The organism is Mesorhizobium sp. M0293, from assembly GCF_040321735.1.
Taxonomy (GTDB): domain Bacteria; phylum Pseudomonadota; class Alphaproteobacteria; order Rhizobiales; family Rhizobiaceae; genus Mesorhizobium.
This window is the reverse complement of record NZ_JAMYSA010000018.1, coordinates 1-55,931: the sequence shown is the minus strand read 5'-3', so window position 1 is coordinate 55,931 and position 55,931 is coordinate 1. Positions and strand designations below refer to the sequence as shown.

At 61.1% G+C, this 55,931-nt stretch carries 56 protein-coding genes and 1 tRNA gene (1 of these 57 running past the window's edge); 32 read left to right on the top strand and 25 right to left on the bottom strand.

Going from position 1 to position 55,931, the window contains the following annotated elements:
• Positions 1-1,225 carry the 5' portion of an LVIVD repeat-containing protein gene (locus NKJ06_RS09815; protein WP_352633526.1) on the bottom strand. The gene continues 32 nt to the left of window position 1, outside the view, so only the first 1,225 of its 1,257 coding nucleotides appear in the window; it begins with the start codon at positions 1,223-1,225; the stop codon falls past the left edge of the window.
• A gap of 141 nt (positions 1,226-1,366) precedes the next feature.
• Positions 1,367-2,407 carry a substrate-binding domain-containing protein gene (locus NKJ06_RS09810; RefSeq protein WP_352633524.1) on the bottom strand — a complete coding sequence of 347 codons (1,041 nt, stop codon included), beginning with the start codon at positions 2,405-2,407 and terminating at the stop codon, positions 1,367-1,369.
• A gap of 229 nt (positions 2,408-2,636) precedes the next feature.
• On the opposite strand from NKJ06_RS09810, the gene NKJ06_RS09805 reads away from it, so the two are divergent.
• Both NKJ06_RS09805 and NKJ06_RS09800 read left to right on the top strand, forming a co-directional pair.
• Positions 2,637-3,389, top strand: a complete 753-nt coding sequence (locus tag NKJ06_RS09805; protein WP_352633521.1) for a rhomboid family intramembrane serine protease — start codon at positions 2,637-2,639, stop codon at positions 3,387-3,389.
• 88 nt (positions 3,390-3,477) lie between these two features.
• Entirely contained in the window at positions 3,478-3,909 is a 432-nt protein-coding gene (locus NKJ06_RS09800; protein WP_023759403.1) for a CBS domain-containing protein, read from the top strand.
• 48 nt (positions 3,910-3,957) lie between these two features.
• On the opposite strand, the gene NKJ06_RS09795 is transcribed toward NKJ06_RS09800, so the two are convergent.
• The gene (locus tag NKJ06_RS09795) at positions 3,958-4,215 is read right to left on the bottom strand and encodes a YjhX family toxin (RefSeq protein WP_023759402.1); all 258 of its coding nucleotides are present in this window, start codon (positions 4,213-4,215) and stop codon (positions 3,958-3,960) included.
• 279 nt (positions 4,216-4,494) lie between these two features.
• Here NKJ06_RS09795 and gatB point away from each other — a divergent pair, with 279 nt between their 5' ends.
• From gatB to NKJ06_RS09780, 3 genes are all read left to right on the top strand, one after another.
• Positions 4,495-5,994: an Asp-tRNA(Asn)/Glu-tRNA(Gln) amidotransferase subunit GatB gene (gene gatB / locus NKJ06_RS09790; protein ID WP_352633519.1), complete on the top strand. Its 1,500-nt coding sequence runs from the start codon at positions 4,495-4,497 to the stop codon at positions 5,992-5,994.
• 4 nt (positions 5,995-5,998) lie between these two features.
• Positions 5,999-6,487, top strand: a complete 489-nt coding sequence (locus tag NKJ06_RS09785) for a GNAT family N-acetyltransferase (RefSeq protein WP_352633517.1) — start codon at positions 5,999-6,001, stop codon at positions 6,485-6,487.
• Positions 6,488-6,583: 96 nt separating this feature from the next.
• On the top strand, positions 6,584-6,928 hold the full coding sequence (locus NKJ06_RS09780) for a VanZ family protein (protein ID WP_352633515.1): 345 nt from the start codon (positions 6,584-6,586) through the stop codon (positions 6,926-6,928).
• Positions 6,929-6,981: 53 nt separating this feature from the next.
• Here NKJ06_RS09780 and panC read toward each other — a convergent pair whose 3' ends face one another.
• The gene (gene panC, locus NKJ06_RS09775) at positions 6,982-7,833 is read right to left on the bottom strand and encodes a pantoate--beta-alanine ligase (RefSeq protein ID WP_352633513.1); all 852 of its coding nucleotides are present in this window, start codon (positions 7,831-7,833) and stop codon (positions 6,982-6,984) included.
• Complete coding sequence (panB, locus tag NKJ06_RS09770; RefSeq protein ID WP_352809716.1) at positions 7,830-8,672, bottom strand: 3-methyl-2-oxobutanoate hydroxymethyltransferase; 843 nt, start codon at positions 8,670-8,672, stop codon at positions 7,830-7,832. Before panB ends, panC begins: the two co-directional genes overlap by 4 nt.
• Before the next feature lie 230 nt (positions 8,673-8,902).
• On the opposite strand from panB, the gene NKJ06_RS09765 reads away from it, so the two are divergent.
• From NKJ06_RS09765 to NKJ06_RS09755, 3 genes are all read left to right on the top strand, one after another.
• Positions 8,903-9,301 carry an NADH:ubiquinone oxidoreductase subunit NDUFA12 gene (locus NKJ06_RS09765; protein WP_352633509.1) on the top strand — a complete coding sequence of 133 codons (399 nt, stop codon included), beginning with the start codon at positions 8,903-8,905 and terminating at the stop codon, positions 9,299-9,301.
• Positions 9,302-9,424: 123 nt separating this feature from the next.
• Positions 9,425-10,006, top strand: a complete 582-nt coding sequence (locus NKJ06_RS09760) for a DUF2155 domain-containing protein (protein WP_352633507.1) — start codon at positions 9,425-9,427, stop codon at positions 10,004-10,006.
• A 75-nt stretch (positions 10,007-10,081) separates the two neighbouring features.
• Positions 10,082-10,468, top strand: a complete 387-nt coding sequence (locus tag NKJ06_RS09755; RefSeq protein WP_352633505.1) for a hypothetical protein — start codon at positions 10,082-10,084, stop codon at positions 10,466-10,468.
• 12 nt (positions 10,469-10,480) lie between these two features.
• Here the strand turns inward: NKJ06_RS09755 and aat are convergent, their stop codons facing one another.
• The 6 genes from aat to NKJ06_RS09725 all read right to left on the bottom strand — a co-directional run bounded on the left by aat (position 10,481) and on the right by NKJ06_RS09725 (position 15,792).
• Positions 10,481-11,098, bottom strand: a complete 618-nt coding sequence (gene aat, locus NKJ06_RS09750; protein WP_352633503.1) for a leucyl/phenylalanyl-tRNA--protein transferase — start codon at positions 11,096-11,098, stop codon at positions 10,481-10,483.
• A gap of 12 nt (positions 11,099-11,110) precedes the next feature.
• Entirely contained in the window at positions 11,111-12,454 is a 1,344-nt protein-coding gene (accC, locus tag NKJ06_RS09745) for an acetyl-CoA carboxylase biotin carboxylase subunit (RefSeq protein ID WP_352633501.1), read from the bottom strand.
• 9 nt (positions 12,455-12,463) lie between these two features.
• The gene (accB, locus tag NKJ06_RS09740) at positions 12,464-12,922 is read right to left on the bottom strand and encodes an acetyl-CoA carboxylase biotin carboxyl carrier protein (RefSeq protein WP_352633499.1); all 459 of its coding nucleotides are present in this window, start codon (positions 12,920-12,922) and stop codon (positions 12,464-12,466) included.
• A 26-nt stretch (positions 12,923-12,948) separates the two neighbouring features.
• Positions 12,949-13,383, bottom strand: coding sequence for a type II 3-dehydroquinate dehydratase (aroQ, locus tag NKJ06_RS09735; protein ID WP_292186858.1), 435 nt, complete (start codon positions 13,381-13,383; stop codon positions 12,949-12,951).
• A gap of 150 nt (positions 13,384-13,533) precedes the next feature.
• Positions 13,534-14,337, bottom strand: coding sequence for a DsbA family protein (locus NKJ06_RS09730; protein WP_352633495.1), 804 nt, complete (start codon positions 14,335-14,337; stop codon positions 13,534-13,536).
• A 60-nt stretch (positions 14,338-14,397) separates the two neighbouring features.
• Positions 14,398-15,792 (bottom strand): M48 family metalloprotease, encoded by a 1,395-nt coding sequence (locus tag NKJ06_RS09725; RefSeq protein WP_352633493.1) that lies wholly within the window; start codon positions 15,790-15,792, stop codon positions 14,398-14,400.
• 146 nt (positions 15,793-15,938) lie between these two features.
• On the opposite strand from NKJ06_RS09725, the gene NKJ06_RS09720 reads away from it, so the two are divergent.
• From NKJ06_RS09720 to NKJ06_RS09710, 3 genes are all read left to right on the top strand, one after another.
• Positions 15,939-17,087 (top strand): pyridoxal phosphate-dependent aminotransferase, encoded by a 1,149-nt coding sequence (locus NKJ06_RS09720; protein ID WP_352633491.1) that lies wholly within the window; start codon positions 15,939-15,941, stop codon positions 17,085-17,087.
• Positions 17,088-17,091: 4 nt separating this feature from the next.
• Positions 17,092-18,021 carry a glutaminase gene (locus NKJ06_RS09715; protein ID WP_352809712.1) on the top strand — a complete coding sequence of 310 codons (930 nt, stop codon included), beginning with the start codon at positions 17,092-17,094 and terminating at the stop codon, positions 18,019-18,021.
• Between the two features lie 383 nt (positions 18,022-18,404).
• A complete protein-coding gene (locus NKJ06_RS09710) occupies positions 18,405-18,683 on the top strand; it encodes a hypothetical protein (RefSeq protein ID WP_352633487.1) in 279 nt (92 codons plus the stop codon).
• A 116-nt stretch (positions 18,684-18,799) separates the two neighbouring features.
• On the opposite strand, the gene NKJ06_RS09705 is transcribed toward NKJ06_RS09710, so the two are convergent.
• Complete coding sequence (locus tag NKJ06_RS09705) at positions 18,800-21,739, bottom strand: Rne/Rng family ribonuclease (protein WP_352633485.1); 2,940 nt, start codon at positions 21,737-21,739, stop codon at positions 18,800-18,802.
• A 655-nt stretch (positions 21,740-22,394) separates the two neighbouring features.
• On the opposite strand from NKJ06_RS09705, the gene NKJ06_RS09700 reads away from it, so the two are divergent.
• From NKJ06_RS09700 to NKJ06_RS09660, 9 genes are all read left to right on the top strand, one after another.
• A complete protein-coding gene (locus NKJ06_RS09700; protein ID WP_352633483.1) occupies positions 22,395-23,657 on the top strand; it encodes an N-acetylmuramoyl-L-alanine amidase in 1,263 nt (420 codons plus the stop codon).
• A gap of 213 nt (positions 23,658-23,870) precedes the next feature.
• A complete protein-coding gene (locus NKJ06_RS09695; RefSeq protein ID WP_352633481.1) occupies positions 23,871-26,327 on the top strand; it encodes a penicillin-binding protein 1A in 2,457 nt (818 codons plus the stop codon).
• 115 nt (positions 26,328-26,442) lie between these two features.
• A protein-coding gene (prfB, locus tag NKJ06_RS09690) for a peptide chain release factor 2 (RefSeq protein WP_352633479.1) occupies positions 26,443-27,574 on the top strand; the annotation gives its coding sequence in 2 pieces (ribosomal slippage) (positions 26,443-26,508 and positions 26,510-27,574; 1,131 coding nt in all).
• A gap of 169 nt (positions 27,575-27,743) precedes the next feature.
• A complete protein-coding gene (locus NKJ06_RS09685) occupies positions 27,744-28,157 on the top strand; it encodes a GFA family protein (RefSeq protein ID WP_352633477.1) in 414 nt (137 codons plus the stop codon).
• A 288-nt stretch (positions 28,158-28,445) separates the two neighbouring features.
• Positions 28,446-28,823, top strand: a complete 378-nt coding sequence (locus NKJ06_RS09680; RefSeq protein ID WP_352633475.1) for a hypothetical protein — start codon at positions 28,446-28,448, stop codon at positions 28,821-28,823.
• 120 nt (positions 28,824-28,943) lie between these two features.
• Positions 28,944-29,312 carry a GFA family protein gene (locus tag NKJ06_RS09675; protein WP_352633473.1) on the top strand — a complete coding sequence of 123 codons (369 nt, stop codon included), beginning with the start codon at positions 28,944-28,946 and terminating at the stop codon, positions 29,310-29,312.
• A gap of 174 nt (positions 29,313-29,486) precedes the next feature.
• Positions 29,487-30,137, top strand: a complete 651-nt coding sequence (locus NKJ06_RS09670; protein ID WP_352633471.1) for a YiaD family glycine zipper/OmpA-like lipoprotein — start codon at positions 29,487-29,489, stop codon at positions 30,135-30,137.
• 245 nt (positions 30,138-30,382) lie between these two features.
• Positions 30,383-30,988, top strand: a complete 606-nt coding sequence (locus tag NKJ06_RS09665) for a hypothetical protein (protein ID WP_352633469.1) — start codon at positions 30,383-30,385, stop codon at positions 30,986-30,988.
• Between the two features lie 196 nt (positions 30,989-31,184).
• Positions 31,185-32,090, top strand: coding sequence for an ankyrin repeat domain-containing protein (locus NKJ06_RS09660; protein WP_352809708.1), 906 nt, complete (start codon positions 31,185-31,187; stop codon positions 32,088-32,090).
• Between the two features lie 103 nt (positions 32,091-32,193).
• Here the strand turns inward: NKJ06_RS09660 and NKJ06_RS09655 are convergent, their stop codons facing one another.
• Both NKJ06_RS09655 and NKJ06_RS09650 read right to left on the bottom strand, forming a co-directional pair.
• Positions 32,194-32,460: a DUF2798 domain-containing protein gene (locus tag NKJ06_RS09655; protein ID WP_352633465.1), complete on the bottom strand. Its 267-nt coding sequence runs from the start codon at positions 32,458-32,460 to the stop codon at positions 32,194-32,196.
• Between the two features lie 48 nt (positions 32,461-32,508).
• Positions 32,509-33,393: an NmrA/HSCARG family protein gene (locus NKJ06_RS09650; protein WP_352633463.1), complete on the bottom strand. Its 885-nt coding sequence runs from the start codon at positions 33,391-33,393 to the stop codon at positions 32,509-32,511.
• A gap of 117 nt (positions 33,394-33,510) precedes the next feature.
• Between NKJ06_RS09650 and NKJ06_RS09645 the strand changes: the two genes are divergently transcribed.
• Positions 33,511-34,404, top strand: coding sequence for a LysR family transcriptional regulator (locus NKJ06_RS09645; protein ID WP_352633461.1), 894 nt, complete (start codon positions 33,511-33,513; stop codon positions 34,402-34,404).
• 68 nt (positions 34,405-34,472) lie between these two features.
• On the opposite strand, the gene NKJ06_RS09640 is transcribed toward NKJ06_RS09645, so the two are convergent.
• Positions 34,473-36,071: a DEAD/DEAH box helicase gene (locus NKJ06_RS09640; RefSeq protein ID WP_352633459.1), complete on the bottom strand. Its 1,599-nt coding sequence runs from the start codon at positions 36,069-36,071 to the stop codon at positions 34,473-34,475.
• Positions 36,072-36,273: 202 nt separating this feature from the next.
• Positions 36,274-37,047 (bottom strand): NAD kinase, encoded by a 774-nt coding sequence (locus tag NKJ06_RS09635; protein ID WP_352809705.1) that lies wholly within the window; start codon positions 37,045-37,047, stop codon positions 36,274-36,276.
• A 780-nt stretch (positions 37,048-37,827) separates the two neighbouring features.
• Here NKJ06_RS09635 and NKJ06_RS09630 point away from each other — a divergent pair.
• From NKJ06_RS09630 to NKJ06_RS09605, 6 genes are all read left to right on the top strand, one after another.
• Complete coding sequence (locus tag NKJ06_RS09630; protein WP_352633570.1) at positions 37,828-38,910, top strand: ABC transporter ATP-binding protein; 1,083 nt, start codon at positions 37,828-37,830, stop codon at positions 38,908-38,910.
• Between the two features lie 4 nt (positions 38,911-38,914).
• Positions 38,915-39,835: an ABC transporter permease gene (locus tag NKJ06_RS09625; protein WP_352633455.1), complete on the top strand. Its 921-nt coding sequence runs from the start codon at positions 38,915-38,917 to the stop codon at positions 39,833-39,835.
• The gene (locus NKJ06_RS09620; protein ID WP_352633453.1) at positions 39,828-40,628 is read left to right on the top strand and encodes an ABC transporter permease; all 801 of its coding nucleotides are present in this window, start codon (positions 39,828-39,830) and stop codon (positions 40,626-40,628) included. The genes NKJ06_RS09625 and NKJ06_RS09620 overlap by 8 nt, the downstream gene beginning before the upstream one ends.
• Positions 40,629-40,668: 40 nt before the next feature.
• Complete coding sequence (locus NKJ06_RS09615; RefSeq protein ID WP_352633451.1) at positions 40,669-41,703, top strand: extracellular solute-binding protein; 1,035 nt, start codon at positions 40,669-40,671, stop codon at positions 41,701-41,703.
• Positions 41,704-41,856: 153 nt separating this feature from the next.
• Complete coding sequence (locus NKJ06_RS09610) at positions 41,857-43,284, top strand: amidase (protein ID WP_352809704.1); 1,428 nt, start codon at positions 41,857-41,859, stop codon at positions 43,282-43,284.
• Between the two features lie 112 nt (positions 43,285-43,396).
• Positions 43,397-44,125: a TetR/AcrR family transcriptional regulator gene (locus NKJ06_RS09605; RefSeq protein ID WP_352809702.1), complete on the top strand. Its 729-nt coding sequence runs from the start codon at positions 43,397-43,399 to the stop codon at positions 44,123-44,125.
• 6 nt (positions 44,126-44,131) lie between these two features.
• Here the strand turns inward: NKJ06_RS09605 and NKJ06_RS09600 are convergent, their stop codons facing one another.
• The 5 genes from NKJ06_RS09600 to NKJ06_RS09580 are packed head-to-tail and all read right to left on the bottom strand — an operon-like array spanning position 44,132 to position 48,733.
• Positions 44,132-44,893 (bottom strand): MBL fold metallo-hydrolase, encoded by a 762-nt coding sequence (locus tag NKJ06_RS09600; RefSeq protein WP_352633444.1) that lies wholly within the window; start codon positions 44,891-44,893, stop codon positions 44,132-44,134.
• 2 nt (positions 44,894-44,895) lie between these two features.
• Complete coding sequence (locus NKJ06_RS09595; protein ID WP_352809701.1) at positions 44,896-45,960, bottom strand: ABC transporter ATP-binding protein; 1,065 nt, start codon at positions 45,958-45,960, stop codon at positions 44,896-44,898.
• On the bottom strand, positions 45,957-46,739 hold the full coding sequence (locus tag NKJ06_RS09590) for an ABC transporter permease (protein WP_352809699.1): 783 nt from the start codon (positions 46,737-46,739) through the stop codon (positions 45,957-45,959). The genes NKJ06_RS09595 and NKJ06_RS09590 overlap by 4 nt, the downstream gene beginning before the upstream one ends.
• Position 46,740: 1 nt before the next feature.
• On the bottom strand, positions 46,741-47,628 hold the full coding sequence (locus NKJ06_RS09585; protein WP_502905601.1) for an ABC transporter permease: 888 nt from the start codon (positions 47,626-47,628) through the stop codon (positions 46,741-46,743).
• Between the two features lie 13 nt (positions 47,629-47,641).
• Positions 47,642-48,733 carry a polyamine ABC transporter substrate-binding protein gene (locus tag NKJ06_RS09580; RefSeq protein WP_352809698.1) on the bottom strand — a complete coding sequence of 364 codons (1,092 nt, stop codon included), beginning with the start codon at positions 48,731-48,733 and terminating at the stop codon, positions 47,642-47,644.
• A 91-nt stretch (positions 48,734-48,824) separates the two neighbouring features.
• Here NKJ06_RS09580 and NKJ06_RS09575 point away from each other — a divergent pair, with 91 nt between their 5' ends.
• From NKJ06_RS09575 to NKJ06_RS09565, 3 genes are all read left to right on the top strand, one after another.
• Positions 48,825-49,439 (top strand): TetR/AcrR family transcriptional regulator, encoded by a 615-nt coding sequence (locus tag NKJ06_RS09575; RefSeq protein WP_352809697.1) that lies wholly within the window; start codon positions 48,825-48,827, stop codon positions 49,437-49,439.
• Between the two features lie 127 nt (positions 49,440-49,566).
• Entirely contained in the window at positions 49,567-50,136 is a 570-nt protein-coding gene (locus NKJ06_RS09570) for a DUF2569 family protein (RefSeq protein ID WP_352809696.1), read from the top strand.
• 255 nt (positions 50,137-50,391) lie between these two features.
• Positions 50,392-50,553, top strand: a complete 162-nt coding sequence (locus tag NKJ06_RS09565) for a hypothetical protein (protein ID WP_352809695.1) — start codon at positions 50,392-50,394, stop codon at positions 50,551-50,553.
• A 243-nt stretch (positions 50,554-50,796) separates the two neighbouring features.
• Here NKJ06_RS09565 and NKJ06_RS09560 read toward each other — a convergent pair whose 3' ends face one another.
• The 4 genes from NKJ06_RS09560 to NKJ06_RS09545 all read right to left on the bottom strand — a co-directional run bounded on the left by NKJ06_RS09560 (position 50,797) and on the right by NKJ06_RS09545 (position 54,877).
• Complete coding sequence (locus tag NKJ06_RS09560; protein ID WP_352809694.1) at positions 50,797-52,938, bottom strand: nuclease-related domain-containing protein; 2,142 nt, start codon at positions 52,936-52,938, stop codon at positions 50,797-50,799.
• On the bottom strand, positions 52,935-53,279 hold the full coding sequence (locus tag NKJ06_RS09555) for a helix-turn-helix domain-containing protein (RefSeq protein WP_352809693.1): 345 nt from the start codon (positions 53,277-53,279) through the stop codon (positions 52,935-52,937). The genes NKJ06_RS09560 and NKJ06_RS09555 overlap by 4 nt, the downstream gene beginning before the upstream one ends.
• A gap of 300 nt (positions 53,280-53,579) precedes the next feature.
• Entirely contained in the window at positions 53,580-54,239 is a 660-nt protein-coding gene (locus tag NKJ06_RS09550; RefSeq protein ID WP_352809692.1) for a hypothetical protein, read from the bottom strand.
• A 562-nt stretch (positions 54,240-54,801) separates the two neighbouring features.
• A tRNA-Thr gene (locus NKJ06_RS09545) sits at positions 54,802-54,877 on the bottom strand.
• Positions 54,878-55,033: 156 nt separating this feature from the next.
• Here NKJ06_RS09545 and NKJ06_RS09540 point away from each other — a divergent pair.
• Complete coding sequence (locus NKJ06_RS09540; RefSeq protein ID WP_292643145.1) at positions 55,034-55,198, top strand: hypothetical protein; 165 nt, start codon at positions 55,034-55,036, stop codon at positions 55,196-55,198.
• A gap of 200 nt (positions 55,199-55,398) precedes the next feature.
• A complete protein-coding gene (locus tag NKJ06_RS09535; protein ID WP_352636346.1) occupies positions 55,399-55,599 on the top strand; it encodes a hypothetical protein in 201 nt (66 codons plus the stop codon).
• The last annotated feature ends 332 nt before the right edge of the window (positions 55,600-55,931 follow it).

Sequence of the window (55,931 nt, the reverse complement as noted above, 5' to 3'; positions counted from 1 at the left end):
CATTGTAATCGGGCGAATAGATGATGCCATTGGCGTCGACGAACACATCGGTCGACTGGATCACTCGTGGCCGGTTCGGACGCTTGTCGACCATACGGCTGGGCGCCGGCGGTACCAGCGCTCCTGTCTCCTTCGGCCGATAGGGGTCGGAGATGTCGAAAACGCGCACCCCTGCATTCTGGTAGGTTGCAAAGATCAGCGTGTCGGACACAAAACTGCCCGGCCGATTCTCGTGCAGATTGTGCGGACCGAAATGTCCGCCTTTGGCGGTGTAGTCGGCTTCGTCCGGGGTCGGCAGGGTCGAGATCGAAACCGGGTTCGCGGGATCGCGTACATCAAAGATCCAGGTGAGCTTGCGCCCATCCTCCTCGTGGTCGAGTACGGCCTCGTCGGCGACGACGAGCAAGCCGCGTTTCGGCAGCGGCAGCGCCGAATGTGTGCCACCACCATAGGGCGGCGACCAGTTCCTGTGGCTGATCAGCCTCGGCAGGGCAGGGTCTGCGACATCAAGGATGGTCAACCCGCCGTCGCGCCAGCAGGCATAGGCGGTATCGCCCTCGACGACCGCATGATGCAACGCATAGCGGCGGCCACTAGGCCAGCCGGGTGTCTCGCCGCCGGCGAGATGCATGCCTGGAATCCACCAGCGACCAGCCTCGACGGGTCGTGTCGGGTCCTGAAGATCCACCGTGAGCAGGATGTAGTCGCTGTAGCCATCGAGAAGCGCCGATACATAGGCGTAGCGCCCGCCGACATACCAGATGCGGTGAATGCCGATGCCGTCGACCCGGAAGAAACCGATCTGGCGAGGCTGCGTCGGCTTCGAGATGTCGTAGATGGCCATGCCGGCCGACCATGTCCGCGCCGCGCCCGGACCGGATGCGGTGCCGATCGTCTCGCCGATCGACTTGGTGTAGTAGACCTTCTCGTCGAAGGCGAAAGCGGCGTCGGCGAACAGATCGCGCGCATGGACGACCAGCAGCAGATCCTCATGCGTCTGCAGATGGATCGTCCAGGTATTCGGCGGCGCAGGCACGAACGCCGTCCCACCCGGATTTTTGGGATCGCGCACATCGATGATGGAAAAGCCTTGAGACCAGGGATGCGCGACATAGGCGAAGCCGCGATGCACCATTACTTGCAATCCGTCCGGCCGCCCGCCCTGGTCGGAATGACCGATCAGGCGCATGTTCCTGGAATAGTCGGGGGTAGGGACAGAACTCATAATCGTCTTTCGAAAGGTCGGGCCGGCGCACTTTGCCTGTCGCAACAGGTGGCGTCGCAGATGCCGGCACAATCATCCCCCGGTCAGGCCGGGGGATGATTGTTTGGATCGCTGATTTTGTGAAAGAAGGCGCTGGAACTCTCAATTCGTCGCCGGGATCCACGGTGCCTTTGCGGCATCGCTGTCCTTGAAGGCCGGGAATTTTGCCTGCAGGTCCTCGATCGTCTTGATATTGTTGTCGACGAGGTCCTTTCTGGTGACGAGCGTCGGCTGGATCAGCACCGAATGGCCGGGATCCTGGCCGGCGATCAGCTGAGCCAATGCGCGCACCGAAGCCTCGCCGACCACGGCCGGGTTGGTTGCCGCCGTCGCCACCCAAGGGCTGTTCGGTTCGAGAATGGCCTGGATGTCCGATGTCGAGATGTCGACGCCGTAGATCTTCACCTTGTCGGCGACGCCAAGCTCATCGATGGCGAGTTCCACACCACGGGCGAACTCGTCCCATGGGGCAAAGACGACCGAAAGCGTCGGGTTGGCAGTGAGCACGGCCTTGGTCTGGTCGGCAACCGAAGCGGCAACGGTGTCATTGACCACGCCCCAGGTGGCGACTTCCTTGATGCCTGGGTACTTCTTGCCGAAATCCTTCCACACCGCGTAGCGGCGGTCGAGCGGTGCGAAGCCGGCGACATAGAGGACGCCGCCATCGAATTTCTCGCCCTGGTCCTTGACCGCCTGGTCGAGCACGAGGCGCGCCATGTCGGCATCGGACTGCTCGACCTGCGGGATCTTGGGGTTGTCGAGGTTGGTGTCGTAGGCCACCACCGGAATCCCGGCGTCAAGCGCTGCCTGTGCGACGTCCTTGATGGCTTCAGGCTGGCCGTTGTTGATGATGATGCCTTGCACGCCGAGATTGATGGCCTGCTGGATCAACTGCCGCTCGGTGTTGATGTCGTTGCGCGCCTGCGAGATGTTGGCCTCGATGCCGAGCGCATCGGCCTGGCGCTTCACGCCGGCCTCGAATGCCTGGAGCCAGTCACCGGAGCCGAGGAAGCTGACGACAGCGATCTTGACGCCGCCCTTGTCGAAGGGTGCCGGCGCGCCGGATATGCCCTGCGCCGAAGCAGCGGTGGCAAGACTGGCTATGCCGGCCGCTGCCGCCAGCGAAAGAATATGCTTGATCATGTGGAGACCCCTTTGAAATCGGCTGCATTCTAGGGAGGGGGCCGATCGCTTCCGAGAACGCTGATTGCGAGTTTTTCAAATCCCGGAGCATTTCCGCTTCGCTTCCTTTCGGTTTCGTAGCAAATGAAGGCGATGCTGTGCCGGGCGTTCGCTGTTTGAGAAACAGAATTGTTCCAACGCGGGCATCCTTGCTCTAAAGGACGCGCATCGAATTCTGGACCAGATGCGCATGAGCGAACCGGCAGACCCTTCCGAAACGGAACAGATGGACGACACGCCGCCACGACGGCGCGAGCCGGTGTTCAACCTGCCGCCCATCGTGCTGGCGGTGATCGGTATCTGCGTCGCAGTCTATTTGCTGCAGCAATATGTGCTGAACGACGCACAGCAGATGACATTGCTGTACGACGGGGCCTTCATCCCTGTCCTGTATACCGGGCAATACGGCTTCGACTGGTTCCTCTTTTCCCGGCCGTTCACCTATGCCTTGATGCATGGCGGCTTTGCCCATATTGCCATCAACATGGTCTGGCTCGCCGCCTTTGGTTCGCCATTGGCTAATCGTCTGGGCGCGCTCCGGTTCGCGCTGTTCTTCGCCGTGACCGGACTGGCCTCGGTCGCGCTTTTCTGGGCGGTGCATCCGTATGGAGAGGCGCCGCTGGTCGGTGCCTCAGGAGCCATATCAGGCATGATGGGGGCTGCAGCGCGATTTGGCTTCCGCACCGACCGCTCTGCCGGAAAGGCAGCCTTCGCCGGCCCTTTGCTGCCAATCACATTCGTATTGCGCTTGCGCGGCGTCGTGATCTTTCTCGCCGTGTGGATGATCATCAACCTCGCCACCGGCCTTCTCGGCTTTGCCCCGGGAGTAGACGGCCAGATCGCCTGGGAGGCCCATATTGGCGGCTTTGTCGCCGGCTTCTTTGGCCTGCGCTGGTTCGACAGACGGTGGCAGGCGTCCGAATGGGAGACCACCGACACTTGAAATGCAACCGATCACGGCGCACGATGTTCACTCTTATGTGAAGGCCGGTCAGGCCAGGAACCGGCAGGCAAAAGCAGAGGAGGACGCCATGACGGTGAAGGCAATTCTCGAGAAAAAAGGCCATGACGTGTTGACGCTCGGGCCGAACGAAAAGCTGAGCGAAGCCATTCGCATCCTGTCCGAACACAGGATCGGCGCGCTGGTCATCACCAATGGCGATCACAAGATCGTCGGCATTCTTTCCGAGCGCGACATTGTGCGGGTTCTGGCTAAAGAAGGCGGTGCCGCGCTCGATATCGCCGTGCGTTCGGCAATGACGCCGAAGGTGAAGATCTGCAACGAAAACCACACCGTCAACGAGGTGATGGAAATCATGACCCGAGGCCGTTTCCGCCATCTCCCGGTGGAAAAGGACGGCATGCTCGATGGCATCGTGTCTATCGGCGACGTGGTCAAGCGCCGCATCGAGGACGTCGAGCGCGAGGCCGAAGAGATCAGGGCCTATATCGCCACCGCCTGAGCGGTGACAAGGAGCCGCCGGCCGGAGAACCGACCGGCGGAGCCGTATCTACCTGTTGTCGAGTTCGGAACGGACGAGTTCCAGTCCGCGCCGGGTGATGCGGTAGGGTCCACCGCCCGACGAAGAAACGGCCTTCTTCCGCTTCAGCTTTCGAAACATGTCGAGATCGACGCCCGGATAATGCCAGCCGTCACGGGTCAGGCATTTGACGGAGGCGATCCGCTTTTTCTCGTTCTTTTCGATTTCAATGCGTCCGCCCTGCGCGAGCAGGTGCAGGATGCGCTGTTCAATGCGCGAAATATCCATGGGAGAGTTTCCGGGAAAACAGAAAATGCCGCCGCCGCGAAGCTTCGCGGCACGGGGTTTCAGGTCTTCTGCCCTGCCTCGCTAGGAGGTCAGGGCCTTACCGGGACTGAGCGTAAGTGGACATCCACTCTCCATTGGAATGGACGTCCTATAGGCGAAAGCGGCTGAAAAGGCCAGTCCGTGGCTTTGCGCTTGTCTCGTTGAACGGTTTGCACTAGCGAAGTTGCACACCAAAATATGCGTAGACGCATAATCCGTAGTTCCAATACGCAGGCCACAATGTCCCTCATCGACACCCGCACGCCCGACGCAAAGCGCCTTGTTTCCGGCGCGACCGGCGACTGGGAGATCATCATCGGTCTCGAGGTCCACGCGCAGGTCACTTCGGAAGCAAAGCTGTTTTCGGGCGCCTCGACCGCCTTCGGTGCCGCGCCCAACGCCAATGTCAGCCTGGTCGACGCGGCCATGCCGGGCATGCTGCCCGTCATCAACGAGGAATGCGTCAAACAGGCGATCCGCACCGGCCTTGGGTTGAAGGCGCAGATCAACCACAAGTCGGTCTTCGATCGGAAAAACTACTTCTATCCCGACCTGCCGCAGGGCTACCAGATCTCGCAGTTCAAGCAGCCTATCGTCGGCGAGGGCACGGTGATCGTCTCGGTCGGTCCCGACCGCCAGGGCGAATTCGAGGACATCGAGGTCGGCATCGAGCGGCTGCATCTGGAGCAGGATGCCGGCAAGTCGATGCACGACCAGCATCCGACCATGTCCTATGTCGACCTCAACCGCTCCGGCGTGGCGCTGATGGAGATCGTCTCAAAGCCGGACATGCGCTCGGCTGACGAAGCCAAAGCCTATGTCACCAAGCTGCGCACCATAGTGCGCTATCTCGGCACCTGCGACGGCAACATGGACGAAGGCTCGATGCGCGCCGACGTCAACGTCTCGGTGCGCAAGCCCGGCGGCGAGTTCGGCACGCGCTGCGAGATCAAGAACGTCAACTCGATCCGCTTCATAGGCCAGGCCATCGATTATGAGGCGCGCCGGCAGATCGCCATTCTCGAGGATGGCGGCAAGATCGACCAGGAAACGCGGCTGTTCGATGCCGTCAAGGGCGAGACGCGCTCGATGCGCTCCAAGGAAGAGGCGCACGATTACCGCTACTTCCCCGATCCGGATCTTCTGCCGCTGGAGTTCGACCAGGCCTATGTCGACGTGCTGGCGAAGGAATTGCCGGAACTGCCCGACGACAAGAAGACGCGGCTGATCTCGTCGCTCGGCCTGTCGACCTATGACGCTTCGATCCTGATTTCGGAAAAGCCGATCGCCGACTATTTCGAGAAGGTCGCCGCCGGCCGTGACGGCAAGCTCGCCGCCAACTGGGTCATCAACGATCTGCTCGGGCAATTGAACAAGGCCGGCAAGGACATTGAAAACGCTCCGATTTCGCCTGATCAGCTCGGCGCGGTCATCGATCTGATCAAGGATGGCACCATCTCCGGCAAGATCGCCAAGGACCTGTTCGAGATCGTCTGGAACGAGGGCGGCGATCCGCGCCAGCTGGTCGAGAGCCGTGGCATGAAGCAGGTCACCGACACCGGCGCCATCGAGAAGGCTGTCGATGAGGTAATCGCTGCCAACCCCGACAAGGTCGAACAGGCGCGCGCCAAGCCGAGCATGGCGGGCTGGTTCGTTGGCCAGGTGATGAAGGCGACCGGCGGCAAGGCCAATCCGCAAGCGGTCAACGACCTCGTCAAGGCCAAGCTGGGCATCGAGTAGGGCCGTGTTCGTCCGCACCGCCGGAGAGCGCGACCTTGCCGCAGTGCGGATGCTGCTGGTCGAGACCTGGCATGCGACCTATGACGCCCTTTATGGCGCTGCCAAGGTGACCGAGATCACCGATGAATGGCACTCGATAGCCTCGCTCCGTTCGCGGTTGACGCGGCCGAACTCGGAGTTCCTGGTGGCCGATGACGGCAAGCGGATCGGCGGCATGGCATTCGCCGCCGCCACCGCGGATGCGAAGGTCATCCTGTTGAACCAGCTCTACGTCCATCCGGACTGCCAGAGGCGCGGGATCGGGCAAGCACTGCTCGACGAGGTCGAGGCCAGTTTCCCGGAAGCGCGAGTGCTGCGCGTCGAGGTCGAGGAGGTCAATGGCAGCGCCATCGCCTTCTACCGATCGAAGGGGTTTTTGCCCGTCAGCACCGCCGCAGATTCCCGAGAGGCCTCAAGGTCGACGACGCTGAGTTTCGAGAAGCCGCTCGGATAGGCTGCCGCCGGGCTTCTTCGGCGCCATGGCGGCAGCGATCCGGCCATGCGTCATCCCGGCATTTGCCGTGCCGGCTCACGACGGATATGCAAGGACATGACCAAACTGTCCCGCACCGTAGCGTTGGCGCTGCTCGCCATCATCATTTTCGCAACCTTGTCGCCGATCCAGATGCGGCCGCACCTCGCCGAAGCGAATGTTGAACGCGCCCTGGCCTATGTCCTGTTGGGCTTCGCCCTGGCACTCGGCTTCCCCAACCGACTGTATCAAGCCGTGATCTTTGTGACTGTGACCGCTGGCATACTGGAACTGCTTCAGATCATTGATCCCGGTCGCCACGCGCACTTTGCCGATGCACTCGTGAAAGCCTGCGCTGGTATTGTCGGGATCCTTGTGGGGCAATTGTTCGTCAGGAGCAGCGGACGAATAGGAGAGCGGTAGGCGCGGGCAGAAAACCGCCGCGCCGACGGGACAAGACTTCGCCTCGAGCTTAGCTACGCCGAGAAAACGTCCACATTGTCGATCAGCCTGGTCTTGCCGAGCCAGGCCGCCGCGAGCAGGCGCCCCTCGTGGTCGCGACGCCACGGCGCGAGCGTCAGGCTTTCGCGTGCCTCGATATAGTCGACTTTTTGGAAACCGGCGGCGATGAGAGCGCGGTGGGCCCCTTCGGTTGCGTCGCTCGGGTCGGCGCCTGCCGTCAGGGCCACTGCCGTGTTGCGCAATATCACATTGAGCTGGCGGGCGATCTTCAGTTCGGTTTCGTCGAGATAGGCGTTGCGTGACGACATGGCGAGACCATGCGTGTCGCGGATCGTCGGTGCGCCGATGATCTCGACAGGCAGGTCGAGGTCGCGACAGAGCTGCCTGACGACGCAAAGCTGCTGGTAGTCCTTCTCGCCGAAGATCGCGCAGTCGGGCGTTGCCTGCAGCAAGAGCTTTGCCACCACGGTGGCGACGCCGTCGAAAAAGGTCTGCCGAAAGTCCGATTCGAGCCCGGCGGAGGGGCCGCCGACCGAGATTTTCGTGGCGAAGCCGGCAGGATACATCTCGCCAACCGTCGGTGTGAAGGCAAGGTCGGCCTTTGCCAATCCCAGTCGGTCGAGGTCGCGGGCGAGCTGGCGCGGGTATTTGTCGAGGTCTTCGGTCGGCGCGAACTGTGTCGGGTTGACGAAGATCGACACGACGCAGCGATCGGCCTTTTCGAGCGCGATTCTGACCAACGAGATGTGCCCGTCATGCAGCGCGCCCATGGTCGGCACCATGGCGACACGAAGGCCATCGCGCCGCCAGGCATGGATTTGCGCGCGAAGTGCGGTAACGCTGTCGACGACCACCGGCCGGCTCATGCGTCATCCCTGCTGTTTGTCGCCGAAAAGACGTGGCCGGGACCAGGGAATGTCCGGCTCCGCACCTCCGCTGCATAGGTTTCGGCGGCATGCGAGATCACGCTGCGCAGATCGGCGTATTCCTTGACGAATTTCGGCACGCGGTCGACGGTCAGCCCGACCATGTCGTCGATGACCAGGATCTGGCCGTCGCAGTCGCCGCTGGCGCCGATGCCGATGGTTGGAATGGCGATGCGCCGGGTGATATCGGCGGCGACCGTCTCGACCGTGCCTTCGATGACCACCGAGAATGCGCCGGCGCTTTCGACCGCAAGCGCATCGTCAAGCAAAGCCGCAACAGCCTCCTCGGTGCGGCCCTTGATCTTGTAGCCACCGTCCTTTTCGACCGATTGCGGCTGCAGGCCGATGTGTCCCATGACCGGAATGCCGGCGGCGACGATGGCCGCGATCTGCCTGATCATGTCGACGCCGCCTTCGAGTTTCACCGCCTGGCAGCCGGTTTCGTCGGCACCGCGCCGCGCCGCGGCTACGGCTTGCGTTGCCGAAGCCTCATAGGTGCCGGCCGGCAGGTCGACGACGATGCAGGCCCTGGCCGAGCCGCGCATCACCGCTTGCCCATGCGCGATCATCATCTCAAGCGAGGCTCCGAGCGTCGTCTTGTGGCCGTGCAGGACCATGGCGACACTGTCGCCGACCAGAAGCAGGTCGACATGCTCATCGAGCAAGCGGGCCACTGGGTAGGTATAGGCGGTCAGGCAGACGATCGGCGTGCCGCCCTTGCGGCGGCGAATCGTATCGGCGCTGATGCGGATGTCGGTGGTCGGCAATTTTGTGGCCAATCGTCACCTCCTTCGGCCTGCTGCCGGGTTGGATGCAAGCATGGCGCGCGCAGAGCTTTAGAAAGACCACAAAGGCTTGGCAAGCGCGCATCCTGCGACGGAGAGGATCACGGGCTTGTGTCGAGTTTCCGGCAAGCCATTTGTGCGTTGGCCGTGGCAAAAGCCTTGCCTTCGGCAAGGCCTGACGCCATAAGCAGGAAACGGGCGCTGCCGGCGCGAGGGTTCCAACGATGAAGACTTTCCTGACTCAGTTTTTCACCTGGTGGAACAGCCAGACGCTGGGAACGCGCCTGCACACCTGGCGGCATGGCAAGAAAGTCGGTCAGGACGAAACCGGCAATGTCTACTACGAGGGCGGCATTGATTCGGAAGGCCGCACGCGCCGCTGGGTCATCTACCGCAACTATTCGGAAGCCTCCGCCATACCGCCTGGTTGGCACGGCTGGATCCATCATCGGGTCGACGTCGCACCGGCGAGCGAGGACTACAAGCCGCGCGACTGGCAGAAGTCGCATCAGCCCAATTTGACCGGCACGCCGGCGGCCTATCGCCCGAAGGGCTCGGTGCTGACCAATCAGCATCGTCCGCAGGTCACCGGCGACTACGACGCCTGGACGCCCGGGTCGTAGCGACAGGGTGCAGGCCGGTCCTTTATCGCCACAATTGGTGTTTAGCTGCTTGCTGATCAGAAAACGGCGACTAGCCTTGGTGGTCGACAGAATCACCCGGGCGCGAACCACCGGTATCCCTATATGAGCTTTTTCAACCTGACATCGATGGCCAGCCTGACGCTAGCCGCCGGTCTTGCCGTCGGCACCGCGGCGTTTGCCGCTTCGCCTGAACCCGCCGCACCGGCGCCGGCACCGCCCGCGGGATCGGAGCGGATCACCAATCCTGTCGCCGAGTTTGCCGGCATCGACAAGATCACCGGCCGCATCATCACCTTCGATGTCTATATCGACGAGACGGTGCAATTCGGCGCTTTGCAGGTGACGCCACGCGTCTGCTATTCGCGGCCGCAGAGCGAAGAGCCAAAGACGGATTCCTTCGTCGAGGTCGACGAGATCACGCTCGACCGCAAGATCCGCCGCATCTTCACTGGCTGGATGTTTGCCGAAAGCCCCGGCCTCAACGCCGTCGAACATGCCGTCTATGACGTCTGGCTGAAGGAATGCAAACAGAAGTCGGATGTGCCGGCACCCGACGGCACCAAGGCTGACGCGACCAAAGCCGATGCTTCAAAGCCCGCCGCGGCCAAGCCGAAGCCTGCTGCCACTCCGGATGTGGCACAGCCGGATGCCACGGAACCCGATACGACGACCGACCCCAACTGATCCTTCGGAACCGTCCTGGCGACCATGCGTTGGACCACGGACGATCGCGCATTTATGCGCACGGAGGATTTTCCGATGTCAGACAGCAAGCGGATCACTGCCGGCAAGGCAGAATTGCTCGAACTCGAAAAGGGGTTTTGGACCGGCGACGCGGCCTATTACGCCGCCAATGCCGACACCGAATGCCTGGTGGCATTTCCGCAGATGGCCAAGGCGATGGACAATGCCGATCTCGCCAAGACTGCAACCAAGCCCAACCGCTGGCGGGACCTGAAGATCGACCTCAAGGGTATTATCGAGCCGGGCAGCGACATCGTCATGCTGACCTACGAGGCGCATGCGACACGCGAGAACGGCGAACCCTACGCGGCCCTGGTCAGCACCGGCTACGTCCATCGCGTCAATGGCTGGAAGATGATGTTCCATGCGCAGACGCCGCTGGACGCCGCGGCCGGGAGGTAAGAGGCTCCATCGTCAGGGATAGAATATGGCCTCGCCCTTCAGCGCTTCGGCCAGCATCTTCTCATATTTGCCGCGCGGCACGTCGACCGCGCCGAAGCGCTTCAGGTGCTCGGTGGTGAACTGCGTATCAAGCAGCGCGAAGCCTCGTGCCTTCAACCGCTCGACGAGGTAAAAAAGGCAGGTCTTGGAGGCGTCCGTCTCCCTGGCGAACATGCTCTCGCCAAAAAACACCCGGCCAAGCGACACGCCATAGAGGCCGCCGACCAGCCGGTCCTCGCGCCATGCCTCGACCGAATGACAGTGCCCTATCCGATGCAGTTGCACATAGGCTTCGCGGATCGGCGCATTGATCCAGGTCGACCGGCGCTCCGCGCGCTTTTCGGCGCAGCCGTCGATCGTCGCTTCGAAATCGAAATCGAAACGGATGTCGAAAGGATGCTTCTTGATCGTTTTCCTGAGGCTCTTCGGTGTGTGAAAATCGTCGAGCGGAATGATGCCGCGCGTCTCCGGCCGCACCCAGAATACCTCCGGGTCGCCGGCACTTTCGGCCATAGGGAAGACGCCCGAGGCATAGGCCTTGAGCAGAAGGTCGGTGGGGATGCGATAGCCGGGCGCGTAGGGACGGGTCATCGCGACTCCGCGCTACTCTTCCTTGGCCAGATATTTTTCCAGCCAGTGGATGTCGTAATCGCCATTGGCGATGTCGGCATTGCCGACGAGATCGCGAAACAGCGGCAATGTCGTCTTGATACCATCAACGACGAATTCGTCCAAGGCGCGGCGCAGGCGCATCATGCACTCGACCCGGTTGCGCCCATGCACGATCAGCTTGCCGATCAGGCTGTCGTAGTAGGGCGGGATCTTATAGCCGGAATAGACGCCGGAATCGACGCGGATGCCCAGGCCGCCCGGTGTGTGGAAGTGGGTGATCGTGCCGGGCGAGGGCGTGAAAGTGCGCGGATCCTCGGCGTTGATACGGCATTCGATGGCGTGGCCGTTGAACTTGATGTCCTCCTGTTTCACCGAGAGGCCACCGCCGGAGGCGACGCGGATCTGCTCGTGCACGAGGTCGATGCCGGTGATCGCTTCCGTCACCGGATGCTCGACCTGCAGGCGTGTGTTCATCTCGATGAAATAGAACTCGCCATTCTCGTAGAGGAATTCGATCGTGCCGGCGCCGGAATAGCCGAGGTCCGCGATGGCCTTGGCGCAGATGCCGCCGATGCGGGCGCGCTCTTCGGCATTGAGGGCCGGCGAGGGAGCTTCTTCCCAGACCTTCTGGTGGCGGCGCTGCAAGGAGCAGTCGCGCTCGCCGAAATGGACGCCGTGGCCAAAGCCGTCGCCGAACACCTGCACCTCGATATGGCGCGGCTTTTCCAGGTATTTCTCGATATAGACGGCATCGTCGCCGAAGGCCGCACCAGCTTCGGTGCTCGCGGTCTGCAAGGCGACCTCGAGGTCGGCCTCGGTAAGGGCTACCTTCATGCCGCGCCCGCCACCGCCCGCAGATGCCTTGATGATCACGGGATAGCCGATCGCGGCGGCAATGCGCCTGGCTTCCTTTTGATCGGTAACCGCGCCGTCCGAACCGGGCACTACCGGAATGCCGAGGCGCTTTGCAGTGCGCTTGGCCTCGATCTTGTCGCCCATGATGCGAATGTGGTCGCCGGTCGGGCCGATGAAGGTGATGTTGTGCGCAGCCAGGATGTCGGCGAACTTGGCGTTCTCCGACAGGAAGCCGTAGCCCGGATGCACGGCATCGGCGCCGGTGATTTCGCAGGCCGCGACGATCTGATGGATGTTGAGGTAGCTGTCGCGCGATGGCGGCGGGCCGATGCAGACGCTCTCGTCGGCGAGCCGCACATGCATGGCGTCGGCGTCGGCGGTCGAATGCACCACCACCGTCTGGATGCCGAGTTCCTTGCAGGCGCGCAGGACCCGGAGGGCGATTTCGCCGCGATTGGCGATGAGGATCTTCTGGAACATCCGGCCGCTCTACTCGATCACGACAAGCGGCATGCCGTATTCGACGGGCTGCGAATCCTCGAACAGGATCGCCGTCACCGTGCCGGTGCGCGGCGAGGGGATCTGGTTCATCGTCTTCATCGCCTCGATGATGAGCAGCGTCTGGCCTTCCTTAACCTTCTGGCCGACCTCGATGAACGCCTTGGCGTCGGGCGACGGCGCCAGATAGGCGGTGCCCACCATCGGCGAGGTGACCGCATTCTTGGAAAGGTCCGCTACGACGGGCATGGCAACGGCGGCAGCTTGCGCTGCTGCTGGCGCGTAGGCCTGCTGCGGCGCTGCGATCGCGTGAACGGCCGGCGCCTGGCGCGAGACGCGCACCTTCAGGTCACCCAGTTCAACCTCTATCTCGGTGAGGTTGGTGTCGTTCAGTATGCCCGCCAGATCGCGGATCAGCTGCTGGTCAACACCGTTCTTCTTTATCGACATTTTCGAGCCTTCTGTTTGTTGGCCGGTCATAGGCGTGCTGCCAGCGCCTGCAATGCCAGCGTGTAGCCGAGCGGCCCAAAGCCACAGATCATGCCGACGGCGACCGGCGCGACCATGGAGACGTGGCGGAATGGTTCCCGCGCATGGATGTTGGAAAGATGGACTTCGGCCACCGGCAATGGCGCGACAGCGCGGATGGCGTCGTGGATGGCGATCGATGTGTGGCTGTAGGCGCCAGGATTGATGACGATGCCGACAGCCTTGTCGCCGGCTTCCTGGATCCAGTCGACAAGGTCGCCCTCATGGTTCGACTGGCGGAAATCTATCTCAAGCCCAAGTGCCGTGCCGGCCTGCTTGCAGTCGTCGGCGATGGCGGCAAGTGTCTTGCCGCCATAGATGCCCGGCTCGCGCTTGCCGAGCGCGTTGAGATTGGGACCGTTCAGGACGAAAACCGTTTTCAAAAAAGCCGACCTTTCCCGGCGCCGACATCAAGCCGGCGCGCTGGGCCCTCTATAATGGGCATAGACGCCCGCGGAAAGAGCGCAAGTGCGTTCTTTCACTGTCCACAACAGGCGGAAATGTGCCCGTGAGAAATATGCTCGCGAGCAAGATCAGAGCGCGGCCTTCGCCGCCTCGATCTTTTCAGCCAGCACTTCCTGCCCAAGCGCACCAAACACGACCTCGTTGCCGACGACATAGGATGGCGTTCCGGTGATCGCCAGCTTGTTGGCAAGATCGAAGGTCTTGGAGAAGGTCTCGGTGATCGAGGGATCCTTCATCTTCTCGCGCAGCGCTGCTTCGTCGGCACCGAGCGACAGCGCGACCTTGATGGCCGCTGCCTCCGTGGCGCGCCCCTGGCCGCCGAGCAGCGCATTGTGGAACTCGCCGTATTTTTCCGGGTGCATCAGGTGAAAGGCCATCGAGACGACGCTCGCCTTTTGCGAATCCGGTCCGAGGATGGGGAATTCCTTGAGGACGAAGCGCAAATCCGGATCGGTCTTGGTCAGCGCCTTCATGTCGTCGATGGCACGTTTGCAGAAGCCGCAATTGTAGTCGTAGAACTCGACGATGGTGACCTTGCCGTTCGGATTGCCGACGACGCCGTCGAAGGCGGAGTTGAAGATCTGGTCCTTGGCGTTCTTGATGACGCCGAGATGGGCGATACGCTGCTCTTCCTTCTGCTTGGCTTCAAGCGCGTCCTGGACCTCCAGAAGGACTTCCGGGTTCTTGAGCAGATAGTCGCGGATAATGCCTTCGACCTCGGTGCGGTCGATCTTGGTGTCGGCCGCCGCCGTCTCGACCGGCTGCGCGGTACCTGCCTTGGCAATCTGCGGGTTCCCTGCCACGAATCCGAAAGCCAGCATGGCAAGAGCGACCGCAACCCCCGTGGTGCCCAGCAGCAGTGCCTTTTTCATCGTTCCGTTCCTTCTACCTGTTTTCCGGTCTGGCTGTGTCGTGGCGCGCGGCCGGAAGGTTCACTTGATCTTGGTTGATGGCCTGTAGTTTATGATATCCTGGGCGCGAAGCCAGCGCGGCTCGCCGCGCTTCATCTCTTGCTGTGCCCGCATGGCGAAAATCTTCGCATCCTTGTAGTTGCCGGAATAGAAATGGCCTTCGGCGGTGGCAAGTTCGGCGCCCGGTATGTCACCCAACTCGCCATAGGCCTGCGCCAGATAGCGATACCCGGCCGAATTTTCCTTGTCGCGCCCGAGGCCGTTGTTGATCTGCACCACGGCCTTTTTCAAGGATTCCGGTGTGCCGACGGCCATCAGCGCCTGGCCCATGGACACCGGCAGCAAGCCGGACCGTGCCGGATCGAGGCTGACCGCCTTGGCATAGGCGTCCGCCGCTTCCTTGGGTTTGTTTGCCTTCATTAGGATATCGCCGCGCAGTTCCTGGAAATAGGCGTTCTTCGGCTGCGCCTTGATCAGTGCATTGGTCTTGGCGAGCGCGGCGGCAATGTTGCCGAACAGGTAGGTCGACTGGGCATCGCCATACTGCGCGGCCAAGGTTCCCTGCATCTTTCGCATCAGCCGCGACGCAGCGGCCTGGCCATTCATGTAGACGGCGATCTTCACCCGCATCATGTCATGACGCTGCTGCAACGCGGGAGGGTCCAGCCTGTCGATATTGGGGCTCTGTTTCACCAGCACGTCGAGATTGGCGATGCGATCCTGCGGCATTGGGTGGCTGATCCGGTAGGGATCGACCTGGGCGCCCGAAAGCGACAGCGCCGTCTGGAAACGGTGGAAGGTCTTCAGCATGCCCATGCCGGACTGGCCGGTGGCGTTGAGATAGGTGATCGCCGAACGGTCGGCCGTCATCTCTTCGGTACGCTGGTAGGCGAGGATGCTGCGCTGTGCCATCTCGCCGCTGCCGGCCGCCACGCCCATGCCCGCACCGGCAAGGCCGCGACTGTTGGTGGTCGCACCGGCGACGATGGCGCCGGCGCCAAGCAATGTCGCGATGATTGCCATCGTCTTGGCGCGTTCGAGCTGATCGCGCAGTTTCTGCTGATGGCCGCCGGCGATATGGCCGGCTTCGTGGGCAATGACGCCGATGATCTCGTTGGGCGTTTCGGCCGTCATCAGCGCGCCGGTGTTGATGAACAGCCGGCGCCCGGTGACGAAGGCGTTGAAACTCTGGTCGTTGACAAGAACGATGTCTATGCCGTCATTTGCCAGGCCCGCCGCCCTGAAGATCGGCCGCGCATAATCGCGCACCAGCGCCTCGATCTCGGCGTCGCGTACCACCGGCACGTTCTGGGCGAAGGCGCTGGCCGAACTTGCCACTGCGACGGCAACGCCGAGCGAAAGCGTCGCGAAGACGCGCGCAGCCTGGGCAATCGTCGATCTGGGTCGGCTCAACATGATGGGTCCACTGGTAGACGAGCGGGCGAAAGATGAAAAGTCGGCGCCGGAAACTTCCTCAACTTGTGATCCTCACATCAATCGGGCATTTGTGCGGCGTATGCATCAGGGGCTTGGCGCGCTTGATCGTCGGGAATAGGGATAAAATGGTTGTTTCGCTCTCACGCCGCGGCAATGTCGAGCCCTTCCATGCCATGGACATTCTGGCCGAGGCAAACCGGCTGAAGGCGCAAGGCGTGCCGGTCATTTCCATGGCCGTCGGCCAGCCCTCCGATCCCGCACCGGTTCTGGTTCGCGCGGCGGCGACCAAGGCCTTGCAGGACGGTCGCATCGGTTACACCGATACGCTGGGACTGGCAGGTTTGCGCAAGGCGATCGCCGAACACTACGCTGATCACTATGGGCTTGATATCGAGCCCGGCCGGATCGCTGTGACCACCGGATCGTCGGCCGCCTTCAATCTCGCCTTCCTGGCGATGTTCGATCCAGGCGACCGCGTCGCCATTGCTGCACCCGGCTATCCTGCCTATCGCAACATCATGGCCGCACTCGGCATCGAGGTGGTCGAGATCGAACTCGGCGACGCCGCCTATCTGCATGCCGGCCATCTGGAAACCGCGCATCGCGAGAACCCGCTGAAGGGCGTTCTGTTCGCCAGTCCGGCCAATCCAACCGGCGCGGTCATACCGGCCGATGAACTGGCGGCCCTGGTGAGGACGGCACAAGAACTCGGCATCGCCGTCATCTCGGACGAGATCTACCACCGGCTGGCTTATTCCGCTCCCGACACCACGGCGCTTGCCTACGGAGGCGACGTGACGGTGATCAATTCCTTCTCGAAATACTACTGCATGACCGGCTGGCGCATCGGCTGGATGGTGCTGCCCGAAGAGCTGGTGCGGCCGGTCGAGCGCGTCGCCCAGAGCCTCTACATCTCGCCGCCGGAACTGTCGCAGATCGCCGCCATCGAGGCGTTCAAGGCAACCGAGGAACTGGAAGCGGTAAAAGGCCGCTACGCCCGGAATCGCGAACTTCTGATGAAACGCCTGCCGGAACTCGGCTTTCCGCTGGCGGCACCGATGGACGGCGCCTTCTACGCCTTTTGCGATGTCACCCGGCACACCAACGACAGCATGGCCTTTGCACGAAAGATGCTGGCTGAGGCGCATGTCGCGGCAACGCCCGGCCGCGACTTCGACACCCAGGCGGGGCACCGGATGATGCGGTTTTCCTATGCCGGCAGCCACGACGACATGGTCGAGGCAATTGCGCGCATTGAACGCTGGTTGAGGTAGCGCTATGCCGGAACTTGAGCAGGCGCTGGGCGAAGTCGCCGCCGAAATGGCCGAACGCAGCGATCGCGGCGACGTTGCCACCTACATTCCTCAGTTGGGCAAGGTCGACCCCAAGAAATTCGGCATCGCCGCTGTCACCAATGACGGCCGCGTGCTGATGGCGGGCGACGCCGAGCAGGCCTTTTCGATCCAGAGCATCTCCAAGGTGTTCACCTTGACGCTGGCGCTCGGCAATGTCGGCGACGCGCTGTGGCAGCGGGTCGGGCGCGAACCGTCAGGCAATCCGTTCAACTCGATCGTACAGCTCGAGCATGAGAACGGCATTCCGCGCAATCCGTTCATCAATGCCGGCGCCATCGTTATTTCCGACATCCTGCTTGCTGGCCACCAGCCACGCGAGGCGATCGGCGAAATCCTGCGCTTCATCCAGTTCCTCGCCGATGACGAGACGATCATTATCGATCGCGAGGTCGCGGCGTCCGAACGGGCCACCGGCTATCGCAACTTCGCGCTTGCCAACTACATGAAATCTTTCGGCAATCTCCACCATGCGCCGGAGCTGGCGCTGGGCGTCTATTTCCATCACTGCGCCATCGCCATGAGTTGCCGGCAACTGGCGCTCGCGGGCCGCTTCCTCGCCAATGGCGGCAAGAACCCGGCGACCGGGCATTCCGGGGAGGCGGCCGAGCGGACACGCCGCATCGGCGCCATGATGCTGACCTGCGGCCATTATGACGGCTCAGGCGATTTCGCCTTCCGCGTCGGCATCCCCGGCAAGAGCGGCGTCGGCGGCGGCATATTGGGTATCGTGCCGGGCGTGGCGTCGCTTGCCGTCTGGTCGCCAGGCCTCAACGCCAACGGCAATTCCAAGCTGGGGTCGATCGCACTGGAAAAGCTGGCCAGGATGATGAACTGGTCGATCTTCGCGCCTTGATGCATGTCGCCCAAAAGTGCGCAGCGGTTTTGGGGCAACGACATGCGTAGAATAAAAGAAGCGCTTTAGCATCTCGCGGCGGATCGGAACGCCAGATGTGAAAAAACGGTAGTGGGTCAGTTTGGAATCTTAGATTGCCGGCGAATGCCCACAGCGCCTGCCGCGGCACCGCCTAACCCGAACGACATATATCGTTCGATCAGTTCCGGGCCATTAACCATAATACTATCGAATAGAGAATGGACCCGTCCTCGCTGGAAGAGTCTCATGGTTCTTTGCGGCATCAGGCCGTGCCTCTGCCTCTCACGTGCCTCTGCCTCTCAAAAAAAGATGCGGCCTCTCAAAAAGATGGGTCGCTTTTGGGCTTCTCAGTGGAGGAATAGATGAAAACGCTCCTTACGTTCGCGGCGGCTTTGGCACTCGCACTCGCAGCGTCCGCTCCCGCGTCTGCCGTGAAGAATGGATTTGACAGCGATACGTCAACTACATCCGGACAGGGAAATGGCGGAAAAACAAATGACAGCGCCAACCCGGATAACAGTGGCACGACGACAACGACCACCACGACTTCAGGGCCACATGGTCAGGTGAAGCAGGGCGAGACCGATTGTAACAACTGCTCGACGACGACCACGTCGGACCTGCCGGGCAAGAACAGATAGGCCAATGAGGAACCAGGGGCGGGGAAACCCGCCCCTCGCTACCAAAAATCCCGCGCCGTCTTTCAAAACAGCGCGGGATTTATTTGTCAGAAAATCACTTCAAGTGACTAAAAGGCTTAGAAAAAGCCCTTCCGCTGCCACCAGCCGGCGCGCTTCGGCTTGTCTTCGGTCTTGGCTGCGGACTCTTCCGCAACGGTCGAAGACACAACCGGGGCGACTGGCGCATCCGCGGCCGCCGCCTTGCGTCGCGACGGGCGGGCCTTCGGTGCCTTCTCGACAGCCGCTGCCTCGTCGGACGCAGTGGCCGGCGTCTCGACCGGTGCTTCCACCTCGGCGGCCGGCGCCTCGGCGGCGACCTCGGCCGTGGCCTTCTTCGGCTTGGCGACACGGCGTGGCTTCTTCGGCTTCTCGGTGCTCGGCGTGTCGTCGTTGGCCGGAGCAAGCGCCACCGGCTCTTCGATCGGTGCGGCAACTACTGGCTCGCTGGCGATCACCTCGGTTGCGGAGACTTCGCCTTCAGACGCGTCGGCTGTCTCGCCGGCGCTTGCCTCGGCTTCGCCTTCGCCATCTTCACGGCGATTGCGTTTGCCGCCGCGCTTGCCGCGCCGGCGCTTCTTGCCCGGGCCTTCATCCGAAGTGCCCTGGCTTTCGTCCGAAGCCTCAACCGTTTCGGAGGTTTCGGCAACACCAACAGCGGCGTCCTCGTCCGCTTCCGCGTCACTATCGCTAGCGGCCGAGTCGGAGAACTCATTGGCAGGCGTCGAGACGGAAGCACCGTCCGTTGGCGCGCCATGTTCGCGGTCGCGATCCTTGCCGCCGCGACGTCTGCGACGCTTGCGACGCTTGCGGTCGCGGCCTTCACCTTCTTCGCCAGCGGCAGCAGGCCGGGGTTGTTGCTGCGGCTGCTGGCGTGGCTGTTCGGCCTGCACCGGCGCCTCGTCGTCTTCCTCGATGACGACAATCTCGTCTTCGGGCTCTTCCGGCTCGACATAGGCAGGCAGGCTGCGCAACTCGACAAAGCCTTCCGGCTTTTCAGCCAGCGCGCCGCGGAAGATCGCATAATGCTGCGCACCGACCGAATCGTCGGCCTCGACGGTGATCGTCAGCCCAAAGCGGCTTTCGAGTTCCACCAGCGTGCCGCGCTTGTGGTTGAGCACATAGAGCGCGGTCGCCGCCGGCGTCCGCACGGTGATGTGGCTGCGCGAATCCTTGAGCAGGAATTCCTCGATCGCCCGCACCACCAGCAGCGCGACCGACGAATCGGATCGCACGTGGCCGGTGCCGCCGCAATGCGGGCAGGGCTTCATGGTAGATTCCAGCACGCTGGCGCGGATGCGCTGGCGTGACATCTCCATCAGGCCGAAATGCGAGATACGGCCGACCTGGATGCGCGCACGATCGTTCTTGAGGTGATCCTTCAGCCGCTTCTCGACGGAGCGGTTGTTGCGGTTCTCCTCCATGTCGATGAAGTCGATGACGATCAGGCCGGCGAGATCGCGCAGCCTGAGCTGACGCGCGACTTCCTCGGCCGCTTCCAGATTGGTGTGGAGCGCGGTGTCCTCGATCGAGTGCTCCTTGGTGGAGCGGCCCGAATTGACGTCGATGGCAACCAGCGCCTCGGTCTGGTTGATGATGATGTAGCCGCCGCTCTTCAGCGTCACTTGCGGCTGCAGCATGCGGTCGAGCTGCGCTTCGATGCCGTTGCGCACGAAGATCGGCGTCGTGTCGCGGAACGGCTGAACCACCTTGGCGTGGCTCGGCATCAGCATGCGCATGAAGTCCTTGGCCTCGCGATAGCCTTCCTCGCCGGAGACAAGAATCTCGTCGATATCCTTGTTGTAGAGGTCGCGCACCGAACGCTTGATCAGGCTGCCTTCCTCATAGACCAGGGCAGGGGCCGTGGACTGCAAGGTGAGACTGCGGACATTTTCCCAAAGCCGCATCAGATATTCGTAATCGCGCTTGATCTCCGCCTTGGTGCGGCTCTCGCCAGCGGTGCGCAGGATAACGCCCATGCCTTGCGGCACTTCGAGATCGGCAACGACCTCCTTCAGGCGCTTGCGGTCGACCGCGCTGGTGATCTTGCGCGAAATGCCGCCGCCGCGGGCCGTGTTCGGCATCAGCACCGAATAGCGACCGGCAAGCGACAGATAGGTGGTCAGCGCCGCACCCTTGTTGCCGCGCTCTTCCTTGACGACCTGCACCAGCAGGATCTGTCGGCGCTTGATCACTTCCTGGATCTTGTACTGGCGGCGCACCGGCTTGCGGCGGTTGCGCACTTCTTCCAGCGCATCCTCGGCGCCGACCGATTCGACCTCGTGATCATCCGGATGCGAGGACTGAACCTCCTCGAGCATGCCGCGATCATTGTCGCCTGACGTCGCTTCGCTGCCCTGTTCGGCCTGCGGGACGGGTTCGGAAATCACATCGGCTTCGACCGAGGCTGCGATCGACGTCGGACCGCCTTCGCGGGTTTCGCCTTCGTCCTGATCGGCGGAATCCTCGCCATGCGCGGAGGCATCGGCATGTTCCGACGTATCGGCCGCATGTTCGATGATCTCGGACGTGTGGGAGATGTCATCGGCAACAGCATCGTCGCCATTGTCGCTTGTCTCGTCGGCAGCATCGCTTGCCTCGCCGGAATCGGCTGCATCGCGCTTGTGCTCACCGCGGTCGCGGGGCTTGCCGCCGCGCCGGCGGCCGCGCCGTCCACGATCGCGGCTTTGGCGATCATCGCCGTCGCCGTCCTCGTTCTCCTCGTCTTCTGCCTCTTGCGCTTCCGCGCGCAGCAGTGCCTGACGATCGGCGACCGGAATCTGGTAGTAGTCGGGGTGAATTTCACTGAAGGCGAGAAAACCGTGACGGTTGCCGCCATATTCGACAAAGGCTGCCTGAAGGGAGGGCTCTACGCGCGTTACGCGGGCTAGGTAGATGTTTCCTTTGAGCTGCTTCTTGTCCTGGGATTCAAAGTCGAATTCTTCAATACGATTACCGCGAACGACGACAACGCGTGTTTCCTCCGGGTGGGAGGCGTCTATTAGCATTTTGTTGGGCATTATTTCGTTTCCTCCCGGCAGCCGTCAGCCGCAGCTTGCGAGGCAAAGCCTGCTGCTGCGTGTCTGGAATGTGGGTGCCGGATATCTGGATGTCCGCCGGCCGCCGCTTGAGCGCCATGGCGGTGCCGCCCGCAGCCATACTGGCGCGGTTTGATGCGGACCTTTCCATGATTGCGCTTGAAGCCATCGTCACCAGCAGAACCTTTTGAACCAAAGCCCGGACGAACCGGACCAGCTTGTTTGCTCATACAGAGCCGGCGCGGGAACAAACCCGGCCGTTTTCCTCACGCAGGCGATTCCCCCGCCACGGGCGCACACCTGCGAAATTCGTCGCGATCACCTGAACCCTTTTCGCGTGAAGCGAAAGGAGCCGCCTTTTTCATCTGACCCTGTAGCAGGAAGCTGCGGAGGAGGGCGGTTCCAGGATTGCAGTGATCCACCATCGCTTTTATGATTTGGCAGGGTGGAAGGCAACCCCGATTTCCGATGCCGGCAAAAAGCAGTTCCGTAACGTAAGTACAGCTACCGACCCTTGCATGAAAAGGCTTGGTTAACCTTCTCTGGATACCAATCGTTAATCGAGTTCGCGGCCTAACCGGCACTTCGACGAAACGACCAGGCGCCTGGCGCCAAACCGGGAGCGACTGGAAGAGAGATGGGACTGGCAGACTTCACAGACAAGGGATGTCGTGTTGGCGGCCGGATTCTGGCCGCTTTCTGCTTCTTGCTGCTGCTGGCGATCTCGTCTGCCTTTTCCTCTGTCGCCAATGCCGCCGACGCTCCACTTGTGGCAAAAGGCTACAAGATGGCCGGCGATGCCACCAAGACGCGCATCGTCATGGATTTCGACCGCGAGCCCGATATCAAATGGTTCCTGCTGCGCGGTCCCAACCGGCTTGTCCTCGATCTCGCGAATACGAGATTCGCCATTGACGCCAAGGATTTGAAGGCGCGCGGCCTGGTCAAGGGCGTACGCCTGGGCCAGCTCGGCGAGGGCGTTTCGCGGCTGATCATCACCGGCAAGGGACCCTTCGCCGTCGACAAGCTCGATGTGCTGAAGAATGAGGACGGAAACGGCTACCGCATTGCCATCGACATGTCGGCGGCGTCCGCACGCGAGTTCGATGCCGCACTTGCCAATCAGGCGCTGACCACCGGATCGACGGTTTCGACCGACAAGGGAGAGCGGGTCGGCACCGGACCGGTCTCCAATCCGGGCCATCGCTTCACCGTCGTCATCGACCCAGGCCATGGTGGCATCGACGGCGGGGCCGAGGGCCTGAACGGCACCATCGAGAAGAACGTCACGCTCGCCTTCGCCACGGAGCTGCGCGACAAACTGGCCGCCGTCGGCAATTACGATGTGTTCATGACGCGCAACACCGACGAATTCCTGCGTCTGGACGACCGCGTGCGCATTGCCCGGCAGCATGAGGCCGACCTGCTCATTTCCATCCATGCCGACACAATCAGCGTCAAGGGCATTCGCGGCGCCACCGTCTACACGGTTTCCGACAAGGCTTCGGATCCCGAGGCGCAGGCGCTTGCCGACCGGGAAAACCTCTCCGACCAGTTCGCCGGCATGGAAATCAAGAACGACAGCAAGGAAGTCACCGACATCCTGATCGACCTGATCCGCCGTGAAACGCACAATTTCTCGATGAGTTTCGCCCACACGCTGGTCGGCCAGTTGTCAACCAGCGTCGGCTTGATCAACAATCCGCAGCGTTCGGCGGGCTTCAAGGTGCTGAAAGCACCAGATGTGCCATCCGTACTGGTCGAACTCGGTTACCTCTCGAACGCCAAGGACGAGGCGCAGCTGCTCAACGCCGACTGGCGGGGCAAGGCGGCCCAGAGCATAACCAATGCCGTCGCGCTTTTCGCTTCGGCCAAGGCGGAACCGGGAACCGGAGGCTGATATGCCCGGCGGCGCCTGCAACCAGAGGCAGCGTTGCTCGGCGACAACACACGGTGCTTTTATTTTCGGCTCGCGACCGCGAAATCCTGCGTTGCCGTATTTTGTCCACATGGTGGCGACAAGGGTCTTCGATTACGGATTGGGACCGGCTCGAAAGCTTGCGCGAAAGGCGGCTTCGTTTAGGAAATTCCCGAACCAAGGACTGGAGCGGGTATGATTCGTCTCATTGGCTATTTTTTCGGCATCGGCACGACGCTGGCCCTTCTGGTCGCGGCGGGCGTTGCGATCTACATAGGCCATTTATCGAAGGATCTGCCCGACTACGAGGTGCTGGCTAAATACGAGCCGCCGGTGACCACCCGCATCCATTCATCGGATGGCGCGTTGATGGCCGAATATGCGCGCGAACGGCGCCTGTACTTGCCGATCCAGGCCATACCGGACCGCGTCAAGGCGGCCTTCCTGTCGGCGGAAGACAAGAACTTCTACAACCACCCTGGCATCGACGTGACCGGCCTCGGCCGCGCCATCATCGTCAACCTGCAGAATCTCGGCTCGGGCAGGCGTCAGGTGGGCGCCTCGACGATCACCCAGCAGGTGGCGAAGAACTTCCTGTTGTCCTCGGACCAGACCTACGAGCGCAAGATCAAGGAGATGATCCTCGCCTTCCGCATCGAGCAGGCCTATCCCAAGGACCGTATTCTCGAGCTCTATCTCAACGAAATCTTCTTCGGCTTCGGCGCCTATGGCGTCGCCGGCGCGGCGCTGACCTATTTCGACAAGTCGGTCAACGAGCTGAGCGTGGCCGAGGCCGCCTATCTGGCCTCCCTGCCGAAGGGGCCGAACAACTACCACCCCTTCAAGCATGCCGATCGCGCGCTGGAGCGCCGCAACTGGGTCATCGACCAGATGGTCGAGAATGGCTACGTCACGCGTGAGGAAGGCAACAAGGCCAAGGCTGAGCCGCTGGGCGTGACGCCGCGCCGCAACGGCAACTATCTGTTTGCCGGCGAGTACTTCACCGAAGAGGTGCGCCGCCAGATCATCGCCCGTTACGGCGAGAATGCGCTTTACGAAGGCGGCCTTTCCGTCCGCACCACACTCGATCCGAAGATCCAGCTCATTGCCCGCAAGTCGATGCAGAACGGGTTGATGAAATACGACACCCTGCGCGGTTATCGCGGGCCGGTGAAATCCATCGACGTGTCGGGCGACTGGGGCGTGCCGCTGGGCGCCGTCAAAGGGCTGGAGGACGTTCCCGAATGGTCGCTAGCCGTCGTGCTCGACAGTTCGGCGACCGGCCTGTCGATCGGTCTGCAGCCCGCGCGCCAGGCATCGGGCGAAATCGTCAAGGAACGCGTCGAAGGCACCGTCAGCAAGGAGGACATGGGTTTTGCCATGCGCCATGTGGTCGACGGCAAGACCGTCAAGGCCAAGTCGCCGGCGGAGGTGTTGAAGCCGGGCGACGTCATCTTCGTGCAGAAGAACGATGGCTCCGATGGCGCCTACAGCCTGCGCCAGGTTCCAGAGGTTGAGGGCGGCCTGATCGCCATGGATCCGCATACCGGCCGCGTGCTGGCCATGGTCGGCGGCTTCTCCTACGCGCAGTCCGAATTCAACCGCGCGACGCAAGCCATGCGCCAGCCGGGTTCCTCGTTCAAGCCGATCGTCTATTCGGCGGCTCTCGACAATGGCTATACGCCGGCCTCGGTGATCATGGATGGGCCGATCACCATCCAGAGCGGCAATACGACCTGGACGCCGAAGAACTACGACGGCACCGTCGCTGGTCCGGCAACCCTGCGCTCCGGCATCGAGAAGTCGCGCAACCTGATGACGGTGCGGCTTGCCAACGACATGGGCATGAAGCTGGTCGTCGAATATGCCGAGCGCTTTGGTGTCTACGATCATCTGGCGCCGTATCTGCCGATGGCTCTGGGCTCCGGGGAAACGACCGTGATGCGTATGGTGTCGGCCTATTCGATCATGGCCAATGGCGGCAAGTCGATCAAACCATCGCTGATCGACCGCATCCAGGACCGCTACGGCAAGACCGTGTTCAAGCAGGACGAACGTGGCTGCCAGGGCTGCAATGCGCCCGAATGGCAGAACCAGCCTGAGCCGGAACTGGTCGACAATTCCGAGCAGGTGCTCGATCCGATGACCGCCTACCAGATCACCTCGATGATGGAAGGTGTCGTGCAGCGCGGCACCGGCGCCACCATCGGCGAACTGGGCCGCCACATCGCCGGCAAGACCGGAACGACGAACGATGAAAAGGATGCCTGGTTCATCGGTTACACGCCCAACCTCGTCGTCGGCCTCTACATGGGCTACGACACCCCGCGCGGCCTTGGCCATGGCGCCACCGGCGGTGGTCTCGCGGCACCTATCTTCAAGGACTTCATGCGGGTGGCGCTGGACGGCACGCCCAATGTCGACTTCAAGGTTCCGGACGGCATGAACCTGGTCGCCATCAATCGCAAGACCGGCATGCGTGCCGCCTCGGGCGATCCCGGCACCATCATCGAGGCCTTCAAGCCGGGTACCGGCCCCGCCGACAGCTATTGGGTGATCGGCATGGGCGCCGATGGCTCCAATGCCACCGGTGGCGCGCTGTCGCCGCAGGCCAATCAAGCCATCCAGTCCGGCGGCGGCGGCCTCTACTGACGATTTTCATGAGCGGATGGGCTGGCCTTGCGCCGGCCCATTTTGCTTTACAGCCGGCGGCGGCCTCCCTATGTATCGCCGACCAAATTCGGCAAACAGGACAGAACAGCCAGCCATGCGCGCGGAAACGCAGAATATTGTCGACGAGATCAGGCAGGCGATCACCCTGCTGAGGAGGCATCTTTGACTGGGATCAGGCCATAAAGCGGCTTGAATACCTCAATGTGCGCGCCGAGGACGCCAGCCTCTGGAATGAACCGCTGGAAGCGCAGAAGCTGATGCGCGAACGCCAGGGCCTTGAAGAAGGCATCGCCTCGGTGAGAGGCCTGACGCAGGCGCTGGAAGACAATATCGGCCTGATCGAACTCGGCGAGGAAGAACGCGACGAGGGCGTCATTGCCGAAGCCGAAGCCGCGATCCGCTCGATGCAGGGCGAAGCGAAGGCCCGTCAGGTCGAGACGCTGCTGTCGGGCGAAGCCGACGCCAACGACACCTATCTCGAAATCCATGCCGGCGCCGGCGGCACCGAAAGCCAGGATTGGGCCTCGATGCTGCTGCGCATGTACACGCGCTGGGCCGAGCGGCGCCGCTTCAAGGTCGAGATCCTGGAAGTGCATGACGGCGAAGAGGCCGGCATCAAGTCCGCCACGTTGATGATCAAGGGCCACAATGCCTATGGCTGGATGAAGACGGAATCGGGCGTTCATCGCCTGGTGCGTATTTCGCCCTATGACAGCAATGCGCGCCGCCATACGTCCTTCGCCAGCGTCTGGGTCTATCCGGTCATCGACGACACGATCGAGATCGACGTTTCCGAATCCGATGTCCGTATCGACACCTATCGCTCGTCCGGCTCCGGCGGCCAGCACGTCAACACCACCGATTCGGCGGTGCGTATCACCCACCTTGCGACCGGTATCGCTGTCGCCTGCCAGGCCGAACGTTCACAGCACAAGAACAAGGCCAAGGCTTGGGAGATGCTGCGCTCGCGCCTCTACGAGGAAGAGCTGAAGAAGCGCGAGGCGGTTGCGAACGCCACCGAAGCGTCGAAGAGCGATATCGGCTGGGGTCACCAGATCCGCTCCTATGTGCTGCAGCCCTACCAGCTGGTGAAGGATCTTCGCACCGGCGTCGAGAGCACCAGCCCGTCGAGCGTACTCGATGGCGACCTCGACGATTTCATGGAAGCCTCGTTGTCGCAGCGCATCGAAGGTGGTGCGGGTGAAGCCGTGGCGGACCTGGACTAAGGCTATGCTCATATTCAGGTGAGGCCGGCCTGCAAATGGCGGCTTCCTGCGTTTCCGGTGCTCACGGACCCGAATGTCCGCTCCGCTCCGGTTCTCGGAACCCACCATTTTTGACTCGGCCTGACCTGAATCTGAACATACCCTTCGCACCTTGGCGACGGAGGAGAGAGTGACTAGCAAGCTCACCGGAAAGTGCTTTTGCGGCGCGGTTCACTACGAAGTCGCGGACGAATTCATCTATGCCGCGAATTGCCATTGCTCGAACTGCCGCCGCACCACCGGTTCGGCCTTCAAGCCTTTCGCCGGTATCGAGCGCGAGAAGTTTGCTCTCACCGCGGGGCATAACAAGCTCCTGATCTTCGGCGACGAAAGCGGCCATGACGCGCATTGCGGCCGGTGCGGCTCATTGCTCTATTCGCTCGTCCGCGAGGGCGCTTTCGTCCACGTTGCCATGGGAACACTTGTCGACGATCCGGCCATCCGCCCGACCGCGCACATCTTCGTCGGCTCGAAGGCCAGCTGGTTCAACATCGCCGACGGCCTGCCTCAATATCAAGAGCATGTGATCGCCAACCAGCCATAGGCTGGAACCACACCGCACCAATCCCGTTTATTCGACACCTGTTTGCCGGGAAGTTGATTTCAGCGGTCGGTAGCGGATGGTTGGTTGGCATGCGCCGCGGCACTCGTGAACGCAGCAATTTCTTGCGCCGACTCACATTTGCGCTCACCATCACGGCATCGAGGGGAGACAAAAAGCATTTATGGCCGGGCGCGGCATATCTGCAAGCTGACGATCTGGCCGCTGGGAAGACACGTTCCGGGAACGGGCAAGCAAAGTGCTTGATGCTCGTTTGAAAGGAACGCTTCCATGTCTGCTGCCACATCCAGATCGGCCCATGCCGCTGAACCGGTCGGCCGACTCTTGTTTTCCCTGTTCGCAATTGGCGCAATCGCAATGCTGACGGCACCTGCCTTTGCGCATGACGCCACACCGACAGCGGCAAAGCCACTAGGCTGGAGTTACCCATTCGCATGCTGCGCCAACTATGATTGTCGTACGGCTCATACCGGCGAAGTGTTGGAAAAACCCGAGGGCTATGTCATCGCCGGCACGGGTGAGGTTGTTCCCATGAGCGACAAGCGCGTCAAGGACAGCCCGGATGGTGAGTTCCACTGGTGCGCGCATCAGGCCGGTCTCGACGCCGGCAAGACGATCTGCCTGTTCGTGCCGCCGCGCTCTTACTGACGAGGGCGTCGGCGGTCGACACTTTTCTTAGCGGGCAAGCCTGCTGACGGATGGTTGTCAGGAGCACTTCTTTATGTTGCCTTGCCTCACAGGTGGCGGGCAATGGAGAGGAATTCGCTGATGACCATCAAGGCAAGCTGTCATTGCAAGGCGACGACGTTCGAGGTTTCGCAGGCACCGCAGACGGTGACGCAATGCACCTGTTCGTTCTGCTCGAAACGCGGCTCGCTCTGGGCCTACTACATTCCATCGCAATTCAAGCTCACCAGTCCGATAGAGAACGTTTCTTTCTACCAATGGGGATCGAAAACCGTAAAGCATGGGTTTTGCGCCACCTGCGGCTGCGGCACCTTCACGGAAACACCGGATTGGTCGACCGGCGAGCCGGATTTCGATAATCCCAAGATCAGCGTCAACTCGCGGCTGTTCGATGATTTCGATCTAGACAAGGTCGAAGTGGTGGTCATCGACGGCAAGAATCTCTGGTAGCCTGGTTCTGGTCATCCCAGCGCGGCGATGCGGCGCGTTCGCCGGGGCATGGTCCCCGGGAAAAGCCATGGGCGGTGCTTTTGCCGTTCCGCTTTTCGCCGCAATTCATGGTACAAGTCGCCGGAAGGGCTGATTTGGCGCCACCGCAAGGCGTGACTTGGAGAGGGACCATCTATGAAAAAGACTGTGCTCGTCGTCGTGGCGACGGCTGTGCTCGTGAGCGCCTGCACCACCACTGATCCGTATACAGGCGACCAGAAGATTTCCAATACGGCGGCCGGAGCAGGCCTCGGTGCTCTGGCAGGTGCCAGTCTTGGCCTGCTTGCCGGCGGCAATGACCGCCGCAACGCGCTGATTGGTGCCGGCATCGGCGCGCTCGCCGGTGGCGCCATCGGCGCCACAATGGACCAGAACGAGGCCGAACTGCGCCGACAGCTTGAGGGTACCGGTGTCAGCGTCACCCGCAGCGGTGACCAGATCATCCTCAACATGCCATCCGACATCACCTTCAACGTCGATCAGGACGCGGTGAAGCCTGGCTTCTACCAGGTGCTGAACTCGGTCGCGCTGGTGCTGAAGAAGTTCAAGCAGACCACGGTCGACGTTTTCGGTCATACCGATTCGACCGGCGGCGAGCAGCATAATTTCGATCTGTCGCAGCGCCGCGCTCTGGCGGTCGCCAACTATCTGTCCGGTCAGGGCGTCGATCAGCGCCGCTTCGCCGTCACCGGTTTCGGCAAGACGCGCCCGGTCGCATCCAACGCCACGGCCGAAGGCCGCGCTCAGAACCGCCGCGTCGAGATCCAGCTCTCGCCGCTCACCTGATCTGTTCGGCAAGCGAATGCGAAACGGCCCCACATGGGGCCGTTTTTGTTTGAACTGATGTCGATGCTCTTCAGATTGGCGCATCATAGAATTAGCTATTGCTAAAATAATTGCTTTCCCGCAGCCATGGAAGGGAATAGCATCGTTGCTGTTCCGGAGGGGATGAGGCGGTACAACTGGCCGCGCAATCAGCATTTTTCCGCCTCGGTCTTGCACGGCCAGATCAGAAAATCTGGGAGGAATGCATGCCAAGAACAGCCAGCCTCGGGCGCTGCGGCGTCCTCATTTTAACAGGTCTCGCAAGCGCATGGTTGGGCGTCGCTACGGCTCGGGCCGAGGACGCCAACAAGGCCGACATCGATGCCTTGAAAAAGTCACTCGCCAAATATGAGGACTACACCGCAGCCGTCCGCGACCTCTATCTGTCGACAGTCGGCTGCGTCTACTACAGCGGAGAAAAGATAGCGGGTGCGATGGATTACCCGAAGGGCGCCATGGGTATCCATTTCGTCAATGTCCCGAGTATCGGCCAAAAACTCGACCCGATGCACCCCAATGTCCTGATCTACGAACCGACCAAGAAGGGCTTGCGTCTGGTGGGCGTGGAATGGCTGATGCCTCTGACGCCAGACACCAAGGAACCCCCGAAGCTCTTTGGCCAAACATTCATGGGACCGATGGAGGGGCACTATCCGCTCATCCCGAGGGAGTTCGTGCACTACGACCTTCATGCCTGGCTCGGCGACAACCCGAACGGCATGTTCAGTCCGACGAACCCGAACGTGAAATGCAGCAAGGCCGAGTTTCCGATGCTGGAAAAGCCGACCAAGATGATGCCCGGGCCGATGTAACGGGCGAGACAGGCTGGCGTGAACTCATAAATGGCGCTTCCAAGGCGAAAGCGCCCGTTTCGGCTCCTGTCGCCATGTCGCAGAGGGCCAGAGCGGTCATTGACCAGGCATCTTAAAATCTCTTCCGCCGGCTCGGGCGTTGTCGCCAGCTTGTCTAGGACAAACCCGTCATGGAACTCTCTTCAGGGAGGATGCAATGATCAAGCGAGGACGCATGTGGGTGACAATGGCTTCGTGCGTCCTTTGCCTTTTTACACTGCCCGCCCAGGCGAGCAGCTTAGGTGATCTTGTCAGGAATGGCGACGTCGCGGCAGTGGCTTTCGCCTTGGACAAAGGCGCCGCTGTTGACGAACTTGACGGCGTTACGGCGCTCTACATCGCCTGCGAAGGCGGAAATGTCGAGTTAGCCAAACTTCTGATCAATCGTGGCGCGGACGTCAACCTGCCCGTCAGCTGGCAAAGAACGCCACTCTACGCCGCCAACAAGGCTGGGCACGCCGAGATCGTGAAGCTGTTGCTCGACAATGGGGCCGATCCAAATCAGGTGGCGAAAGCGCAGACGCCGCTGCACGTGGCTGCCGAAAATGGCTGTCTTCAGTGCGTCATTCATCTTGTGGACGCCGGGGCAGAGGTCAACGCACTGACATCGAATGGAAATCCGCCCATACATTTGGCCAAGCTCAGTGGTCACGAGGACGTCGTGGCCTACTTGCGCAGTCATGGCGCCGGACGACCGGCCCTTGCGCCGATTTCGGCACGACTTGCATCGGCAAACGCTGAATCGGGCAAAGAAATTTTCGGCAGAACGTGCGGGGTTTGTCATCTTGCAGCGCCGGGGGTCAAGATTTCCAAAAAGGCCAATCTATGGGGCATCGTAGGGCGGCGTAAGGCTTCGCAAGGCGATGTCGAGTATTCGTCAAGTTTAAAGGACGCTGGTGGCGATTGGACCTTCGAGGAACTCAATTTTTTTATCTCAAACCCCGCACTCACTTTGCCTGGAACAGATATGATTTTCCCGGGCCTGCAGGACGAGAAGCAGCGAGCAGACGTCATCGCTTACCTGCGGACCTTGAGTGACACACCGCCGCCGCTTCCCGATTGATAGCTCCTGTCTGGTGGTACCGTGATCCGCAAATTAACTTGCAGCGGCGCGAGCGGAATCGAGCCCACCCCAAGATTAAAAACACACGCGGATAGAACGTGGCCTAGGACCGGGCTGGCTGATCGACGATCACTGCAACGATCCGCCGCACGATCGGAAGGACAATCAGCAGGCTCGGAAACGCGACAAGCCATGATGCTCCCCATGCATACGACCAGGTCGCCACGAAACCGCTCGCCCAGCCCGTGCCGATTGCCGTCGAAACCGCCGAGACAATGCAGGACATGAGGATCGAAAGAACGAACGGCATCATCACCGCGCTGTAGGAAGGCGGTAGTTTTCTCAATTTCAAAACCCTGTCGCGTGCCATGAAAAATCTCCTTGTCTAAAAATGTGAGTGGACCCGTTGTGAGTGCGATCAGGCGGCGTGTGCCGTTCGCATGGCCAGTTCGCGAATGAAGCTTTGTAAAGAGCGTGGCTCGCGCCCAAGGGCGGCACGCAACGTCAGGCTGTTTCCGCCGACACCATATTGAGCGTAGTGGTCAAATACCTTGGCCAGCAATTGCATCTGGCCGTCGCTGTAGGAAAGACGGGCTTTTGCTGCCCATTCCGCAAATGTCGGCTCGCCAGCGGAGATCGGGCGGCCAAGTTCCTCACCCATCATTGAAACGATCTCGTCGCGGCTGTGCATACCGGCGCAAAGTTCCAGCGTCGCATAGGACAGTCGCGTTTCGGTCAAGGCGATCGCAGCCACTTCGGCGACATCGCGGTAGTCGACACGCGCCACCTTTGCTGTCTTTGGAAACGGTTCCGAGAAGACGCCACGCTCGACAATGGACGGCCAAGCCGCTCCGATGTTCTGCATGAAATTGGCAGGGTGCAGAATGGTGTATTCCATATCAGTCGAATAAAGAGCAGCTTCGACCGGCACCTTGCTCGCGTGGTTTTCCAGCCTCGTATTGGTGGGCTGGATCACCGACGAGAAGACGAATTTTCGAACACCCGCCCGGCTCGCCGCTTCAACCATGGCGACACCCATCGCGGCTTCATCGGGGGCAAAAGCGGGCCCGATGTGAAAGACGCCGTCGACGCCTTCGACAGCGCTTTCCAGGCTCCGATGGCTGCGCAAATCTCCAGTCACGACCTCGGATGCTCCGAGCTTCCCGGCCTTTTCGATGTTCGCGGGATGGTCGCGAACAAGCGCTCGAACATTGGCATTGCGGCGGACAAGTTCAGGCACGACAAGTCCGGCAAATCGGCCTGTGGCGCCGACAACCAGGACGGTTGGATTGGGTGCTCGCATGACATTTCCTTCCATCAAGCCGTCCTTTCGGACTTTCTTGCAGGAAAATAAAATGTCGCGAACCGCGTTACAATTGTCCGGCGTTGCGATAGTTTCTATCGATTTTCGGGAGAGTCCATGAACCGGATAGATGATTTTGAAGCTTTCATTGCAGTCATCGAACTGGGAAGTCTGACGGCTGCCGCACGCCGACTGAACCGCTCACTGCAGTCAATCAGCCGGTCCTTGGCGACACTGGAAGACTCCGTCGGGGTCGAGCTCGTCCACAGAACAACACGCCGATCGACACCGAGCGAAGCCGGAGCGGGCTTTTTCCACCGCATCAAACCAGCCATCGAGGAAATAAATGAAGCCCGACTGCAAGCGGCCAACCAGCGATCGGAGCCGTCAGGCATCTTGCGTGTGAGCGCACCAGTTCTGTTCGGTCCGGATTTCCTCGTGCCTGTCATCGCCGATTACATGCGGACCTATCCTCGGGTCGAGGTTGACCTCCAGCTTTCCGATGGATTTGTCGATCTCGGTGCCGAGGGCCTCGATCTGGCGATACGAATCGGCAATCTGCCGGATTCCAGCTTGCAAGCGAAACGCCTGGGCGCATTGCGGCGCGTCGTATTCGGCGCACCTTCCTACTTTGCACACCGCGGCCGCCCGGCTCATCCCTTTGAACTGAATGCGCATAGCTGCATCGTTCGAACCGTTGACGAGCGTCCGGGTGAATGGATGTTTCAGATTGAAGGCAAGCCTCGAGCGGTCAAAGTCGCCGGCGCTTTTCGGTCCAATTTGATGACGCCCATCTATGCCGCGGCAATCCACGGATTGGGCCTGGGCTACTCACCCCTTTGGCAGATAAGGCATTTGGTGGATGAGGGTCGCCTCGAGCTGGTTTTAACGGAATTCGAGCCGGCGCCGGTGCCGATACACGCCTTGTGGCCAGAAGGCAGATCGTCTTCCGCCAAGCTTCGCACGTTTCTGGATATGTTGGCGTCCCGCCTGCAACTCAAAAACCTTTAGCCAGCCGGCTGGTCATTTTCGCAGGTGGCTGGCTTTGCGCGTCCAAAAGGCCGCGCAGCGCTGTCGTATCAGACCTTGGCGACGATCTTCATGAAGGCCGGCATGTCATCGCCGAAGCCGACGGTGGAGTCGTTGTCTTCCTGGTGGCGTTGGCGGGCAGGGCGGTTGCTGTCGCGCTGCGGCCTCGTGTCGCCGCGTTCCGGTGCGCGCGGTTCGTTGCGATCGGATGATTTGCGCTCGGTGTTTTCCGAACGGATCGCTTCCTTGCGCGAGCGCCGTTCGCCGATGTCGGCGACTGCGGCCTCGGCCCCCGGCTGATCCTCGCGCACCGTTTCCGGTGCCGCTTCCTCGCCGTGCCTGGCGTGGCGTTCGCGTGGTTTGCGCTCGCCGCCCTTTTCCCTGCGATCATGGTCCTTGCGGTCATCGTCCTTGCGGCCGGCACGGCGCGGCGCGCCCTTGCCGCGGCGCGGAGCATCGTCCTCGCCTTCGCTGGCGACCACTGTCGACAGGTCGCCGTCATGCCACTCGATCTTGTTGCCGATCAGCCGCTCGATGGCGTCGATGTACTTGGTGTCCGACTTGGTCGCGATAGTGAAGGATTTTCCAGAGCGCCCGGCGCGTCCGGTGCGGCCGATGCGGTGAACGTAGTCCTCGGCATGGATCGGCACGTCGTAATTGAAGACGTGGCTGACATCGGGGATGTCGAGACCGCGCGCGGCGACGTCGGAGGCGACGAGGTAGCGCAGCTTGCCGTCGCGGAAATTGGCCAGCATCTGCATGCGCGCGCGCTGGTCCATGTCGCCATGCAGCGCACCGGCGTCGAAATCATACTTCAGCAGCGAGCGGAACAGCTCCGACACCTCGACCTTGCGGTTGCAGAAGATGATGGCGTTCTTCAGTTCCGCATCCTCGGCCTTGATCAAATTGCGCAAGGTCTCGCGCTTGTCCCATGGCTTGGAGCCGGACTTGACCAGGCGCTGGATGATGTTGGTCGCGGCCGATGCGGCCTTCGAGACCTCGACGCGCACCGGCGCGTGCAGGAACTTTTCGGTGAGCTTGGTGATTTCCGGCGGCATCGTCGCCGAGAAGAACAGCGTCTGCCTGGTGAACGGGATCATCTCGCAGATGCGCTCGATGTCGGGGATGAAGCCCATGTCGAGCATGCGGTCCGCTTCGTCGATGACGAGGATCTCGACGCCGTTGAGCAACAGCTTGCCGCGCTCGCGGTGATCGAGCAGGCGGCCGGGCGTCGCGATCAGCACGTCGGCGCCGCGTTCCAGCTTCTTGTCCTGTTCGTCGAAGGATACGCCGCCGATCAACAGCGCGATGTTGAGCTTGTGGTTCTTGCCGTATTTGACGAAGTTTTCCTCGACCTGCGCGGCAAGCTCACGCGTCGGCTCGAGAATGAGCGTGCGCGGCATGCGGGCGCGGGCACGGCCCTTTTCCAGTCTTGTGAGCATCGGCAGCACGAAGGATGCCGTTTTGCCGGTGCCGGTCTGGGCAATGCCCAGCACGTCCTTGCCGAGAAGCGCGTGCGGAATGGCGCCGGCCTGGATCGGCGTCGGCTGCGTGTAGCCGGCATCGGTGACTGCGGAAAGAACCTTCGGCGACAGGCCGAGGTCTGAAAAGGTCAACGCTTCTGGAGCGGTCGTGGTGTCTGAGGACAATTGTTGTTGTCTTTGGCTGGTTCGGGGAAGCGCAACGGCGTCTAACGACATCTGTCGCGGCAAGCGCCACGCGCCTGCAAGATTGGTATTGCAATTAGGAGCAAGCCCTCGATTTGTCAACAGAAACGGCCGTGATTGGCGCGATTGTGAAGTTGTAACCTTAATCGGGATGCTTAATCGAGGTGCTGGTCGCGGCCCCGGCTCAATAGCGGAACTGTTCGGCGAGAATGCGTTCGTTCCAGGAATGGTTGGGATCGAACAGCAACGTCGCCGTCGCAGTGGGCGATTCCCTGACCGTGACCGAGGTTACCGCCTTGACTTCCGTATGGTCGGCGGCGGCGTTCACCGGCCGCTTTTCCGGCTCGAGTATGTCGAAGCGCACGGGCGCCTTGTTGGAGCGCAGCGCGCGGCGCCAACGGCGCGGGCGAAACGGGCTGACCGGGGTCAGCGCCAGCAGTGGCGCGTCGAGCGGCAGGATCGGCCCATGCGCGGAAAGATTGTAGGCGGTGGAGCCGGCCGGCGTGGCGATCATGACGCCGTCGCAGCTCAGTTCCTCGAGCCGTACCTGATCGTCGACGGTGATCCGTATCTTGGCCGTCTGATAGGATTGCCGCCACAGCGCCACTTCGTTGATCGCCAGCGCCGAAAGCGTTTCGCCTTCCGAGGTCATGGCCAGCATCTCCAGCGGGCGTATCGTTTCGGCAACGGCGGCCGCGAGACGCTCGGTAAGCCCACCGGAGCGGTACTCGTTCATCAGGAACCCGATGGTGCCACGGTTCATGCCGTAGACCTTCTTGCCGGTCCCCATCGTGTCGCGCAGGGTCTGCAGCAGAAAACCGTCACCCCCAAGCGCGACGACGGTTTCGGCTTCCTCGACGGAGGATTGTCCATAGCGCGCCGACAGGCTTTCCAGCGCCGTCTTGGCGTCAGCAGTGTCGGACGAGACGAAGGCGATGCGGCTGGCGGCTTTGCTCATGGCTCCCCAATGACGACCGGTTGGCAGCGGCTGGGCCGCGCCAGCGCCGGGGTAGCATGGGCAGGGCATGTCTGCAAAGGGAGCCATGGCAGCACCATCCCGGATGGCAAGGCCCGTCCCGGGCTGCAAGGCGGCATAAAAAGGCGGGATGCGGCCTTGCCGTTCGCGCATCATGTCAAAGGCTACCCGAATGTGATGGTTAAGATCGGCTTTAAACTCTCGTAAAGCCGGACCGGTCATGTTAGCCGGCAGTGGATGGGTGGCGTGGGGGCTAGCCAGTCGAGGCCGACATATTGCCGGTAACACGCCTGATCATCGTCTTTCTGATGCTGGGAAGCTTCGCGCTTCTCTTTGCCCAACTGGTGCGCCAGTCCGAAGAGACGAGCTTCCGACCTCAGCCAACAGCGTCGCGCTGCGGTGATGCCGCCGGGGCTCCATGCCCACAAAGGGCGCTGTAGTCACGAAGGCATACGGATCGTCGGCCTGGTGACCAGCGGCACGGGTTCTGCGCAGTCGAGGATCTGACGCGACGGACGCCTGTTCACTGCGCCAACCATTTGCAGGTTCACGCCACAACTCGTCCCGATTCATCAACGGTCTCGCCTTGACCATATCATGACGGTTCACCGGCGCATCGGCCATATCATCGCCGGTCGGTGCCGTATGTTTCGGCAAAAAGATATTGACTGTATGTTTAGTCATAGTTATTCGTGGCGTCCAGGATGGCCAGCCGGTGTGCCGGTGAATGGTCACGGAGGAGAGGGGAATATCTTGACAGCCATGCGGCCCGCCGTTGAGGCGAAGGGCGTCACCAGGGTCTTCCGGGGAACCGGCCAGGATGCGGTCAGAGCGCTCGACAATGTCTCCGTCGCGATCCGCGAAAATGAATTCTTCACGCTGCTGGGGCCATCCGGCTGCGGAAAGACGACGCTGCTACGGCTGATCGCCGGCTTCGACTTTCCGACCGACGGCGAGATCCTGCTCTATGGTCAGGACATCGCGCCGCTGCCGCCGTTCAAGCGGCCGGTCAACACCGTCTTCCAGTCGTACGCGCTGTTTCCGCACATGACGGTTGCCGACAACATCGGCTTTGGCCTGAAGATGATGGGCAGGCCGAAGGCCGAAATCGCTGCACGTGTCGACGCGATGCTGAAACTCGTCCACATGCAGGAATTGAAGAACCGGCGCACCAGCCAGATCTCCGGCGGCCAGCAGCAGCGCGTGGCGCTCGCCCGGGCGCTCGCACCGCAGCCGAAAGTGCTTTTGCTCGACGAGCCGCTGTCGGCGCTCGACTACAAGCTGCGCAAGGAAATGCAGATCGAGCTGAAGCGGCTGCAGCACGAAACCGGCATCACCTTCATCTTCGTCACCCACGATCAGGAAGAGGCCCTGACCATGTCGGACCGCATCGCCGTCATGTCGTCGGGCAATATCCTGCAGGTCGGTTCGCCCTGGGAAATTTATGACCATCCGGCGGAGCGGTTCGTCGCCGACTTCATTGGCGAGACGAACTTCCTGACCGGCATGGTCGAAAGTGCAGGCGATGGCCAGGCGCAGGTCGCCTTGCGCTCGGGTGCGAAGATTCGCGCGACCGCCGCCGTGGACTTCCGCGCCGGCGGCAACGCAACGCTGATGGTCCGGCCCGAACATGCGAAGCTCGTCAAAGGCCGCGGCGATCTCGGCGGCACGATCGAGAACATCGTCTATTTCGGCACCGACACGCATATCCATGTCCGGCTGGACGAAGGCGATGTCTTCATGGTGCGCCAGCAGAATTCGCGCAGCGCCGGCTGCGGTTTCGAAAACGGCACCAGGGTCGGTATTTCCATCGGCAATGACGCCGCCCAGTTGCTGAAGGACTAGGGCGATGGCAACCGCGAGAGAGGTCGCCGAAAAGGCCGAACGTGACGATATCAGGTCGCGCTGGCTGCTTTCCGCCCCGGCGCTGCTGATCGTCTTCCTCGCGGCGCTTGGGCCGCTGCTGATCGTGATCGTCTACTCCTTCCTGACGCCGGGCAATTACGGCGATGTGAAGTGGCAGTTTTCGACCGACGCCTGGGTGAGCGTGCTGTTCGAGCGCGATGTCTTCGACGACACGCTGTCCTTCGCCACCGCCTATCTGTCGATCTTCTGGCGCTCGGTGTCGCTGTCGCTGGCAACCACTGTGCTGACCCTGATCCTCGGTTTTCCCACCGCCTATTTCATCGCCACGCGGCCGGATCACCGGCGCGACATCTGGCTGTTCCTGATTACCATACCGTTCTGGACGAACCTTCTGATCCGCACCTTTGCCATGCAGGAAGTGCTGCGCAATGACGGCATCATGAATTCGGCGCTGCAAGCGCTTGGCATCACCGACCATCCGATCCAGCTCATGTACACCAATTTCGCCGTGCTGGCCGGCATGGTCTACGTCTTCCTGCCGCTGATGGTGCTGCCGCTCTACGCCAGCATGGAGAAGATCGATTTCCGCCTTGTCGAGGCCGGCTATGATCTCTACGCGACGCGGCTCGAGGTGTTGAGGCGCATCATCGTCCCGCTGGTCACGCCGGGCATCGTCGCCGGCTCGATCCTGGTCTTCATTCCCTCGCTTGGCGCCTATGTGACGCCGCGCGTGCTGGGCGGCGGCACCAATCTGATGATCGGCAATCTGATCGAGCTGCAATTCGGCCAGGGCCGAAACTGGCCGCTTGGCGCGGCGCTGTCGATCACCTTGATGGCGATCGTCATGGTGGCGCTGCTGTTTTATGTCAGCAACACGACCAGATCGGATGGCGCCCATGCCTAAGCGCTTCGACGTCCGACGGCAGAACGGCTTCGTCAGCTTGGCGATACTGTGTTTCTTCCTGCTTTATCTGCCGATCGCCACGCTGGTGGTCTACGCCTTCAACGACAACGATTCCCTGGCGATCTGGAAGGGCTTCTCGCTGCGCTGGTTCCATGTGGCCTGGAACAACGGGCTGGTGATCGAATCGTCGCTCCGCTCGTTCCAGATCGCGGCCGTCACTGCGTTGCTGGCGACGGTCTCGGCGACCATGGCGGCGCTGGCGACGACCCGGACCAAACCCTATCGCGGATTGACCTTCAAATACGCCTTCATCAACCAGCCGCTGATGGTGCCGGAGATCGTCACCGCGGTGGCGTTGCTGATCGTGTTTTCGCGCATCAAGATCTGGACCGGCTATTCCGGCCTCGGCTACCTCATCGCCGCGCACACCGCTTTCTGCATTCCGTTCGCCTATCTGCCGATCCGGGCGCGGCTCGAAAGCATGGACCTGTCGCTCGAGACCGCGGCGGCCGACCTCTACGCGACGAAGTGGAAGACTTTTCTGCACGTGACCTTGCCGCTGCTTTGGCCGGGCATTCTGGCCGGGCTGATGCTCGCCTTTGTCGTCTCGCTGGATGACGTCGTCATCACCGAATTCGTCAAATCCGGCGGCCAGGACACGCTGCCCACCTACATGCTCGGCCAGATTCGCCGCGGCGTTACGCCCGAGATCAACGCAATCTCGACGGCGTTCCTGGTGCTGTCGATCGGCATCGTCACCGCCTTCTTTTTCGTCAGCAGGAAACGGACCTGAGGCAGCTTTGCCGCCGGTCCCAACAATGGGAGAAAGCAGCATGAACTGGAAACTGACCGCGACGGCCATCGGGCTGTCGATGCTGGCCGCTACGGGCGTGGCCCGCGCCGACGGCGAACTCAACATCTACAATTGGGGCAACTACACCAGCCCCGATCTGATCAAGAAGTTCGAGGAGACCTACAAGGTCAAGGTCACCGTCACCGACTTCGATTCCAACGACACCGCACTTGCCAAGATCCGCCAGGGCGGCGCCGGTTTCGACATCGTCGTGCCTTCGGCCAGCGTCGTTCCGATCTGGATCAGCGAAGACCTGCTGCTGGAGACCGATCCCAACAAGATGGAGAATTTCAAGAATATGGACCCGAAATGGGTCGACGTACCATTCGATCCGGGCCGCAAATACACCGTTCCGTGGCAGTGGGGCACGACAGGCGTGTCGGTCAACAAGTCGGTCTACTCCGGCGACATCAACACGTCCGCGATCTTCCTCGACCCGCCGCCCGAACTCGTCGGCAAGATCAATGTCGTCCCCGAAATGGGTGACATCATGTTCCTCGCCATCGCCTATGAAGGCGGCCAGTACTGCACCGACGACAAGGTGCTGCTGAAGAAGGTGCGCGACAAGCTGGTCGAGGCCAAGGCGAAATGGCTGTCCTTCGACTATGGCGCCGTCGACGGCCTGGGCAAGGGCGACATCGCGGCCGGCGTCAACTGGAACGGCATTTCGCTACGCCAGCGGATGCAGAACGACAAGATCGTCTACGGCTATCCCAAAGAAGGCTACCCGATCTGGATGGACAATGTCGCGGTGCTGAAGGACGCCAAAAACGTCGAAAATGCCAAGCTCTTCCAGAACTTCGTCATGGATCCGCAAAATGCCGCGATGATCTCGGCTTTTGCCCGCTATGCCAACGGCATCAAGGGCTCGGAAGCCTTCATGCCCGCGGACATGAAAGGTGCGCCGGAAGTCGATGTTCCCGCGCAATTCGCCGCCAAGGGCCAGTTCATGCAGGCCTGCCCGCCGGACGTCCAGGCGCTCTACACGAAAATCTGGACCGACCTCCAGAAATAACCTGACCCGGTTCTCCGCGCCGCCCGCCCCCCGCGGGCCCCCCCCCCCCGGGGCCACCCCCGCCGCGCCCCCGGGCCGCCCCAGCCGCCCCGCCCCCGCCCCCCGGCCACCTCCCGTTGCCAAACGCGATCCGGCGATCGCAGGAGACTTCCCATGACCGATCTCGACCTTTGCTACATGCCGGCCAGCGAGGCGCTGCGGCTGTTCAAGGCCAAGAAACTTTCGCCTGTCGACCTGATGCAGGCCACCATCCGACGCGCCGAAGCCACCAGGCCGACGATCAACTGCTTCACCTTCACGCATTTCGACGAGGCGATGGATCTGGCTGGGAAGGCCGAGGCCAAATACGCCAAGGGCGCCCGCACCGGGGCGCTCGAGGGGCTGCCCATCGGCATCAAGGATGAGAGCTATATCAAGGGCAAGCCGACATCGCATGGCTCGCTGCTGTCCAAGGATGCCATCGGCGGTCATACCTCGACGATGAACGAACGCATCATCAAGGCCGGCGGCATCGTGCATGCCCGCACGGCGACTCCTGAATTCAGCTGCGCCGGCTATACCTGGTCGAGGCGCTGGGGTGTGACGCGCAATCCGTGGAATCCGGATTTTACGCCGGGCGGTTCGTCCGGCGGTGCGGCGGCGACGCTGGCTTCCGGCACATCGTCGATCGCCACCGGTTCGGACATTGCCGGATCGATCCGCATTCCCGCATCGGCCTGCGGTCTCGTCGGCTTCAAGCCGCCTTACGGCCGCAATCCGGACGAGCCGCCATTCAACCTCGACTTCTACTGCCACACCGGACCGCTGGCGCGAAACGTCAGGGATGCGATCGTGCTGCAGAATGTCATGGCTGGACCGAGCCCGCTCGACATCGCCACGCTGCGCCCAAAACTGCGCCTGCCGCTCGACTACAAGCCGATCAAGGGCTGGAAAATCGCTTTCTCGATGGACCTTGGCTCCTTTGAAATCGACCCGGACGTGCGCAAGAACACGCTTGCCGCCTGCGAGGTGTTCCGCTCGCTTGGCGCTATGGTCGAGGAAGTCGACCTTGGCTGGGGCGACGACGTGCTCAAAGCCGGCATGGCCTATCTGGAGCATCTCTTCGGTGCCTCGCTTGCGCAACTGCTCAAGGAGCACGGCAAGGACATGACGACCTATGCACGGCAGTTCGCCGAGGACGGGCAAAAGTCCAAGGCCACGGACTTTGTCGCGACCCTGGACGTGGCGGCCAGGATGTACCAGACGCTGGGCCCGCTGCTGGAAAAGTACGATGTGCTGATCTGCCCGACCAACGCGCTTCCCTCTGTGCCGGCGGAGTTCGATCAGACCAAGGGTACGGTCGAGATCAACGGGAGAGAGGTGAACCCGTCGCTTGGCTGGGTGATGACAACGCCGTTCAATATGATGAGCCGCTGTCCGGTTCTATCGATCCCTTCGGGCCGCGCGGCAAGCGGCGTGCCGACAGGCATCCAGATTGTCGGACGCAGCTATTGCGACGCCGATGTCTTCCGAGCCGCACTGGCCTATGAAACGGCGCAGGGCCAATGGTACACGAACACCGAAACACGCCCGTCGCTCTGACCGGGCGATGAGGCCCTTGCCGCGATGGTGCTTGATCTCCGGCTTCGGTTGTGGTGAGCCGACGCTGGACACTCGATGCCCGAACCTCAGGTGGGCTGGCGATCGCCGCCGCATGGTTCGAAAGGAACTGACGAAGATGGCGCAACGCAAGGCTATAGTGGCACCCGAGACACGCAAGGTTGCCGTCACTGCGGGTCGGGGCTCGAACATAGAAACGGCTCCCAAAGACCGCCGCCGCGAGCGCGGCGAAGCGAGCGTGCAGCGCATCATCGACGCCACCATCGAGCTGATCGCGGAGGAGGGCTTGGCGAGCGTCACCATGCAGCGCATCGCCCAGCATGTCGGTTCCTCCAACGCGCTGGTTGTTTTCCATTTTGGCAGCAAGGAGAATTTGTTCCGGGCCGTCCTGCAGTATCTCAGCGACCAGTATGACGAACTGTGGGTGTCTCTGGTGCGAGCGCCCGGCCTGTCGCCGGTTGAGCGCCTGCTCGGCGCGGTCAACTGCGCGCAAAACTTCGCCCGGCAGCATCCGAAATGGGTTTCGGTCTTTGTCGTATTCTCCAGCGACCGCAAGAGCATGCAGATCTACAACGAGATCGGCCTGCCGAGCGACCTTGCCTACACCGCCGAGGCGCGCGAGCTGCTGATCGAGATTTCGCGCAGCGGCGGCTATACCGACGTCGACATAGACACCCTGTCGGAGAGCTTGAATTATCTGGTTCATGGCGCCTGGTATTGGGATCACCTGAACCCTCGCGGCCGTAATACCAACGTGCTGCGCAAGACCATGCTGCTCCTGCTGCATCAGGCGTTTCCGCGGCATTTCGAACTGATGCCTTGATCCCACTTAAGGGCTTTGCCGCAGATGGCAGCCGGCCTGCCGCTTCTGCGCCAGATACTCGTCGACAAGCTGGCGGTAGCGCACCTTGCCGAAGCTCGGAAAATGGCCGCCATGCACGACCGAGACATCGAGGTCGCGCAGGCGCATGAGGGTCGCCATGTAGTCTGATATGTCCGAGTGGTAGACATCGTCGATCAGCGGGCCGTCATAGATGATGTCGCCGGATAACAGGATGCCCGTCCTGTTCTCGTAGAGTGCGATGCCGCCGGGTGAGTGGCCGGGCGTGTGGATCACCTCGAAGGCGCGGTCGCCGAGATCGACGACATCGCCCTGCGCGAGCAGGCGGCCGGCGGGTGCGGGCAGAATGCCGTAGCGCGCCGTGTCCCAGCCTTGCGGCATGCCATCGAACATCTCGTCCGTCGCATAGGTGCCGGCGGCCGTCCATTCGTTGCGCGGATCGGCGAGGATGTGAGCCTCGGCCGCGTGCACGCAGCGGTCGGGAAATTCGTGGTGGCAGCCGATATGGTCGAAATGCGTGTGGCTGGCGACGCAAATGAGCTTGCGCTCGCTCACCAGCGGCACGTGACGCCGGAGGCTGAAATGGCCAAGCCCGGTGTCGAACAGAAGATCGCGGTCGCGGCCGCGCACATGCCACATGTTGCAGCGGAAGAACGGCTTGATCCACGGCTCATGGATCAGCGTCACGCCATCGCTCATGCGGATGGTCTCGTACCAGTCTGGAGCGTCGATGACCGCAAGCGTGCCCATGCTCAGTCCGTCAGCAGGATGATCTGGTCGGTATCGCAGGAAATCGCGACCGTGTCGCGCGGCCGGACGGCGGCCGTCGCCGGCAGCCTGGCGATGAAGTGAAGCGAGGGGTCTTGGGCGGAAACGGCGAGCACGCGCTTGAAACTGCCCTGGAAGACGACGTCGCTCACCTCAGCCGTTCCCAACTTTACGGTGCCAGCGGCCGCGCCGAGGACAAGATGCTCCGGCCGTATGGCCAGCACAACGGCAGCGCCCAACGGCAGCGTGCCGGGCAGCGAAACCGGCCCGACCGGCGTCGCGACGGTGCTTGTCCGGTTCCCGGCCTCCGTGACCGTGCCGGCAAGGATCGTGCTTTCGCCCATGAAGGTGGCGGAAAAGCGCGTCGCCGGCCGCGCATAGACGCGCTCGGGCGGGCCTTCGTCCTCGATGCGCCCGTCATTCATCACCACGCAATGGTCGGCGAGCGCCATCGCCTCTTCCTGGTCGTGGGTGACGTGAATGAAGGCGGTGCCGACGCGCTTCTGGATCGCCTTCAATTCGTCCTGCATCTGCCGGCGCAATTTGAGGTCGAGCGCGCCGAGCGGCTCGTCGAGCAACAGCACCGCCGGTTCGATCACCAGCGCACGCGCCAGCGCCACGCGCTGCCGCTGGCCGCCGGAGAGCTGATGCGGCTTCTTGTCGAAGGCGGAGGCGAGGCCGACCAGGGCCAGCGCCTCGCGCGCCTTTGCCGCCCGCGTCGCGCCGTCGGCGCCCTGCATGCGCAGGCCGAAACCGACATTGCTGCCGACGCTCATATGCGGAAACAGCGCATAGTCCTGGAACACCGTGGTCGTCGGGCGCTTGGCCGGCGGCACCGACGTGCAGTCCTCGCCACGGATGAGCACCTTGCCTTCGCTGGGCGTGACGAAGCCGCCCAGAATGGACAGCAGCGTCGTCTTGCCGGACCCAGAGGGGCCAAGCAGGATCGTGTAGCTGCCGGGCTCGATCTGCAGCGACACGTTCCTCAGCACCATGTGCTGGCCGAAGCGGTGCGAGACGGAGCTGATATCGACCAGCGGCGCGGTCATGCCTTTCTCCTCCTCAACAATGTCAGTTCGAACAGCACGACCAGCACGATGGAGACGGCAAAGACCAGTGAGCCGACGGCGTTGGTCTTTGGATTGAGTCCGGAACGCAAGAGGTTCCAGATCTCGACCGGCAGCGTGGTGTCGAAGCGGGTGAGCAGGAAGGAGATCACGAACTCGTCCCAGGAAAAGGTCATCGACAGGAAGAAGCCGGCGAAGATGGCCGGCGCCATGACCGGCACGGTGATCAAAAGCAGCACCTTCCATTCCGGCGCGCCGAGGTCGCGCGCGGCGCGCTCGATGTTGATCTGGTGGTCGCCCATCTGGCTGTAGATGATGGCAAAGCACAGCGGCAGGTTGATCACGACATGGCCGATGCCGGCGGCGAGCAACGATTTCGGCACGCCGGCCCAGTTGAACAGCACCAGCAAGCCCATGCCGATGATGAGATAGCTGACCGTCAGCGGCAGCGTGATCAGCCCGCGTAGCAGGCCGGAGCCGGGCAGGACGAAGCGGGCAAAGCCCCACGCCGAGAGGAAGCCGAGCGTGACGGCGGCGAGCGACGAGATGGACGCCACCAGCAGCGAATTGACCAGCGCCGAGGTCAGCCTTGTGTCCGAGAGAACCGCCTCGTACCAGCGCATCGACGGGCCGGTGAAGGGCGGGATCGGAAACGACGTCGCCTGCAGCGAAAACAGCACCAGCACGACGACCGGCAGGAAGATGAAGCCGTAGATCAGGACGGCGTAGAGCCAGGAGGCGATGCCGACGATCCTGCGCATCTCAGGCCCGCTCGATCTTCAGCCAGCGGGCGCAAGCGAGGTAGGCAATGGTGACCACCGCCATCAGGATGATCGACAGCGCCGAGGCCAGCGGAAAATCGCCGCGCCGGCCGATCTGCATCATCACCAGCTGCGGCATCAGAAGCTCGTTGTTGCCGCCCAGGATCTGCGGCGTGATGTAGTCGCCGATGCACAGCACGAAGGTCAGGAAGGCGCCGACCATGATGCCGGGCAAGGTCAGCGGCAGCACGACATGCAGGAAGGTGCGCACCGGCCCGGCGCCGAGATCGGCGGCGGCCTTGCGGTAGCTCGGGCTGAGCTGCTTCAGATTGGCGAAGATCGTCAGCGTCAAAAGCATGACGAAGAAATGCACGAAGCCGGTGACGGTGGCGAAACGCGTGTTGGCGAGTTGCAGCGGCTCGCTGAACAGGCCGGTGCCGGTCAAGGCACGATTGATGACGCCGTTCTGCGCCAGCACCAGAAGCCAGGAATAGGAGCGCACGACATAGGAGGTCCAGAACGGCAGCACCGCCAGCATCAGCGCCAGCCTCTGCCAGCGTTCCGGCACCTGTTCGGCGAGGATCCAGGCGAAGGGATAGGCAAGCAGCACCGAGACGACGGTGACGATGGCGGTGACCTGCAGCGAGTTCACCATCGCCTGCCAGTAGGAAGGGTTGGTGAAGAACTGGCTGTAATTGGACAGCGTGAGGCCACCGCCTTCATGCGCCGTCAGGCTGGAAAACCCCATCGCGATGAAGGGCAGCACGAAGAACAGCAGCGTCCAGCCGAGCGCCGGCGTCACCAGCGCCCAGGGCAGAGCAGAGCTCGCCCGGGGCAAGGCACGGCCCGCCCGGGGCAGGGTATGCCCGTCCTTTGCCGACGTGCTCATGAGCGATATCCGCTCATTTTGCCTGCAGCATTTCGGTCCACATGTCCTGCATCTTCTTGTCGAGATCGGCGTTGGGCGCCGGGTAGGCCTGGGCCCGCGCCAGGAAGCCCGGCTGCTCGTCGAAGCGCAACACCTTCTTCTGGTCGTCGGTCAAAGTCGCCTTGGTGTTCGCCGGCATGCCCCAGTAACAGGACGAGGTGGCAAGCCGCGCCTGGCCCTCCGGGCTCATGATGTACTGGATGAATTTCAGCGCCATGTCCTTGTTCTTGGAGTCCTTGAACATGGCCAGCGACTGCGACCAGAGAATCGCACCTTCCTTCGGGATGGAGAAGTCCAGTGCCGGGTTCTCTTTGGCCAGCCCCGCCGTCACCCATTCGCCGCCGCCAACCAGTATGTCGACCTCGCCGGTCGCCAGCGCCGTCTGGCTGGCGGTCACTTCGCCGACCAGCTTGGCATTGGCCTTCATCTTCAAAAGCTCGTCCTTGAGGGCGGGCAGGTCGGCTTCGGTGAGGTCGGCCGTCTTCTTGCCGATGGCGAGCGCCGCCATGCCGATGACCGGCAGATAGTAGTCGTAGATGGCGACCTTGCCCTTGTATTTATCGCTGGTGAGGGCTGCCATCGACTGCATGTCGGCCGGATCGACCTTGGTCTTGTTGTAGCCGATCGTGTTGTAGCCGAACTTTTCGGTGATGCCGTAGCGCTTGCCGCCGACCACGGTGGAACCGTCCATCTTCACCTGCGGGAACAAATCGGCCACCGGCAGTCTGTCTTCCGGCAGCGGCTCGAACAGGCCCTTTTCGACGCCGCGCGGCACGTCGATGCTATCGATCACCATCACGTCCCAGTCGCCCGGCTGCGACTGTTCGACGATGGCCAGCCCAGCGCCGGTGCCCTCGAATTCCTTGACGTTGACCTTGACGCCATTGGCCTCCTCGAACGGCTGCAGCAATGCCGGATCGGTATGATCGCACCAGATCAGCGCATTGAGGTCGGCGGCCTGGGCAGCGCTGCCGGCTCCAAGCAGCAGCGCGGTGGCGGCACATGCCGCATGCAGATGGCTCTTCAGAACGGAAAGCGGATTCCTGGATGCAGGTTTAGCGGACATCGAGTGTTCTCCCTTGCCTTTGTGGCTTCTTGCAAAAAATTGAACCAATTCTAAAATTGAGTCAATTCTGTTTTTATGGCAAGAGGCTGGGATGAGCGGATTGCGGGCAAGGCAAAAGGCGGACCGGCACCGCCGCATCATCGAGGCGGCGGCGGAACTGTTTCGCGAGGCCGGCTATGAAGGCGCCAAGATCGAGGCGATCGCCGCCCAGGCCGAGGTCTCGGTCGGCACCATCTACAACTACTACCAGAATAAGGGCGACATCCTCGGCGCGATCGTCTCGCTGGAGGTCAACGAGGTGCTCAATGCCGGGCAGGGCGTCGTCGCCAGGCCGCCGGCCAATGTCGGCGATGCGCTGGACACGCTGATCGGCATCTATATCGAGCACTCGCTGCACTATCTCAGCAAGGAGATGTGGCGGCAGGCGATGGCGATCTCGACACAGCTGCCGGACAGCCCGTTCGGCCAGGCCTACACTGGGCTCGATCGCTCACTCACCGAACAGATCCGCGCCCTGATCGCCCGATTGCAGGTGCTCGGCCTGGTGCGGCAAGACATCGATGGCGCAGCCCTCGGCGAACTGATCTTCAACAACATGAACATGATGTTCATCGAGTTCGTGAAGCGCGACGCGGCGAAGATCCCGGAGCTGCGCGCGGCGATACGAAGGCAGAACCGCATTCTGGTGGCGGCGATTGCGGTATGAAAGGAGTCAGGAGCAGACAAGAGAAATCGTCGCTTCGGCACAAGACCTGGTTTCAGACGAGGCTCGCCTCTTGAGTTGAATTTGAAATCTGGTACAACTTAGGGGGGCATAAATAGGGGAGGGGTAAATGGGGGCGTTTTCCATCTGGCATTGGGCGATCATGCTGCTGTTGATCGGCGTGCCTGTTTTCTTTGCTGTTCGATCAGCCACGAAGCCGTCACAGAATCCTGAGGCTCTTGTAGGCATCGGCGGCTGGCTGATGCTGCTGGCGATCGGTCAGACATTGTCACCGCTGCGCACACTCGCCGACTTCGCCAATTCGGCCGACGGCTACCAGCAGCTCATGACCCTCCCGAATGGCCCACTGGCAGTGTATGGCGAGGTTGCTCTCAATCTGGCGTTTCTGGCGCTTCAACTGGTCGTGCTCGTTTCGATGCTGCGGCGAAGCCACCGCTTTCCGCAATTGTTTCTGCTCCAGTGGCTCGCGATCCCTGTCGTTTTTGTGCTGGACACGATCTGGGTTGCGTCAGTTCTGGGCGTGCCGGTGAGCCAGGTGCTCGTAGGCAATGCGCTGGCGGCGCACATAGTCTCGTTTGTGCTGACAGGGCTCTGGGTCGCCTACGTCTACAAGTCTGTCAGGGTGCGGAATACGTTCACCAGGACGAACGCATCTGCCCAAATCGCGAGCGCCTCATAGGGGATATCGGGGCGGCCGGACACCAAGGTCGCGCACGCGCGTGAGCGTCGCCATGAAGTCGGAGATGTCCGAGTGATAGAAGTCGATCGATCAGCGGGCCGTCAGAGATGATGTCGCCGAATAACAGGATGCCCGTCCTGTTTTCGCAGAACACGATGCCACCGGGGCCCGTTCGGCCAGGCCTACACCGCGCTCGACCGCGCGCTGACCGAGCAGATCCGCGCCCTGATCGCCCGGCTCCAGGCGCTCGGCCTGGTGCGGCAGGACATTGACGGGGCAGCACTCGGCGAACTGATCTTCAACAACATGAACATGATGTTCATTGAGTTCGTGAAGCGCGACGCGGCGAGGATACCGGGACTGCGCGCGGCGATGCGCAGGCAGAACCGGATTCTCGTGGCGGCGATTGCGATGTGAGAAAGAGTCAAGGCAGCTTGCAGAACGTCAGCAACTGCAATCGCAGATAAAACCTAACACGCCGCGTTCATCTCAAGGAGCTCACACGCCTTCGGCGACAGATTGGAGACGTTCAACCACCAGTCAGCGCCCCAGCTGAACAAGGTGCAAACGAGCTGAGCGCGTTGCGGCGTCAACGGCGGACGGACCAGAAATGTCCAGATCGTGAGCCGACGTTAAGCGACAAATTTCGCAGATTGCACGTTAGTCTGTTGCCTTCGCAGCCCGTTCGGCTTTCCCGAATTTTGACTCTTCCCGCAGCGATTTGAAAGCCAACGCCACCCCTTCGGACCGCTTGGCATCTTCCTCATTTTCTACCCAAGGCCAAACCAATGCCAATAGACCATCGATTGGCCCTTCAGTCTGGACGCAATCGACAATCGCGTACCAACGGTCGCTGTGAGTATCGTATTTGTGTTTGGAGCCGATCGCTTCAGCAGCACCTGCGGTGTTAGCGTTGAGTTCCTTGGTCACCGCATAAGTAATTCCGCCGCTTGCCGTCGAAACTGAGAAAGCTTTGATGGCCTTGCTGGTGAATCGAATTTCCTTTCTAAGCGCATCGATGTGCCCGGAAATGTCGGTCAGCGCCTGCTCGGAAAAATCGTAGAGATCGATGACAACGGAAGCGATTGCAGGGCCGGCATTTTTCAACTCGGCCAGCAGTTCAGAAATTATCGGGATGTCCAGCGTCTCGACAACACCCTTTGGTCGTTCCGCATCAATGCCCACGTCAGCCGCAATCATGTAGTCATCGATAGCCGTCGCAAAATCGCGGTCCAACATCATCATGTCCGCGTCGGGCGGAAGCGCCAGCTTGGCCCGAATGTGGTAGCCGAGAAAATTGTACTCACTATCTGAGATCACCTTCTCGAACACATCCGATCGGCACTTAAGGTAAAATAGCATCTCGATTGGCGTGGGGAGCATTTTCGCCACACAATCAAGGACGCCAAGATCCCAAATAACAGGCGCGATGTTGTCGCCCTGGTTTAGCATCTTGCCTGAGAGGAATGTCGACGCCGGGAAAGGGTCGCTAAGAATCACTACGGGAAAGAAGCGGGGATGGGAGGGTATTTTTAGCGTTTTGCCCTTCGCCGTTTGGCATTGCAAACCACCCTTGATAAGCTCGACACAGCGCAGTGCCTGCTCGTACGGATCTTGTATGGCTCCTTTGAAATCTGTCTTAAGCGCCTCTGTGTTACCTGCTCGTGCCTTCAACGTGACGCGCTTTGATTTGGCTTGCACAACGAGGGCGAATTCACCGTAGACGACAAGGACATCAATTTCGGCCACGACCGTTTTTGTGCCGTCGAGAATTGAGACATTTTGAAAAACGTTGGCAGCACCAAACACGCCCGTGAGGATATGTGCCGAGGTCTTTTCTAAAAACTCACCCCGTTTTTTTGCCGCCGCATCGCGGTAGGCTTTGTCAGCCATCATCCAATAGAATGGGCTCTCGTAAATGGATTCAAGAAGGCGGTACTGATTGGGAACATAAAGGCAGTCACCAATATCGATGGCCGGCGCGATGGCCGTCTGATTGACAGCGAACGGATCGGTGAAGTCTGCGTTTGCGCCGGTGCCGGAAATGGCGAACTTGGCGAAAAATCTGGCGGCCTTTTCGCCAAACTTCTCCTGCACGTCGTTTTTGGCGATCAGCAAACTGTTCGTGAGATCGCCATTCGTAAATTGATGGCCCTCCATCCGCATGTGGCCGACCGCTGTCATTTGATCGTTGATCCGACCGATGATGAAATGTGCAATTTCTAACATCGGTCTGATTGAGAGACCGGCATTCTGTACGAACCAGACCGCATCCTCGCGGTAGCGTTGTCGGCTAAAGTTTGAAAACTGATGCAGGTAAAAGCTCTCAGCACCGTAGTAAATAGCCTCTCGGGCTACGAGACCGATCGAACCGGGATCATCAATGAAGCTTTGCGTATCCTTGTCGAATTCGGGGGCACAGTCCTTTAATATGCAGTCATGTAGTTCGCGCAGGAGCCTATCGGCATCCGCTGCGAACGAGTCATCTTGTGCAAGAACCGAAAAAGCCTTGTCTGTGTCAGCCTGAACAGTCAGGCCTAAAAGCAGCATCAACTCATTTTTGTTTAGCTTCGACGTGGACCAGCGGTGCTCTGGATCGTCGGCGATGCTCCCGTCATGTGTATCTATGGTTACAACCCAGTCGCGATAGATGATCGAAGAGATTTCATGCAGGGCGCCGTCGCGCTGCGCTAGTGACCGAAGGTCTGCGAATATTTCTTCGCTGGTGCGAGGTTCCGGCCCGGCCTGTGCAGCTTCCGCTGACGCCTCCTGTTCAGGAAGCGAACCGCCTTCTTCGGTCATAGCGCTGGCTTAGAATGTTCGACCCGCGCTAAATGCGCGCGAGGCCGCACGCTCACCGACAATTCAACCTCTTGCCCGAGCTGGGTTAAAACGGTCATGAGGCGATCTAGCGTAAATCGTCCGAGATTGGCGCGGCGAATGCGAGAAAAGTCAGCGTGGCTGATCCCGGTGGCGTCTTGCGCTTTACGGGTCGTCCAGCTGCGGTCGTCCAGAATCTTTATGATCTCGGAGGCCATTATAGCTTTGGCTTGTAAGAGGTCGGCGTCATCGCGATTGAAGTCGCGAAACACATTGCCACTGCCGTGAACCAATTCCATGTCGTCTTCTTTTTTCGTGCTCATCTCAGCATCTCCTTCAGTCGCTTTATCCGCTCAAGGACCAGATCGATCTCCTGTTTGGGTGTTTTTGATTCCGCTCTTCGACTTCTTTTGAAAGGCGTGGACGACCCACAAAGCGCCTTCAAATGGAATCGTGTAGACTGCGCGATAGTTGGCAAATTTGCCACCATAGTCAAGTCTTTCGCTTGTCCTGGGCGATGAAGGATTGACCTCTGCCCCGATAGACAGGCCCGCCAGTAGAGCATGACAGGGGCGAGGAACATGGTCCTCCGCCGCCGGTAGAATCGAACAAGGATTGCGCTTTCAGGCAACCAGCCGTTGCGCTCGCATCGGCTCATAAAGCATGGCAAAGATTATATCGGTCATTTCGTCAGCCAACTCCGGAAGCAGCCGGTCGATGGACCCGACGAAACTAGAGCCAGAAAACTTCGAATTTCCCGGAATGCGGCGCGCGATGGTTTGATAGGCCTTGAGCATATCCTTGCCCAAAGTGTTTCCCCGGCTATCTCGAACGTGGGCCTCATCGCGAGAGTCTATCGAGATACAATCCCATCTAACCTCGACGTACTTTCGGCGAGTTTCGACGCGCACATTTGGAATGTTCCGCTCTTGGCATTCGCGGTACCAATAGTTGTTCATATTGAGGTCGCCGCTCGAAAACTCGACCCAGATGCGCTCCGGCAATCCATGCGATCTGATTATCCCGCCAATGCTGGAAAGATCGAAATCGGAGTAACCAAGCTGCGAAAGTCGTACCGACAATTGAAGACTATCGAGCCGGCCAAGGATGGGCGTGGATTTGGGTGCGCTCTTGATGGCGGCAAGCATTGCAGCGTTAGTGCTGTATCCTACAGCAAACGCTAGCGCCTCAGTGAGGTGTGAGGACTTTAGATGCGGCGAGACGTTCCGCAGTTCCGTTTTGACGAAATCGATATTGTCGGAAGTAAGTAAAATAGCGGCCATGTGTGCGGTCCCTTCATGAAGATCGTCTGTCGCCGATTACGAGACGATCCAAAGGATCGAATCACGGGGCCGATTTGCCTAGGTCTCCACTTTGACCCGGCGACAGGTCAGGTAGGAATCACCAGTATGATGGTACGCCTACCTAAACGATTGGATCAAGGTCCTCGTGAGTCACGGTAAGCTTGGCTATCACCGGTTTTCGCCCCGTTTACGAATTCTCATAACATGGCTGTTCGGCACGTAAGCCGGTCGGCGATGCGCAATCGGTGGGACGGCCGTATTTGATTTGACGGCTCGTCCAGCGAAACGAGGAATCGCTCCGGAAAACGGCCTGTCTGTTCTGGCACCAATTTTCAGACGGAGGCCGTGAAGGCGATAGTGCTGCTTCGCCTTGGTATCCCTGCAACCTCGTCCAATATTTCAATGAGGTTGTCGGTCCTCTCCCTATGCTCACGGAGTCTTCTCGGATCGATTGGCTTACTCACGAAAGGAGGGTTATCGAACCGCGAAAATCTCAACACCATTCAAGATGTAGGAGACATGAAAATGGACGGAACCGAACTGGTGCCCCCGGACGGAATCGAACCGCCGACCTTCGGTTTACAAAACCGCTGCTCTACCAGCTGAGCTACAAGGGCACGGCGCTCCCGTTAGCATATTTGTTGCGCCAGTAAAGACAAAACTCCGTTTTTTTCCGGCATGTCGTATGGGCCGTCGGCGAGGGGCATCCTGAAAACCGCCAGATTGCTTCCTACATCTAGGGAAGGTGCAATCGCTTCGAGCAGGGGTGTCGCATGATCAGATTTGTCATCATTCTCCCGATCATCTTCGTGACCTGGATGCTGCTGGTGAAGATCATCAGCGATGTGAAGAAGGCCAATGTCGACTGGACCGGCGTCACCACCATCATCGGCTTCATCGCGCTGGCTTTCTGGCTGCGCCATGTCACCGGGATGTGAAAAGAGCGAATAGCGAATAGCGAGTAGGGAGTAGGGAATGGGGTGCGAGGGATTCCTTGGTATCCCTGCCTTTCCCTACTCGCTATTCGCTACTCACTATTCGCTCTAATCTCCAAAACCTTTCGAACCTTTTCCCGCGTCGCGCCGACTGATGGTCAGGGGCGAATGGGTCGCCTCGATCAAGGATCCAGGAGATCATCGTGTTCAAGCGCACTCTCACCTCAGGCCTCGTCGCCATTTTCGTCGCCACCGGCGCGCTCGCCGGCACTGTCGGCACCTCGTCCGCCCACGGCATGTACGGCCATCATCACAACCATCATAAGAAGCACTTCAAGAAGTTTTGGTGGAAGCACCACAATCCTCATCACCACAGGCACGGCAAGGTGATCATTTTCCTTTGATGGAGGGACCCATTCTTCCAAGAGGGCGGCTTCGGCCGCCCTTTTTGCATTGGCGATCACCTTGTGAAGGGGGACGGCAAAGCCGCCGATCTCCCCGGCAAGGGCAGGGCAATCGCATATGGCGCTCCCCCACTCCGTCTCGGCTTCGCCGAGCCACCTCTCCCCCACATTCGTGGGGGAAGAGGAAATGCCAACCACCGAGGTCGCGGCCTTGAAAAGCCTGGGTTTCCTCTCCCCCATGGACATGCTATCGGATTCACACATTTCGCAGTCCGAGGTTGGCGCCGTATTTGATGGCCCAGAATTCGGCGAGGCCGATGCGCATGACCTTT

Excerpts from the sequence above, each read along its gene's own strand:
- NKJ06_RS09810 (WP_352633524.1), bottom strand. The coding sequence starts at position 2,407 with ATGATCAAGCATATTCTTTCGCTGGCGGCAGCGGCCGGCATAGCCAGT.
- NKJ06_RS09805 (WP_352633521.1), top strand. The coding sequence starts at position 2,637 with ATGAGCGAACCGGCAGACCCTTCCGAAACGGAACAGATGGACGACACG.
- NKJ06_RS09800 (WP_023759403.1), top strand. The coding sequence starts at position 3,478 with ATGACGGTGAAGGCAATTCTCGAGAAAAAAGGCCATGACGTGTTGACG.
- NKJ06_RS09795 (WP_023759402.1), bottom strand. The coding sequence starts at position 4,215 with ATGGATATTTCGCGCATTGAACAGCGCATCCTGCACCTGCTCGCGCAG.
- gatB (WP_352633519.1), top strand. The coding sequence starts at position 4,495 with ATGTCCCTCATCGACACCCGCACGCCCGACGCAAAGCGCCTTGTTTCC.
- NKJ06_RS09780 (WP_352633515.1), top strand. The coding sequence starts at position 6,584 with ATGACCAAACTGTCCCGCACCGTAGCGTTGGCGCTGCTCGCCATCATC.
- panC (WP_352633513.1), bottom strand. The coding sequence starts at position 7,833 with ATGAGCCGGCCGGTGGTCGTCGACAGCGTTACCGCACTTCGCGCGCAA.
- NKJ06_RS09765 (WP_352633509.1), top strand. The coding sequence starts at position 8,903 with ATGAAGACTTTCCTGACTCAGTTTTTCACCTGGTGGAACAGCCAGACG.
- NKJ06_RS09760 (WP_352633507.1), top strand. The coding sequence starts at position 9,425 with ATGAGCTTTTTCAACCTGACATCGATGGCCAGCCTGACGCTAGCCGCC.
- NKJ06_RS09755 (WP_352633505.1), top strand. The coding sequence starts at position 10,082 with ATGTCAGACAGCAAGCGGATCACTGCCGGCAAGGCAGAATTGCTCGAA.
- aat (WP_352633503.1), bottom strand. The coding sequence starts at position 11,098 with ATGACCCGTCCCTACGCGCCCGGCTATCGCATCCCCACCGACCTTCTG.
- accC (WP_352633501.1), bottom strand. The coding sequence starts at position 12,454 with ATGTTCCAGAAGATCCTCATCGCCAATCGCGGCGAAATCGCCCTCCGG.
- accB (WP_352633499.1), bottom strand. The coding sequence starts at position 12,922 with ATGTCGATAAAGAAGAACGGTGTTGACCAGCAGCTGATCCGCGATCTG.
- NKJ06_RS09730 (WP_352633495.1), bottom strand. The coding sequence starts at position 14,337 with ATGAAAAAGGCACTGCTGCTGGGCACCACGGGGGTTGCGGTCGCTCTT.
- NKJ06_RS09725 (WP_352633493.1), bottom strand. The coding sequence starts at position 15,792 with ATGTTGAGCCGACCCAGATCGACGATTGCCCAGGCTGCGCGCGTCTTC.
- NKJ06_RS09720 (WP_352633491.1), top strand. The coding sequence starts at position 15,939 with ATGGTTGTTTCGCTCTCACGCCGCGGCAATGTCGAGCCCTTCCATGCC.
- NKJ06_RS09715 (WP_352809712.1), top strand. The coding sequence starts at position 17,092 with ATGCCGGAACTTGAGCAGGCGCTGGGCGAAGTCGCCGCCGAAATGGCC.
- NKJ06_RS09710 (WP_352633487.1), top strand. The coding sequence starts at position 18,405 with ATGAAAACGCTCCTTACGTTCGCGGCGGCTTTGGCACTCGCACTCGCA.
- NKJ06_RS09705 (WP_352633485.1), bottom strand. The coding sequence starts at position 21,739 with ATGCCCAACAAAATGCTAATAGACGCCTCCCACCCGGAGGAAACACGC.
- NKJ06_RS09700 (WP_352633483.1), top strand. The coding sequence starts at position 22,395 with ATGGGACTGGCAGACTTCACAGACAAGGGATGTCGTGTTGGCGGCCGG.
- NKJ06_RS09695 (WP_352633481.1), top strand. The coding sequence starts at position 23,871 with ATGATTCGTCTCATTGGCTATTTTTTCGGCATCGGCACGACGCTGGCC.
- NKJ06_RS09680 (WP_352633475.1), top strand. The coding sequence starts at position 28,446 with ATGTCTGCTGCCACATCCAGATCGGCCCATGCCGCTGAACCGGTCGGC.
- NKJ06_RS09675 (WP_352633473.1), top strand. The coding sequence starts at position 28,944 with ATGACCATCAAGGCAAGCTGTCATTGCAAGGCGACGACGTTCGAGGTT.
- NKJ06_RS09670 (WP_352633471.1), top strand. The coding sequence starts at position 29,487 with ATGAAAAAGACTGTGCTCGTCGTCGTGGCGACGGCTGTGCTCGTGAGC.
- NKJ06_RS09665 (WP_352633469.1), top strand. The coding sequence starts at position 30,383 with ATGCCAAGAACAGCCAGCCTCGGGCGCTGCGGCGTCCTCATTTTAACA.
- NKJ06_RS09660 (WP_352809708.1), top strand. The coding sequence starts at position 31,185 with ATGATCAAGCGAGGACGCATGTGGGTGACAATGGCTTCGTGCGTCCTT.
- NKJ06_RS09655 (WP_352633465.1), bottom strand. The coding sequence starts at position 32,460 with ATGGCACGCGACAGGGTTTTGAAATTGAGAAAACTACCGCCTTCCTAC.
- NKJ06_RS09650 (WP_352633463.1), bottom strand. The coding sequence starts at position 33,393 with ATGCGAGCACCCAATCCAACCGTCCTGGTTGTCGGCGCCACAGGCCGA.
- NKJ06_RS09645 (WP_352633461.1), top strand. The coding sequence starts at position 33,511 with ATGAACCGGATAGATGATTTTGAAGCTTTCATTGCAGTCATCGAACTG.
- NKJ06_RS09635 (WP_352809705.1), bottom strand. The coding sequence starts at position 37,047 with ATGAGCAAAGCCGCCAGCCGCATCGCCTTCGTCTCGTCCGACACTGCT.
- NKJ06_RS09630 (WP_352633570.1), top strand. The coding sequence starts at position 37,828 with ATGCGGCCCGCCGTTGAGGCGAAGGGCGTCACCAGGGTCTTCCGGGGA.
- NKJ06_RS09625 (WP_352633455.1), top strand. The coding sequence starts at position 38,915 with ATGGCAACCGCGAGAGAGGTCGCCGAAAAGGCCGAACGTGACGATATC.
- NKJ06_RS09620 (WP_352633453.1), top strand. The coding sequence starts at position 39,828 with ATGCCTAAGCGCTTCGACGTCCGACGGCAGAACGGCTTCGTCAGCTTG.
- NKJ06_RS09615 (WP_352633451.1), top strand. The coding sequence starts at position 40,669 with ATGAACTGGAAACTGACCGCGACGGCCATCGGGCTGTCGATGCTGGCC.
- NKJ06_RS09610 (WP_352809704.1), top strand. The coding sequence starts at position 41,857 with ATGACCGATCTCGACCTTTGCTACATGCCGGCCAGCGAGGCGCTGCGG.
- NKJ06_RS09605 (WP_352809702.1), top strand. The coding sequence starts at position 43,397 with ATGGTTCGAAAGGAACTGACGAAGATGGCGCAACGCAAGGCTATAGTG.
- NKJ06_RS09600 (WP_352633444.1), bottom strand. The coding sequence starts at position 44,893 with ATGGGCACGCTTGCGGTCATCGACGCTCCAGACTGGTACGAGACCATC.
- NKJ06_RS09595 (WP_352809701.1), bottom strand. The coding sequence starts at position 45,960 with ATGACCGCGCCGCTGGTCGATATCAGCTCCGTCTCGCACCGCTTCGGC.
- NKJ06_RS09590 (WP_352809699.1), bottom strand. The coding sequence starts at position 46,739 with ATGCGCAGGATCGTCGGCATCGCCTCCTGGCTCTACGCCGTCCTGATC.
- NKJ06_RS09585 (WP_502905601.1), bottom strand. The coding sequence starts at position 47,628 with ATGAGCACGTCGGCAAAGGACGGGCATACCCTGCCCCGGGCGGGCCGT.
- NKJ06_RS09580 (WP_352809698.1), bottom strand. The coding sequence starts at position 48,733 with ATGTCCGCTAAACCTGCATCCAGGAATCCGCTTTCCGTTCTGAAGAGC.
- NKJ06_RS09575 (WP_352809697.1), top strand. The coding sequence starts at position 48,825 with ATGAGCGGATTGCGGGCAAGGCAAAAGGCGGACCGGCACCGCCGCATC.
- NKJ06_RS09570 (WP_352809696.1), top strand. The coding sequence starts at position 49,567 with ATGGGGGCGTTTTCCATCTGGCATTGGGCGATCATGCTGCTGTTGATC.
- NKJ06_RS09560 (WP_352809694.1), bottom strand. The coding sequence starts at position 52,938 with ATGACCGAAGAAGGCGGTTCGCTTCCTGAACAGGAGGCGTCAGCGGAA.
- NKJ06_RS09555 (WP_352809693.1), bottom strand. The coding sequence starts at position 53,279 with ATGAGCACGAAAAAAGAAGACGACATGGAATTGGTTCACGGCAGTGGC.
- NKJ06_RS09550 (WP_352809692.1), bottom strand. The coding sequence starts at position 54,239 with ATGGCCGCTATTTTACTTACTTCCGACAATATCGATTTCGTCAAAACG.
- NKJ06_RS09540 (WP_292643145.1), top strand. The coding sequence starts at position 55,034 with ATGATCAGATTTGTCATCATTCTCCCGATCATCTTCGTGACCTGGATG.